Genomic DNA, 57,671 nt, shown 5'->3' with positions numbered 1-57,671 from the left:
CTGACCAATTAAGCCTTTAATAGGCGATTGTTCACGTTCAAATTTATGTAACCACGTTTGGTAGCGAAGTGTATAGCGATCAAAACGATCGACTTGGCCTGCAAATAAACGATCTTGTGGTTTATTAAATTTAATAAAATGATCTAAAAAGGTTTCTTTAAGCTTGGCTGTTTCACCGTTATCAACACGGGTGCCGTGATAACACAGTAACTCGCCTTGTACTTCAATAGACTCTACTTCTAATTCCCATTCTTCAACGCTTTTGATCACATCGCCAGGATTAAATGCCACACGGGTAACAGGTGCTTCTGCACAAGAGTAAACACGGCTCTCACCACTGGCAGGAAATAATATGCTGACCTGACGGCCTTCAATGGCAACAACGGTGCCTAATCCTAAATCTGACTCTGTATCACTGATCCAACGCTGACCTAAGGAAAAATTCATGTATGTCTCGTCTATGATGAAAAAGGCGGCTATGTTACCTGTAAGCTAACACCACTGCAAGGCGCTATTTGGCTCACTTTTAATTAATTTTGTAAGTGTTAATTATTACTATTAACGCAACTTGTTTATGGCTAATTTTTTTATAAATCAAAACTAATTATGGTTTGTAATAAAACGGACTTTTATGACAAATAGACTAAACTTACATTATGCCTTGGCAATTAAGTATTGCAGGTTTAAGTTTTGCCCGTTTTACTTAGTTATTTTGGTATAGCATAAAAATCATAAAACGTAAGGAAAGTGCTATGGAAAAAGCTTCGAACCTTGAAAGTAAAATGTATGTGCTAGATACCAACGTACTACTTCACGAACCTCTCGCTTATTTGTCTTTTCAAGAACACAATGTTGTTATTCCGATGACAGTACTTGAAGAACTTGACCACATAAAAGACAGAAAACACGACGTAAGCCGTGATGCGCGCGTCGCTATTCGTGGGCTAGATGAAGTACTTAAAAATGCAACCCCTGAACAAATGTTACAAGGCGTGGCGCTGCCAAGTAATAAAAAGGCAAAAGCGAGCTCTGCGGGTACACTCATAATTGTAAACGATCATTTATTTGCCGACTCGATTTCGGGGCTGCCTGGTAACGAAAACGATCATCGGATTATTAACTGTGCGGTGTATTTACAAAAGCAACACAGTGATTCAAAAGTTATATTGGTGACAAAAGACATAAACATGCGCTTAAAAGCCAAAGGCGCAGGACTTAAATATGTTGAGGATTATCGTACCGACCAACTTATTGACGACATAAGCTTACTCACTAGTGGTTATAAAAAAATTGAAGGCGATTTTTGGGAGCATGTTGGGCAGTGCAATACTGAGCAACATGGCCGAGATACATTTCATCATGTGCCTAAAAATTTAATCCCTGATGTATTTTGTAATGAATATTTGCTTGATGGCGGAGATCACTTTGCTGCACGAGTTAAATCCTACGATGATGAGCACATTACGTTAAAAGATATTAGCGTTGAGCGTTTAATGCATCAACAAGCATGGGGGGTTAAGCCAAAAAATATTTTTCAAGGTATGGCGCTTGATGCATTACTTGATACAAGTATAGAGCTTGTTATTTTAACTGGCCCAGCAGGGTGTGGTAAAACTTTGTTAGCGCTTGCCAGCGCCCTTGAAATGGTTATCGAAAAAGGTATTTACGACAAAGTAATAGTCACTCGTAATACCCCAGAGATAGCAGAGTCCATCGGCTTTTTGCCCGGTACGGAGGAGGAAAAAATGGCGCCATGGCTTGCAGCGATTACCGATACGCTGGAGGTATTGCACAAAGGCGACGAAAATCCGATATCGAGCCGAAACTATATTATGGAAAAGGCTAATGTGCAGTTTAAATCGGTTAACTTTATGCGTGGGCGTAGCATTCAAAATGCGGTAGTAATTTTAGATGAGAGCCAAAATTTAACGGCATCCCAGCTGAAAACGATTATTACTCGCTGCGGCGAAGGTACTAAATTAATTTGTACGGGTAACTTGGCGCAAATAGACAGTAATTATCTAACGCCGGTGACTTCGGGCTTAACGTATATAGTAGAGCGCTTCAAAAAATTTGAAGGCAGCGCAACTATAAACCTCAATGGTGTTGTACGTAGTCGATTAGCCTCATTCGCAGAAGAAAATTTATAACTTGCGCTTAACAAATTGGCTCGATAGTCTATTGATTGATTTTCGGGCCATAACGCAGGCAGTACGTTGATTTTTTTACCTCTTAAACATTATTATCGTTCTTTATTTGTTGCGCTTTTAGTCCCCCTAATCGTCGCCTTTTTACTTTGTTTGCACTTATATACTATTAAATTAGAGCGTGCTGTTGAAAAGCGCGAAGCTGACTTTAGGAATGTTTCAGCGCAGGTCAATCATGATATGGAAGCCGTGAGTAACTTATTAACGGCCATGTTTACTTTGTATAAACAGCCTCCTCATCAAGAGTTTAGCCACGTGTTGCTTAAGGGTGTTAATCAACACAAAGGTTATTACTATCATCATTTTGCTGATCAAGGCTCGGAGGTTGTTGGTAAAGGAGAATTTGCGTTATCTACACGTGCTATTTCTCAGTGGCAGCAAGTTATCGCTTTGGGACCATCGTTTAATACAACGCTTGCATTGATGCCGTCTTTATCGGCGGTTGCCTATGTTGATGATGATGGATTTGCATATGTGGCTAGGCGTAATAAAGATCAAAGTTTATTTTTGACGGAAATATTAAACGGTAAATTTAAACCCGAATTTTCGCCAAATAAGCTTTCTTCAAGCCCTATAATTAAAGTAAATGACAAAGCGTATTTTGCAATAGGTCGACAGCGAGAAATTGACTCGCACGATTACATTATTTTAATTTATGATATACAGGCAATTTCTGCTTGGTTAAAAAAGATCTCTCCAGCGAGCAGTGGAGAGTATGTTTTTATGAACCAATCACATCAAATTATCGCCAGTTCAAAAAATGAAATAGCACAAGCAACAAGGTTAAAACCTTATTGGCCTAAGTTGGCAGAACTCCATCAAAAATCAACGGTGTTAACAAGCGATAAAAACTACTTTATGCAAGCGATGGGGAATTTACCCATCCACGCTGCGTTTTATGAATCTAAATCACAATTAGTAACCCCGATTCAATACGAAATCTTATTAGAGTTTATATTTTTGACGCTATTTTTAAGTTTGATGTTTGGCGTGTTTTTTTGGTTAAGTCAGCGTATTTTTGTGAAGCCGATGACCCGCTTAATGCATTATTTAGAGCAAAATGATGAACAGCAAAGTGAACAGCTTAATTACAAAGTGCCACTGAACTGGCAACCTTGGTTTTCTAAAGTAAAGCGTGTGTTTATTAAAAATGAACAATTAGTAGAATCGTTACAAAATGCAAATAAAAAATTAGATGAACAGGTACAGCTACAATCCGAAAAATTAAAACGCAGTTACGAAGCAAAAGAGCGTCACTTAGCTTTGCTAAATACCATGCTCAATAGTGTGCCAGATCTTATTTATTTCAAAAATATCGATGGCTCCTTTTTAGGATGTAATAAAGCATTTGAAGCTTACATAGGTAAAGAGCAAACTGCGTTGGTAGGTAAGTGCATGGAAGAAATAAGTGATGATGACGAGCAAATTAGTATTCTTGAGAAGCAGGTGTTACAAAATCGCAACGATATTCAACAGCGTATAGATACAGAAGACAAATCTTATCAATTAACTATAGCTCCTTTTTATAATGAGCATCAGCAACTGTTGGGAACAATGGGAATAGGACGCGATATAACCGAGCAACAGCAAACGTTATATGCTTTAAAAGCGTCAGAATCTAAATTTAGAAGTGCAATTGAATTTGCTGCAAATAGTGTTGTATTGTTATCGCTTGAATACACTATTTTACAGGTTAATAAAGCCGCTCGAAAACTATTTGTTGGACAGCCCGTTTTAGTTGGAGAGTCACTTAAAGCACTGTTTGATAATAACCAATGGCAAGAGGTAGAGGCCACCTTGGCCCAGCTACTTGATGATAAGAAAAAAGTGTATCATTTAACCTTAGCGCAAGGAAATCTCGCTAGTTGGCTACAAATGAGTGTATCGCTTGTGTGGGACGAAAAACGCGATCCATCTTATTACGTGATCCACTTACAGGATGTAAGTGCACTTACTAAAGCGAAACACGACGCGGAGCGTGCAACTCTTGCTAAAAGCCGGTTTATCGCTAATTTAAGCCATGAAATACGTACCCCTCTTAATGCAGTATTAGGTTTACTTGATATGCTTACAGAGCAAGGGCTTACCCGAAAACAGCTAAAACAAACGGGGCAAGCTAAGCATGCTGCGCAGAGCTTATTGCTAATGCTAAACCGAATGCTTGATTTTGCTCGTGTAGAGAGTGCACAAGCTGAACTGAAATTAACGCCATTTAGCATTGTTGAGCTCATTGATATTTGTGAGAGCCTAACAGCGCCTTTGTGTGAAAACAAAGATGTTGAGTTTGTGATTGATGTAGACCCTTTAATCGCCCCAGTTTTAATATGCGATAGTATTCGTTTACAACAAATACTAGGCAATCTATTAACGAATGCGGTTAAGTTTACTAAAGCAGGGTCAATCACGCTTAAAATGGATTTGCTCAAAGATGAAAGTGCTGAGCAGGCGATTTGCTTTCGAGTGATTGATACTGGAAACGGTATAGATAAAATAGATCAAAGGCGTCTATTCGATGCCTTTACTCAAGGGGACGAATCGTCGACACGAAAGCATCAAGGCGTTGGCTTGGGTTTAGCTATTGTTAAACATGCGGTTTCGTTAATGGGCGGCGATATTGCTTTAAAAAGTGATAAAGGACATGGGAGTGAATTTTACTTTAGTATTTCACTACATGTCGATACAACACACTACTCATTACCAAGCGATACGTTGAGTATTGTTTCAGAGCAAAGTCGGGAGTTAAATCGTGTCACGGAGGCTTTTTCACAATTAGCTCGCGTTGATTTAAATGAAGCTTTAAAGTCCCCACTAAAGCTTGCAGAGACTAAACAATTAATCATAGATGCAACTGATCTTCCTATATTACTAAAGGTAAAAGCAATAAAGGATTCGTTAACGTCAAACGCCACTTCCATTATTTTGATAAATCATCAGCAAACAATAAATTTATCGACGATTGAGCCTCTAGATATCCACTATATTAAGGCTTCTGCGCTTGGTCAGCGATTGTTTAATTTAAGCTCGCATCTTGAACCTAGGTTTAAAAGTGGTGAAGTTATTTTAGATATGGGAAAAGATAATCAGGATATAGCAGGTCTCTTAATATTAGCAATTGACGATAATCAATTAAATTTAGACATTATCAATAGTGTGCTGTGCCAAGCTGGAGCTAATGTTGTTGTTGCTTTAAGTGCCGAAGAGGGGATGGAATTATTATCAGGGTTGAGACCTGATTTAATTTTAATGGATGTCCAAATGCCACATATAGATGGCTGCCAAGCAACAATATTAATCCGCCAACAGTTTGACGCAGAACAACTCCCTATTTTTGCATTAACAGCGCATTGCGAGCCGGCAGATATTGAGCGTTCCTTAGGCTGTGGTATGAACAAGCATTTAGTGAAACCCGTTGTGGCTAACGTATTGATTGAGGCAATAGCTGAGTTATCGCTCTCGAAACCTTGTTTTTTTGATAGATCATTTGCTTTAGCGCAGTTTAATTTAGACGAAACGTTACTAAATACTATGATGGATAAATTTGCTGAACTGTGTGAAACCCAGTTAGTACAAATAAAGGAGAGTACCAATGAAGTTGATTTGGTACGCTTAGTGCATAGTATCAAAGGAGTCGCAGGTAATTTAGGTTTTAAAAGACTATCATATTGTGCGCAGCAATGTGAGCAGCACCTTAAAACAGCTAATAAGATTAACGAACCTAGCGAAATTATCATGCAAGCACTTATTATGCAGTTAAAACAGGTTATTGTTTTTATAAAGGTTTAGGAGCTAAGGATGTCAAAAAAAGCGAAAGTACTGATTGTTGATGACGATCCTATCAATCGGTTAGTACTAGAGAAAACATTGAATGTTGAGCATGACGTATTTTTAGTTGAAAGCGGTGAAAAAGCGCTGATCTTTGTAGAAACAATGCAAGTTGACTTAATTATACTTGATGTAGTGATGCCAGGGCTTAATGGTTATGAAGTATTAGTTAAGCTAAAAGAAAACCCAATCACACACGCGATACCAGTTATTTTTATATCCGCTAATCACAGCCATGAAGATGAATCTAAAGGTTTAGAACTTGGTGCTATGGATTATATAACTAAGCCATTTAGCGTCTCTATAGTTCGCGTAAGGGTACGTAATCAGTTATTAATAAAGCAAAAAAATGACTTGCTAGAAATGCTAGCTTCAATAGATGGCTTAACAGAAATACCGAATAGACGTTATCTTGACGAAAACCTCTCCCGTGAGTGGCAAAAAAGCAAACGCAGTGGCTTACCTCTTTCCGTTATACTTATGGATATAGATCACTTTAAGCGCTACAACGATTATTACGGACATCGTGCTGGTGATGATTGTTTAAAAAAAGTAGCCCATGCGTTGGTTGGTCAGTGTGAGCGCGGAAACGATTTTATAGCTCGCTATGGCGGGGAAGAATTTGCTGCTGTATTACCCGAAATAGGTAAGTTGGAGGCCGTCGCATTTGCAAGTAAATTACGAAAAGCAGTTAATAGTTTAAACATAGAGCATACAGGCTCAATCAACGCTAACCACATCACTATTAGTATTGGTATAGCAACGACTGAAAGTGGCAAAATAGGCGCAGAGCAGACTCTTTTAGAAGAAGCTGACATAGGGCTGTATGCTGCTAAGGATGCAGGGCGAGATAGGATAGTCGCACGCTAAAAACTTAATATACAAAAAACGCCAATATTTATATATTGACGTTTTTCGTATCAAACGCTTTTTATTGGTTACTGCGTGATCATACCTAAAGCGGTTTCACCAATGCCCACTAACTTATCATTTTTAAATACAAGTGGCGTACATTCATCTTTCGTTGTTTTAGAATCTGAATGCTTGCTATGAGTTACATAAAAAAGTACTTGGTATACATCGTCATCTTTTTTTAATAGCTCTGTGAAATTAGGCGTTTTTAATTGCGCTAAAACAGAGTGATAACTGCTATCCATTTTTAGCTCTGATATAGCTTCACGATTATTTTTATGTTGTACTTGCCAGCTAGATGAATTCTTACCAGCCCAATGAGTCTCAGCTTCACCATCTGATACGGCAATAACACAGCCTGTTAAAAATGGAGCGATTAAAGCGGCTGCTAAAAGTGATTTTTTCATTTTTATTTACCTTAATAAGATTTTTAATTGGTTATTAGCTATGTTAAAGCAAAGAGTAGACCATATTTACAACTTGTTATTAATCAGTTTGTTAAGTGGGTTAGACTGTTTTTATTTAATAAAATATTAAATGAATTAGTAAAAACAGCCATTTTTTAGTTTATTTGATTACTACAATAAAATCATTACACCAAGCGGTTGCGTGATTCGCCTTTGGTAAATGCAGCAATATTTAAACTTACTTCATTAATTAAACGCACAATAGATTCAGTGCTTGCCCATGCTATATGTGGAGTAAGTAAAAGGTTATTACCTTTATAATTAGCAAGCGGGTTTGAAAGCTCAGCAGGTTCTTTAGTTAGTACATCAACACCGGCTCCAGCAATTATGTTTTGCTCAAGCGCTGTAGCTAAGTCGACTTCATTGATTATACCGCCGCGCGCTGTATTAATTATAATACAGCTTGGTTTCATCATTTTAAGCTCATTAAGTGCAATTAAATCACGAGTTTCATCTGTTAGCGGGCAGTGTACGCTGATTATATCGGCTATTTGAATGGCCTCTTCAAAAGGGGTTCGACCATCGCGACATGCAGCGCCTTTACGCTCGGCAATAATAACATTAGCACCAAATGCCTCAGCCACTTTAGCTACGCCTTGACCTAACGTACCACCGCCTATAATGGCAAATGTTTTGCCTTGTAAGTCGTTAAAGCTGTAATCGAGTATGCAAAACATGTCACTTTTTTGCCACGCGCCTTGCTGACAATCTGCCTGGTAGCGGTGTGTATTACCCAGTAAGTTAGTAATTAAAGAAAATGTATGCTGAACAACTGAAGGTGTGGAATAGCCTGCTACGTTAGTAACAGCAATACTAAACTCTTTAGCGGCCTCTAAATCAACATTATTAGTCCCTGTAGCACTCACACAAATAAGTTTTAATTTTTTTAATTGGCTAATCGTTTTCCGATTTAAAACTACTTTATTAGTTATTAATACATCAGCGTCTTGGCAATGTTCAATAACTTGCTCTGGGCTGGTAAGCTCATAAGTCGTTAATTTACCAAGTTGTTCAATACAAGTAAGAGACGTTTTAGCTAACGTTGCGTTATCAAGAATAGTAATGTTCATTATGAGCCCTAAAATAAGTGGATCTGAAAGAGTTAAAATCGTAAAAAAGAGGCTTACGATCCATCAAAAATCTAAAATATGGCTTAAGGTACTACGAAAGAAAGGCTTTGTTAATGGTATTACTACCAAATGACGAGAGAGTTTTGTAGTAGTGGTCTGCCCACTAGTAGGTTGAGAACATGGTATTTTGCTAGACTGATCAGTTTTTTTGCACTTATAAGCAAGCCTATGGTCATAGAAGGTAATGAAACTCGACTTTAACTAGATTTATTAGCGAGTTGCTAAGAATAAAAATCATTTTTTGGTTATTTCGCATTTTAGATTGGCTGAGTTATAATCGAATATAGACATAAACGGTACGCTTTGGTGTGCTGTTTTTTAACATTATAGATGTAGTAATGAGTGAATTAGAAGATAAGTACGCTGATATAAGACCCTATAACGATGATGAAGTTACGGCTTCGCTATCGCGTTTAATCAACGATAATGCATTTATTGATGTGATTGCAAAGTACAATTTACCGCGTTTTTTATCGGCGGTGCCCTTTATTACACGCCCGTTAGTAAGAAGTCAGTTGCGCAAAAAATGGGGAAGTGTAAGCACCGTTGAGGATGTACAAAATGAAGTTGCGCAATACCTTAATAAATTAGTAAAGCGCACTACATCAAAAGTTACTTTTTCAGGGCTCGATAAATTAGATCCAAACCAAGCTTATCTATTTATTTCTAACCACCGCGATATTGTACTCGATCCTGCATTAGTGAACTGGGGATTGTTCCAGTATAAAATGAAAACAGTGCGTATTGCTATTGGCGATAATTTATTGCAAAGACCTTATATCACTGAGCTTATGCGCTTAAATAAAAGCTTTATTGTGAAACGTTCGACCAAAGCACCAAAAGAGATGTTAAGAGCGCTGACTCAGCTTTCATCCTACATTTATGATTCACTAATAAGTGGTAACTCTATCTGGATTGCACAAAAAGAAGGGCGCGCAAAAGATGGTTTTGATCAAACAGATCCAGCGCTTCTAAAAATGCTACAGCTAAATGGTAGAAAGCAAAAGAAACAATTTGGCGATTATATTAAAGAGTTAAAAATAGTGCCTGTTTCTATATCTTATCAATATGAGCCGTGCGCTATTGCTAAAGCTAAAGAGCTTTATCATAAGCAACACCACGGTGAATACACTAAATCAGCGGGTGAAGATATCGCCAGTATTGTTGAGGGGTTTAGTGCTGCAAAAGGACATGTACATTTAGCATTTGGAGAGCCGATTGAATCGCACTGTGATAGTGCTGAGGAACTTGCAAAAACGATTGATAAACAAATTGTCGATTCTTTTTACTTGCACCCAGGGAACTACATTGCTGGTGGCTGCAAAAAAGAAGTGATTAACTCACCCGATACCATTACGTTTGAACAGCGTATGGCGAGTGTACCCGATGAACTAAAGCCATTGGTATTGGCTATGTACGCCAAGCCATTTCATCGTAAAACTGAAATTAATACAAATAACTGCGAACATTAATTGGTTAGTTATTATAAAAGCAGCAACTTAATTGCTGCTTTTTTTTTGCTTAAAAAAAACGCTATACTAAAAGTCTGATTCTTTTAATTGGTGTTCACTTTATGCAACAAATTGAAATATTTGATATTCCAAGCCCTTGCAAGAGTATTTGCTTAGTGAATAATAGAGGGTATTGCAAGGGCTGTTACCGAAGTCGTGATGAGCGTTTTACTTGGAATTCCCTGACCAACAGCGAAAAGAAAAAAGTGCTCAGTTTATGCCAGCAGCGCTATAAGCGTTACTTGCAAAAACAGCAGCAAAATACAGTATTTAATAACACTACAGAGCAGCGTGGTTTCGATTTTTAAATTTTAAATTATATTTTGCCCGCAAAGCATAGACAGTCCCATTACTATTTAATTTAGTTAATGCATGTTGTAATTTTTTAACTAAATTTTTATTTTTTTTATGTAAGTAGTGATAAATTGGGTAGATCATTAGTACTTCTTTTTCGAAACAACCGGTGGGCGAAGGTATTGATTTATTATCCATGAAAAAATCAAGTAACAAAGCACCTTCTACCTTTTTTTGAGCCAGCAAGTTCAGCTGTGTATTCATATTTTTTACTTCAATAATATTCCCCATAAAGCTTGTACTTGCTAAATAGCGTTTTTGTACTGGGTAGCCTGCTAAAATAGCTACGTTTTTTAGTTGCTCTAACGTATTAGGCTGACAAGCTTTATATAATACTAAATTAAATTGCAGTAGTTCGTAGTCAACTCTAATTAAGTTATTAAAATTGTTTTCGACACTAATATCACGGCCTAACTGCCCATCAAGGACACCATTATTAGCCGCTAAAAGTGCATTTTGGCGGTTAAAGTCGATAACATGAATTTTATGGCCAATGTCGGTGTAGGCTAGCGTTAATAACTCAAGAACATAATTTGCTTGTGGAGTGCTTTCTGGGCGGTTAAAAGTGAGGTTGTATTGATGAGCAAAACATGGTGCACTGAACAATAAATAACCTAATAATAACAAGGTGCTAAGGCGTTGATGCACTATCACTTCCAATTGTAGTAAAAATCAATAAAATGAGAGGCTGATAATAGCAAGTTGCTTACCTTTTGCCCAGTTTGTCTGAGCAGCATTTTTATAAAATTAGTGAGGAAATACTGTGAGTTTTAATTTATGTTTGTTACCGCGTGAAGAAAAATATCAAATTCAGCTCGATTATGAAGCATCATTCTGGGCATACCAAATTAAGCGTAATAAAAAAACACGTGAACAAGTGTACAACACCATTCACAGTCGCCCGATTGCTGAACAAATGTTTTTAAAGCAGCAGTTTGAACAGTATTTGGCACTGATGCTGAGCTAGGCATGTATAGGGTTGAAGTATTAGATAGAATTAAAACGCCACTTGTTAATAAATTTTATGATCAATACAGCGTCAAAGGACGGGCTAATAAACAAGATCAACTTTGGGTTGTTTATTATAAAGCGCAAATAGTTGCCGCATGCAGGTTGCAAAATAAGGATGATTTTTTATTTTTGTCGACGGTTTTCGTAGCGCCAGAATATAGGTCTAAAGGCCTTGCAAAGTTACTTATCTCAACGCTATTAAAGCGCCAAAATAAAACTATTTATACCTTTGCTTATAAAAACTTAGCAGATTTATACCATTCTATTGGTTTTAACCAAGTGTTAACATATACTCTTGCGTTGCAAGCGCTTTTTAATATTTACACACACCGCAATATCGTCGCCCTAAAGTACCCATAATAGTAAAATAACAATATGGAATAAGCATGAGCAAAGACGTCAACTGGATCATAAGTTGTTTTATCGTTTGCATAGCGATCTTAAGCTGCCAAGTAAGCGCACAAGTAAAGCGTTTATCTCCTAGTGAGGGCTTATCACAAAGCTATGTTAACACCATGCTGATTGATAATAATGGGTACTTATGGCTTTCGACTGAAGCTGGGCTTAATCGCTATGATGGTTATCAAGTACTTTCTATTAATGGTCCTAATGGTGAATTAGAGGAAGCTATTATTGATCGAATTTACCAAGATCCTGACGGTCATATTTGGATTGCATCCTTACTTGCAGGATTATTTAGATACGATCCTGCAACTGATTCATACAAGCAATTTATAACCAAACCCACCAGTGAAGAGCAAATAATTAATCAATCTGTTTTTAGTATGCTTGCCGTTGACAATAAAACGTTATGGATTGGGCGCGGTCGGGATTTTGCTAAACTTGATATTGAAAGTGGCGATATAACATCTATTTTTGAACTGCCCAGCGAATACAAAGACACCCTCATTAGAAAGTTATTTCATTACAACGGTTATATATTTATTGGCACTACTCATGGAGCTTATGTTTTTGATATTGCTAGTAAGCAAATACGGCCACTACAGCACTTAAAAGGAGAGGCTAATCATATTTATCAAAATAATGTGAAATCGTTTGCTTTAGGTGAAAATAATCAGCTGCTGGTCGGTGCGGTCAAGGGGTTATATCAGGTCGATATTAGTAATTTGTCAGGGATGTTTGAGCGCCCAGATCTAACCTTTAAAAGTAAAGTGTTGTTAGCTAATTTAAATATTTGGGAAATAGCGAATGAGCAGGGCAAGCTTGATTTAGCCACTGACAAAGGGCTATTTAAGTTTGATTTACACAGTGGCGAACTGATTAAAAATACACGTATAACAGAGAGTAAATACACACTTGCTGATACCAGTATTATTGATATGGCAAAAGATAAATCGGGTGGAATATGGGTAGCGACCAAAACAGATGGCGCATTTTATTTATCAAATGACAATTATCATTTTAATAATGTTGATGGTAGCTCAATTAGAGGCGATGGGTTATCGCATCATTCTGTTTGGGGAATTACAGAGTACAAAGATAAATTATGGCTTGCTACGCATAACGGTATCACAGAGGTTGATTTAAAAAATAATATTGGAAAGGCTTATCTAAAAAATTATCAAGTAGATTTATTAACTACCGAATTTACTGTTTATGAAGTTATGCCTTATAAAGATAAATTATGGCTTTATAGCAATCGTGGGCTATTTATTTTTGATCCCATTACGCATCAAATCAGCGAACCTAAAACAAAAAATTCAGCTAATCAGCAGCAAATAACAGGTTGGGTGCATGGTGTTACTTTAATGCCAAATGGTGATTTGTATTATGTGCATTCTGATCATGGTGTATTTGTTTATAATATTGATAGTCAAATAGTGACTCGATTAGGGGGAGAAATAGCACAGTTTGAGCCCTTTTTAGTATATGGTTTTTTACCACCACTTACTAATAAGCCAGATTCACCATTGTTTTTTAATGCGGGGATTTTATATCAAATAAACCCTGATAGTTTAGCGCTTAAGGTCATTTATAAAGTGCCTAAACAGCACGAAAACATTGCTATCAGTGTGTTGTCGTATGTAATGGATAATAATAATGTTTTATGGATATCACTATCTAACTTTGGCTTAATTGGCGTCAATGCTTCTACCTATGAGCTTGTACACACAATTGACTTAGAAAAAAATAAACTAGGTACTTTGCTTTATAATATGGTACTTGATGATGAAGGGATGATTTGGATGAGTAGCCATAAAGGAATTTGGCGACTAAATCCTAAAACGCTACATTTTCAACAGTTTACTGTATCCGAAGGATTGCTCTCTGCTGAATTTAATAGCAATGCAATGGCACAGCTAAAAGATGGCCGTATTGCTTACGGTGGTTTAAAAGGTTTTACTTATTTTCACCCGATGGAGAATAAAAACCTTCGCTCACTTATCGATCATGTCAATATCACGGGTGTTGATTTAATGTCGCGAGACCTATCACTTGATTTAAAGCAGCCACTTAACGAAGTGGTTTTAAATCATGATGATATAGGGCTAGAAGTGGCATTTTCAGCCATGGCTTTTAGCAATCAAGAACGTATTATTTACGAGTATCAACTCGATAACGGACAAAAAACGTATACACGTAATAACAATCGAGTTTTGTTCCCTAAATTAAATCCCGGTAATTATCAACTAAAAGTATGGGCGAAAGATCCGCTTACTGGTGAATATACTCCCCCAGCGATTTTAAAAATAAAAGTTAAATACCCTTTATGGCGTGCTCCATATTTTGTGGTGCTATATGGCGTGCTATTTATTGCTTTTGTGGCAATGTGGGTAATGCGCCGTAATAAAATTCAGCGCATTTTATTAGCTGCTAATAAAGAGAGTAAAGAAAGTGAAGCGCGTTTAAAAATAGCGTTAGAGGGCAGTGAATCAGGTGTGTGGGATTGGAAATCAAGTAGCCCAAGTATTTATCAGCCCCGTTTACGTGACGAGTTAGGCTACGAAAGTGAAACGGTTAATCTTGATGAATATTTAACTAAAATTCATCCACAAGATAAGCAGCTATTTCGTTTAGAGTGGTTAGAGTTTTTATCTACCGAAAAGGGGTATTTTAATTGCACTTACCGTTTACGTCACGCTAAAGGTCATTGGCGCTGGTATAAGGATTTTGGAAAAGTAGTTGAGTGGGATGGAAAAACCCCTCAAAAGGTAGCGGGAACATATACAAATATGACCCGAGAAATGGTGTTCGAAGAGCATGCCTTACTCTTTACCGCTGCATTTGAACAAACTCGAGATTGGGTGTTCATACTCGACAAAAATTTAAATATTCGCGCTTCAAATAAATCATTGCAAACAGCTTTTAATTTTTCAGCCGAGTCTTTGTCTAGTCGGTCTTTAAACTTAGGGATCTCGCGTAGCGCGCTTTTTGATTATTTACGTATCGTGCAAAAGTTATTGGTAGGAGAGCATTTTTCTTGTGAGGATAGTGTAATGCTCGCTAATGGTGAGGTGCGCCATGTATTAGTAAAAATAAGCGCGGTGGCCGATAACGATCAATCTCTGAGTAGCTATGTCATTATTTTAACGGATATAAGCGCACAAAAAACAGCTGAAAATGAGCTTCACTTACTGGCCAATTATGATGTATTAACGGGCTTGCCAAATAGGGCTCTTTTTAATGACCGTGTTGAACATGCATTAGAGCAAGCAAAGCATTATCAATGCAAAGTTGCACTGTTACATATAAATATTAAACGCTTTAAATATTTTAACGATTCATTAGGGCATGAGGTTGCAGACGAGCTAATTAAAAAAGTGGCTAAGCGATTAAAACTTACTTTGCGCCCATCAGATAGTATTGCTCGCTTTGGTGGTGATGAGTTTGTAGTGCTTGTTGAAGATATTCATCAAATTGAAGAGGTTTTATTAATATGCACCAAGTTAATGGATTGTGTGAATAAAAATATTAGTATTGGCGGGCAAGTGGTAAATGTGAACTTAAGTATTGGTATCGCTATTTCGCCGGATGATGCGCAGCAAAAAAGCGCGTTACTAAAAGCTGCCAATATTGCGCTTTACCATGCTAAAGATTCACTTGAAGGAAGCTATCAATTTTATAAACAGGAAATGAATCAGCGAGTACAAAAAGCGCTTCATTTAGAATCACAATTGACTAAAGCATACCAAGAACATGAGTTTTGTAATTATTACCAGCCGATTATCAATTCTCAAAGTTATAAAACAGAAGGATTTGAGGTATTACTGCGTTGGCCTGAAAATAAACTAGTACAAACTCAGGAGTTTTCTTTGGCCGCCGAGGGAATAGGCTTAATCACAAAAATAATGCTGCAAACATTGGCTCGTGCTTTGAGCGAACTAAAAGAGTGGCGTAAAATTTCACCCGACCTTTATTTGTCTATAAATCTATCTGCACTTGATTTTGAATTTGAAGAATTAGTCCCAGAGATAATAAAGGCATTAAGTACCGCTGGCGTGCCATCAAAAGCAATTGTATTTGAGATCACTGAATCAATACTAATGCGCGATTCAAAACATGCTTTACACAGTATGGAGATGCTTAAAAATTTAGGCTGTAGGTTGTACATGGATGATTTTGGTACAGGTTATGCCTCATTGACTTATTTAAAGCGCTTTCCTATTGATGTATTAAAAATAGATCGCAGCTTTGTGCAAGATATAGGTATTGATTACGGCGACGAGGCAATTATCCAATCTACATTGACATTAGCTCACAGTTTAGGAAAAGAATGTGTTGCTGAAGGTGTTGAAAGTTCGCACCAACTCGCCTTTTTAAAAGAGTTAGGCTGTAAGCATTTTCAGGGCTATTTATTCAGCCGACCGGTTCCTAGTCAAGACGTACCGTTTTTAGTGTCCCGCGATTGGGAGGATATATTTACCCAAAGTATGGGTAGTTAGGTTGTTGATTTAATAAATTAGGCCCCAGAGCGTGTTGACCTTTGTGGATTGAAATTTGTTCAATCTAGGGGCGATTTATCGCGGCGCGAGGTTTGTAACCTAGTGGGCTCGATAACTGCTCCTGCGTTACTCTAATGGCTTACATCCCTGTAAGAATAAGTAAAAATCGAGCAAAGTTTCCGCGTCCTGCTCACGCCCCTTACCTAAATCCATGTAGGTAACAAAGAGTTGGTTGTCCCTAGGAAGAACCCGAAGGGCAGCGCATGTTTGGCATTTATGCTGCGTTATCGCCTATTTATAGGGAATAACCATAAATAGGCTCTGACTTGTCTAAATACCAATCAGTCTGCTGAAAAATCAAGCACGAAAGGTCAACACGCCCTAGGGGCGCTTTCCACAGTTGCGACAAAATAAGTGACTATTACGTTCGTTAAGTTGAGCTTTTATTGCTTTATTTGCTTCTAGTTTACTAAGCCCTAGCTTATGGCGAAGATCTTCTAGGTGGTTACGTTGTTCGTCGTTAAGAGAGCCATCGTTGATTGTATTACCGTGGACTTGCTCATTTACAGCGTCTTCAAAAAACTGACGGCGTTTACGTAATTGCTCTGAAAAACTTGAAGCTAATAAACCTGTAGGAATCGCTACCATCCCCATGCTGAGTAAAGTAATAACGCCACCAAATAATTTGCCAAGTGGCGTTATTGGCACTACATCGCCATAACCTACAGTAGTTAGTGTTGCCATTGCCCACCACATAGCGGCAGGAATAGATTCAAACTTATCTGGTTGCACGTCGTGCTCAATTAAATAAACACCGCAGGAAGCTAAAATGAGTACCACAGCCATAATAAAAAAGGCTGCAAAGAGAGCGCTACCTTCATTTACAAAAGCTTGCAAAAGTAGCTGCATAGCACGTGAATAGCGAGTTAGCTTAAATACCCTCAAGAGCCGAAGTACACGTAAAAAACGTAAATCGAGCGGGAACAAGAACATTAATAAACTAGGTAAAATAGCGATTAAATCTATAATAGCCAATGGAGATAAAAGGTACTTTAACCGACGCTTGGTATTAGAGCCTTCAATCGCGGCATACTTGGTTTTATCCACACAAGCCCAGAGCCTTACACAATATTCAATTGCAAAAATAGCCACTGAGATTATTTCTAACATTAAAAACGCATCGTAATACTGCTGTGCAACGCTTGCTATAGACTCAATTACAATTGCCACTACATTAATCATAATTAAACTAATGAGTGCTACATCGAGTATATGACCAGCACGTTGATAATCCCCTGTGCCTTCAAATAGGCCAGCTATTCTTTGTCTTAGTGTTAGTGTTTTTTTCATTATTTAAGTTTAAGTACCATATTAATACTGCCTTCTTCAAAATCGCGGCTAATGTTAAAACCTAGCTTACGCGCAAGTTCAATCATCCCAGTGTTTTCTGGCAAGGTAATACCTTCAATTGATTCTACTCCTTGGCGTTTACAATGATTAATTGCAGCTGTCATCAGTATTCGCCCAAGGCCTAACCCTTGACAGTCTGAACGTACAACAATAGCGAACTCAGCATGTAAGTTATCGGGATCCATAATAACTCTTGATACACCTAGCGTGCGTGTTTTACCTTCAAATCGTTGACACACAATAAAAGCCATCTCACGATCGTAGTCAATCTGTGTCATTTTGGCGAGTTGATCATGATTAAACTGTGGTAGTTCACCAAAAAAACGCTTGTATCGATCTTCTTTATTAAGTGATTGATCAAATGCCTGATGTGCTTGCTCATCTTCAGGTTTTATAGGTCTAAGAGTTGCCTGTGTGTTGTTTTTAAGTGTGACAACCTCAACAAGTTCAATGGGGTAGGGGCGAATAGATAAGCGCTTACGATGACTTTGAGCTTTATAGCGGTCAAGTGTCATGGTCGCATCAAGCACTAAAAATTGCCCATTACTGGCAAGTATAGGGTTAAGCTCCATTGAACTTATATCCGGCTGATCAATAACTAACTGCGAAATACGAGTTAGTAGCGCACATAAACGGTATTTATCGACTTTTTCAGGGAGTATTCGCTCTTTTAATACGCCTTTGTCGTGCGCTGCGGCAATTAAATATTTTGCCAAGTTCATATTTAATGGAGGCAAAGCAACGGCTGCTTGCGCGTACTCAAGCCCCGTTCCTGCTTCACCTAATAAAATAACAGGGCCAAAATTGGGCTCTGTTTTAATTGCAATTCGAAGTTCATTCGCGCCGGCTCGTGACGCCATTTTTTGTAGTGAAAACCCTTCAATAATTGCATCAGGGTAAGTGTTTTTAATACGAATAAGCATCGCAAAAGCCGTCTGCTCAACTTCGTTTGCATCGTTTAGGTTGAGCACCACGCCACCGACTTCGGATTTAGAAGCAATACTTGGGCTAATAAGCTTTAATGCTACTGGAAAACCAAGCTCTATGGCTTGTTCTTTAGCTTCTGTTGGTGTGTAAGCAACTTCAGTTTGAATACATTCAATACCATAATGACTTAAAATTTGACTCGCTTGGTGAGTAGATAAGTAACTTTGTTCATCATCTAACTGTTCATTAATTATTGCTGTTGCAGCCACTTTATTTATTTTGGCATCATCGGTGTTCGACTCAGGTGTTTGCGTTAAATGTTTTTGGTTACGGCGATAAGTGACCAAATGCATAAATGCGCCCACAGCCCCTTCTGGCGTACGATATGTAGGTATTGCATGGTTTGAACACACCTTTCTTGCAGCATAGGATGCGTCTTCGCCCATAAAGTTAGTAATAACGTAAGGACGTGCCATTTTAGGGAGTGTTTGTAAGGTTTCAACAATAATATTGGCGTAGTCTTCGCTTGGTGCTAAAGCCGAAGGGGTATGAATTATCAGTAAGTTTTTAACTTCTTTTGCATGCAGTAAAATTTCTAATGCTTGCTTATAACGAGCGGGGGCTGAATCGCCAAAAATATCGACAGGGTTTGACGTAGTATCTGATTGCGGGATCACTTTATTAAGCGCCCGCCGTGTTTCATTGCTTAGTTCGGCTAACTTTCCTGAGCTTTGAATAAGCTCATCAACAGCCATTACACCTGGTCCGCCACCATTTGTTAAAATAGTAAGTTGTTCTACTTTTAATAACTTAGGATGCATAGCTAAGGTTTGTGTTGCCGCAAATAGCTCACGCAGATCGTTTACGCGTAGCATACCAGCACGCTGAAATAACGCATCGTAAACAGCATCAGAGCTTTGTTTTCCACCGGTGTGAATTTCTGCAGCGAGCGCGCCGGCGCTTGTTTTTCCTGTTTTAATTGCAATAACGGGTTTACTAAAAGCGGCGGCTCTCGCTGCTGATATAAAGCTTCGGGTATCTTCAATATTATCTATGTAGAGTAAAATAGCGTTTGTTTTAGCATCACGTCCTAAAAAATCAAGTAGCTCACTAAAATTGATATCAAGACAGTCGCCTACGGATACAAAATATGAAAAGCCAATTTCTTTATTTTTTGCCCAATCTAAAATAGTTGAACAGACCGCTGCTGATTGCGATACAAATGCAATTTTACCTGGGTTTGCTATGGTGTGTGAAAAACTTGCATTTAAGCCAATATGGGGAATCAACAAACCTAAACAATTGGGTCCAAGTAAAGTAACGTGATGAAGTTGAGCGCATGCTTTTAGCGCACTCTTTTGTTCACCTGAGAGGCCATCGGCAATAATAATGGCACTTTTACAGCCTAACTCTGCAAGTTCCTTAATAATATTTATCAAAGTATTTTTGTTTGTACAAATAACTGCAAGATCAGGCACTTTTGGTAAGTCAGCAATCGAAGAATAAGCAAGTACCCCATGTACCGCAGTATGATTTGGAGTAACAGGCATGATAGGCCCTTTAAAACCACCTTGGAGTAAATTACGCATAACCACGAAACCTGCACGGGTAGAGATATTAGAGGCGCCAATAACGGCCACGGAGCTTGGGTTAAAAAACTGACTAATTCGCTTAAGGCTCATGGTTTTTCCTTGACAGATTAAATTTTGCGTTATTAATAGTCTCAATGTACCCTGTTTATCGTATTATTTCGAGCGCGCAATTGCTTATTATTGACGTTGATCAAGGAGGCTAAAATGCAAAAAGCATCCGGTTTTTATATTGTTATAACAGCTATTTGTTTAAGTATTGGTTTAATTCGTTTTGGCTTTATTTAAAAAACCCGCGCCACGATTTAATCGCCCCTAGATTGAACAAATTTCAATCCACAAAAATCAACACGCCCAAGGAAATAATATGTCAGAGTCTAAATATGGTCAGTTTGTTTTGGCCCCACGTTCGTATTTTTTTACCGCAATAGCGAGTGTGGTGTTTGCGTTTATAGGTTTTAGTTATAACGCATGGCGTATGGAAGTAAGTGAGGATAATAACAATACACGTATTGCGAGTTTTCAAATATTACAAGAACTAGCTGAGCTTGAACTTATAGTATTTGCAGCGCATTACGATAGTAACGAAGTTGAAGGTAGTCCAAGAAAAGGGTGGGTGAAAGTTAATCTGATTCATGACTTGAGCTATTTAGCCGTCGACAAAGTACGATTAAAAGCTCAAAAATTGCAAAAAAACTGGCAAACTAATTGGCCTAATATGGTTGAGCATGAAAGTGCTGCGCAATCTATAACACATGCTATTGATAATGTACGTATAGAAGTTGTTAGTGAGTTAAAGCGCCTTGACTAAGTGTACAACTTGGGCTGTTGAACGCTGTAAGTAAGCGGCACTTAGTAAAAGAGTTGTTTCGCTAAGGTTTACTTCTTTTAATGCGTTAGCAAGTCGTTGCTTTGCATTTGGGTTTTGTTTTTGCTCTATTTCCATAAGCGCGAGTAATGCTGAAAACTCATGCTTTACTGGTGTATTTTGTTTGTGTGCGTAAGCGATATAACAAGCGACAGGGGTGAGTCCTTGTTTATTCGTCTGTGCTAGAGCTTTAAGTAAGTCGTCGTTAGATTCAAATAACATTAAAGATCGCACATAATTAAAAGGTAATTTTTTTGAATCGGTATGTTTAAATACATTATGTAGTACGTTATTCCCCTGAATGTCTTGTGCTAAAAAGCCTTTGTTTATTCTCAGTGCTGGCGTAAAAAAACTCAATGCATCAACACTTATTAATTGGTTAACAAAAGGTGTTGGCGGCATGTTGTTTGTTAAAATACGGATAGCGATATTTTGCATAAAATCATATTTTATACTCAAGCGCTGAGCACTTTCATATAAGTGATTTAGCTGCAGAGTTTGTTGAGCTGGCGTCAACTGTTTAAAGTCGTTATCGAGCTCATTTAACTGCTGCTTTGAAATGCGTGCGTTAAGTAATTGTATGCTTAAATCCATTATATTCTCCATCGCTAAGGGCTTATTTACTCTAGCTTAAACTCCTGCTATATAAAACAAAAAGGTCGCAAATGCGACCTTTTGTATTTATAACGACGGTATTAAGCTTGTTTACTTGCTATCCATTCGTTAACAAAGTTTTCTAGTACATTTAATGGTACTGGGCCATTTTTAAGGACAACGTCGTGGAATTGACGAATATCGAACTTATCACCAAGCTGCTTTTTAGCATCTTCACGCAGTTCTAAAATCTTAAGCATGCCTACTTTATAAGCCGTTGCTTGTGAAGGCATTACAATGTGACGCTCAACCATTTTAACACCATCAGATGTAGCATTAGGTGTATTATTTACGTAGTAATCAATACCTTCTTGACGAGTCCACTTCATTGCGTGGATACCCGTATCAACTACTAAACGACAAGCACGCCATAATTCCATAGAAAGACGGCCAAAGTCTGAGTATGGGTCTGAATACATACCCATTTCTTTTGGCACTAATTCTGAGTATAAACCCCAACCTTCAATGTAGGCTGTGTAGCCACCAAATTTACGGAACTTAGGCACGCCTTCTAACTCTTGCGAGATAGCTATTTGCATGTGATGACCCGGAATACCTTCATGGTAAGCCAATGCTTCCATTTGATAGGTTGGCATTGCTTCCATATCATAAAGGTTGGCGTAGTAAACACCTGGGCGTGAACCATCTGGCGCAGGCTGTTGATAAAATGCTTTACCGGCTGCTTTTTCTCGAAACGCTTCAACAGCTTTAACTTTCAGGTCCGCTTTTGGCTTAACAATGAATAGCTCATCAAGGCGAGACTTCATTGTGTCAATAAGGCCCGTTGCTTCGTCAAGATAACGCTGCTTACCTTGTGCAGTGTTTGGGTAGTAAAATTGCTTGTCAGTTTTCATAAACTGCATAAACGCTTTTAAATCACCTTTAAAGCCTACTTTATTTTTAATTTCACGCATTTCATCATGAATACGTGTTACTTCAGATAGACCAATCGCATGAATATCTTTAGCCGTTAAATCGGTCGTTGTTGTGCGCTTAAGTGCATTGTTATAAAACGCTTCACCTTCAGGTAACTTCCATGCGCCATCACGGTCGTCAGCACGCTTTTCTAGCTGCGCTAGGTAATTAATAAGCTTAGAGTAAGACGGTTTAACTGCCGATTTTAATGCGTCTGATGCATCGTCAATTAGCGAATCTTTTTCGACTTGGCTGATTTCAAGCGCAGTTACTTTACGTTTAAAATCGGCAAGCAGGGTAGAGTCATCGCCTTTTTCAAACGGTGCGCCTTTAATGATATTTTTGCTTGAATCAATGACGTGTGGAAACACAAATTTAGGTGCAATAATATTTTTTTCTGCACGTACATCTAGATCAGTAATAAGTTGATCAATAACAGCGGTTACACCATTTAAGCGTGAAATGTAGTCTTTCGCTTCTTTTACATTACTAACTTGGTGTTGATTGATCAAAAATGCAGGGATCATCGAGTGAGTGCCAAACATTTGATTTACTGGGTAGTTATGGTTGCGCCATTTAAAGTCAGCAATAGAACTTTCAAGATCTTGTTTTTTTAAGTCGTAGCTTACCTTTGTTGCATCATCTAATAAATCACGATTGATTGCTGTTAGTGCCACTAGGTCGGCTTTTGTTTGTGCAAAATCTTTAAGCTTTCTTTCTTCGCTGCCATCATCCCATTTATCGTAATCTTGCTTAATGCCCATATACGTTTGGTACACAGGGCTGCTCATTACGTCACGGTTAAATGTGTCTTCAAAAAACGCATTTGCTTTGTCTATTTCACTTTGTTGTGATTGCACCGCTTGAGTTTGTACTATAGGAGTCGTAGTTGATTGCAGTGGTGCTTGTTGGCAACCAGCAAGAAGTGCAGTGCTTATAGCCGCTGCAATAAAAGTAAGTGTACGCATTGTTTTCCCTTTTGTTATTAGAAACCCATTAGGGTGTTTTTATATTGTTTTATTTAATTACTAAATACTACACAAATAATTCTAGCAGGTCGTTTAAAAAGCGATGACCTTTTAATGTTACCTGCCAATAGCTATCTGTTTGAGTCAATAAACCTTTGTTAATAGCTTGGTTTAATGCATCTTGCTGGCTTAGCAATGGCAGTGTCGTTAATTTATTAAAATCGGTAATTGGGCAAGGTTCAACAAGGCGAAAGCGATTCATAAAAAACTCAAATGCTAAATCATCTTGCTCTACGTGCCAGCTTTTGTACATATAGGGTTTAATTAAATCCATATAGCCGCGTGGATGTTTAACTTTTTCAGTGCGCGTAATAAGCCCTGTATTTTCATCAGTAACCTTACCATGTGCGCCGCAGCCAATACCAAGATAATCGCCAAAACGCCAATAATTCAAGTTATGTTGGCATTGATAGCCAGCTTTTGCATAGCCCGATATTTCGTATTGTATGTAACCCGCTTGCGCGAGTAGCTCGACCCCTTGCTCTTGAATGTCCCACAGTGTTTCATCTTGAGGAAGGGTAGGGGGCTTTGACGCAAACTGCGTATTGGGTTCGATAGTTAACTGATACCACGATATATGAGGAGGATCGAGCGCAATGATTTGCTTTAGATCGCTCAGTGCATCGTCAAGAGTTTGCCCCGGTAAGCCATGCATTAAATCTAAGTTAAAGCTATTTAAACCCGCTTCTTTGGCTTGCTGCGCAGCGTAGTTTGCCTCGTCGCTGCCATGAATTCGACCAAGTGCTTTTAGCTTGTCGTTTTGCATGCTTTGCACGCCAATTGAAATTCGATTAATGCCCGCTTTTACGTAATCTTTAAAGCGGCCTGTTTCTACTGTGCCAGGGTTCGCTTCAAGGGTGATTTCGCAGTGTTCTTCAAGACCAATTAAGTTATCAACTTCATTAAGTAAGCGGGTGTAAGCTGCACCTGTTAATAGGCTAGGAGTGCCGCCACCAATAAAAACACTATGAATTTTACGCCCTTGCACTAAGTGCAAATCCGCTTTTAAATCATCAATTAAATGCTGAACATACTCAGCTTCAGGTATTTCGCCTTTTTGTCCGTGGCTATTAAAATCGCAGTACGGACATTTTTGCACACACCAAGGCACGTGCACATATAAGCTCAGAGGTGGAAGATTCACAGGCCGCCTTTTTGCTTTAGTTCTAGCAGTAATTTTTGCAATGCTTGGCCGCGATGGCTTACTGCATTTTTTTGCTCTTTTGTAAGCTCTGCACTGGTACAATTAAGTGTAGGCACAAAAAAAACTGGATCGTAGCCAAAACCACCGTTGCCATTTTGAGTTAATGTGATCTCGCCTTCCCAGCTAGCACTGCAAACCAGTGGTGTTGGATCGCTTGCGTGGCGCATTAGTACCAGTACGCACCAAAATCGTGCGCTACGAACTGGGTTATCACCTAAATCAATCAGTAGCTTATCAATATTATCTTGATCGCTAGCTTGCGCGCCCGCAAAGCGAGCTGAATAAACACCAGGCGCACCATTTAAGCCATCAACTTCTAAACCTGAATCGTCGGCAATGGCCGGCATACCAGTAATTTTAGCAGCATGACGCGCTTTAATAATGGCATTTTCAATAAAAGTAGTGCCCGTTTCGGCCACGTCGCCCACGTTAAAATCACTTTGTGGAACCACATTAATTTCAAGTGGACGCAGCATGTTTGCTAGTTCGTTAATTTTGCCAGGGTTGCCAGTGGCGAGTACTAAAGTTTTGTTCATAATGTATTTAATCTACGTAAAATTTTTGTTGAAACTGTAATTTTTGAAATTGACTACTTTGTTGAATTTCAATTTCAAATCGTAAAATTTCTTCGTTAGTGTAATCAACTTGGGCAAGGTAATAAATTGAGTCACCTTCTTTTACTTCTTTAAAAGTAAGCGTTTGTTTGTTGCCAAGTAGGTTTCTAGCTGTACCAGTAAGCTTTGCCGTTTGTGGTGTGTTGTCGGCATCATTTTTTAAAATAGAAATATTTACAATACCTTTATAACCACTACGTTCAAGGCCATATGCTTTTGCTATTTTTGGTTGAATAAACGTAGATGGGAAGGCAATGTAATGCACTTGCCATGGGCCAAGTTCTTTATATTGTGCACCTTGCATTTGTTCGCTGTGCGCATTAAACGCAAGTGCTAAAAAGGCAATAAAACAAAATTTAATTAAGCGATTCATTATGTATTCCTTAAAACATATAAAAAAGAGGCCTTTGGGCCTCTTTTAGTTAAAATTTATATTAGGCTAAAAAGTCCATAAGCAGCATTTGCAAAAATTGAATACCAATAATAAGCACTAAAACAGATAGGTCTAGTCCGCCCATTGACGGTAAAATTTTACGAATTGGTTTTAGCATTGGTTCAGTAAGTTGATGAAAAACCGCTTCAATAGGGTTATAGCCTTGGCTAACCCAACTTAAAATAGCGCGAATAATAAGAACCCAAAATATTAAGTTAAGGCCTTCTTTTAGCACCGTTATAAATGCTTGAATGAGTACAGGTTGTATTGCCCATGCGCCATACATAACAAGCATTAAAGTACTTATTTTGGCTATTGCGACAATAAATGCCAGCAATAGTGAGGCTAAATCAAGCCCTCCAAATCCTGGAATGATTTTGCGCAGAGGCTTTACTGCAAACGAAGTGGCTTTAACCACAAACTGGCTCATTGGATTGTAAAAGTCGGCTTTTGCCCACTGCAGCCAAAAGCGCAGTAATACCACCATTAAAAACAAATCAAACAGGGTACTGATTAAAAATTGCATGGCATTCATAGTGTAACCTTCAATAAAAAGTAATTTTAAAGTTCTTTTTCCATTTGCATCGCACGGGCGATACATGCATCCATTGCATCGCCAACCGTTTTCGTCAAGCCTTGCTCTTTTAAATGCTCAACCGCTGCGTGGGTAGTACCGCCCTTAGATGTTACGTTTGAGCGTAACTGCGAAATACTAATATCAGGCTGGCTAAGTGCCATTTCCGCTGCACCTAATGCTGTTTGTTGGACTAAACGACGTGCGTCTTCATTATTAAACCCTAGCGCTTTGGCTTTTTCTTCTATGGCTTCCATAAACAAGAAAAAATAAGCAGGCGATGAACCTGTAACCGCAATAATATCGTTTATTTGTGATTCGTGTTCAACCCATACAACAATGCCCGTACATTCAAACACCTGTTGTACAAACTCGTGTTCGCTTTGCGTTTCATCTGCGCCATATAAGCCAGAGACGCCACGGCCTAATAAAGACGGCGTGTTTGGCATACAGCGTATCATTTTAACGTCTTGACCTAGCATTTCGCGTAAACGTTTTACGGTTAAACCCGCAGCAACAGAAATAAATAGTTTGTTACTAAAGTCTACACCCGATTCTTGAAACGATTGACATAGATCGCCCATCATTTGTGGTTTAACAGACAAAACAATTACATCAGCATCGCGCAGGGCTTCGTTATTGTCACTGGTGGTTTGCACCTTGAAGTCGGCTGCTACCTTTGCAAGCTTATCTTGGTTGCGGTTAGTCGCAATGATATTATTTGCGTTAAAACCGTTTTTCACCATGCCACCAATAATGGCGTAGCTCATATTACCCGTGCCTATAAATGCGATTTTTTTATCTGACATAAATCTGTTATCACCTTTTAAGTTCGTGTTCCAAAAATGTCTGTGCCGATCCTTACCATCGTTGAACCTGCACTTATTGCTGCTTCAACGTCGTTGCTCATACCCATCGACAAAGTATCTATATGAGGATATTGGGTCTTTAGTTTATCAAAGCAAGTTTGTAATTGCTCAAAATATTGAACTTGCACCTGCGTAACAGCTGTTTTTGCAGGAATTGCCATCAGTCCACGTAGGGTTAAATGTGTACATTGCTCTATAAATTGAGCTAATTCAGCAATTTCATCAGGGTGACATCCTGACTTTGCTTCTTCTGCACTGATATTTACTTGAATAAGTACATTAAGTGGCGGCATTACTTCAGGGCGCTGGCTGTCTAACCGCTTGGCTATTTTTAGTCGATCAACACTTTGCACCCAATCAAAATTGCTAGCCACTAAGGCACTTTTATTTGATTGAATAGGGCCAATGAAATGCCAAATGATGTCGCTATATGCGTGTAGTTGAGCTATTTTATCTACAGCCTCTTGAACATATGACTCACCAAATTCGCGTTGACCGTGCTCGTAAGCGGCAATAATATCTTCGCTTGGTTTAGTTTTAGACACTGCTAGCAAAGTTATTTCGTTGTTATTTCGTTGTGTGTTTTTTGCAGCCACTGCGATTCTAGCGTAGGCGGATGTGAGTCGTTCTGCTATTGTAACCATATATTTATCAGTTAGTTGTGGAGTCATAAATGGATATTACCGAATTATTGGCGTTTAGTGTGCAACACAAAGCATCCGATTTACATTTATCATCAGGTGTTTCACCTATGATACGTGTAGATGGTGATGTGCGTCGCATTAATATACCAGCATTAGAAGAAAAAGACGTAAACAGTTTGGTCTACGATATTATGAACGATAATCAGCGTAAGGACTATGAACAAAATCTGGAAGTCGATTTTTCGTTTGAAGTGCCTAATCTTGCGCGCTTTCGTGTTAATGCATTTAATTCTAATCGCGGCCCAGCAGCCGTATTTCGTACTATTCCAAGTGACGTGCTCACACTTGATGATTTAGGTGCTCCTGATATTTTTAAAACAATTTCAGATAACCCGCGCGGACTGGTGTTGGTCACAGGTCCTACAGGATCAGGTAAATCAACAACACTTGCTGCGATGGTTGATTATATAAATCAAACAAAGCATCACCATATCCTGACAATAGAGGATCCAATCGAATTTGTTCACGATAATAAGCTAAGCTTAATTAACCAGCGTGAAGTTCATCGTGATACACATAGTTTCTCCAATGCACTTAGAAGTGCATTGCGTGAAGACCCCGATGTAATATTGGTTGGTGAGCTGCGTGATTTAGAAACTATTCGGCTTGCAATGACAGCCGCTGAAACGGGTCATCTTGTATTTGGTACACTCCACACAACATCGGCTCCAAAAACGATTGACCGTATTATTGATGTCTTCCCAGGTGAAGAAAAATCGATGATCCGCTCAATGCTTTCTGAGTCTTTACGTGCTGTGATCTCGCAAACATTAATTAAAAAAATTGGTGGAGGGCGTGTTGCCGCCCACGAAATTATGATTGCTGTTCCAGCGATTCGTAATTTGATCCGTGAAGATAAAATTGCGCAAATGTACTCATCTATTCAAACGGGTGCTTCAATGGGCATGCAGACAATGGATCAGTGTTTAACCAGTTTGGTTAATCACGGGGTTATTACTAACACTGCAGCACAAGCTAAAGCACAAGACAAAACACAGTTTGGCGGTTAAGGAATTATTATGGCTTTATCTTTACATCACTTTTTATTAATAATGATTGAGAAAAAAGGTTCTGATTTATTTATATCGAGCCAGTTACCCATTAGTGCAAAAATTAATGGCGAGCTTATAGCGTTATCGGATGAGAAGCTAACCGATGCGCAGTCTCTTGAATTAGTTGAGTCTGCAATGAGCGAAAAGCAAAAAGCAGAATTTCATAACACCAAAGAATGTAATTTTGCGATTGCGACGGATGAAGGGCGTTTTCGTATATCCGCTTTTTGGCAGCGCGATAGAGCAGGAATGGTTATTCGCCGAATAATCACGCAGATACCGGATATACAAGAGTTAGGATTACCTTCAACACTGACTGATGTAATTATGTCTAAACGTGGCCTCGTGCTGTTTGTAGGGGGGACTGGTACGGGTAAGTCGACCTCATTAGCTGCATTAATTGGTTACAGAAACCGCAACCAGCGCGGGCATATTTTAACAATTGAAGATCCAATTGAATTTGTTCATGAACATCGCAAAAGTATTATTACTCAGCGCGAAGTAGGGCTTGATACCGAAAGCTTTGAAGCAGCCCTCAAAAGCTCTTTGCGCCAAGCACCAGACGTAATTTTGATTGGTGAAATACGCTCACAAGAAACTATGGAATATGCGCTAAGTTTTGCTGAAACAGGCCACTTATGTGTTGCTACACTACATGCAAATAATGCCAACCAAGCGATTGACCGTATTATGCATTTAGTGCCTAAAGAAAAGCACGATAAGCTAAAGTATGATTTAGCACTTAACTTGCGTGCTATCATTGCTCAGCAATTAGTGCCAACGTCAGATGGTGAAAGCCGAGTTGCTGCAATCGAGATTTTACTTAATTCGCCAATGATAGCGGAGCTAATTAAAACGGGCGATATTGGTGGTATTAAAACCGCAATGGCTAAATCGAAAGAGATGGGAATGCAAACTTTTGACCAAGCACTCTTTGAGCTTTACAGCCAGCAACGAATTAATTACGCCGATGCGCTACACCACGCAGACTCACCAAATGATTTGCGCTTAATGATTAAACTGCGTAATAACGAGCAGCAAGGAGCTGGTTTTTTACAAGGTGTGACAATTGATGGTATGGATGGAAAAGACAGTAATTACTAAAAATTACACTTAACCTGAACCCTGGTTAAGAGATTTACTAACGTATTGAATCATGGTGATATTTAAATTTATTTTCTCTAGCCAGAGACTTTCAGTGAAAACAAGGCGAATTTACGCGTCAATAGCGGGCCTATTGCAAGAAAATTCAACGCAGTTAGCGCTGAAAATAGCTGCTCGAGATAGATTTATTATCCAGAGTTCAGATTACTTAACCAAAGTTCAGGTTACTTAACCATAAAAAAGCGCCAATTTGGCGCTTTTTTATTTATACATTTTTGTTATTCACCATAACTAGATTCAAAAAAGCTTTCTAAAATAATCACGGCAGACATATTATCAACATTACCTTTACCTAGCTTTTTATAACCACCTTGTTCAAATAAGCGGGCTTTCGCATCAGCGGTTGTTAAACGCTCATCTTGAGTTTGCACTGCAATGCCATAATGGTTGTGCAATCGATTGGCAAACTTTTTAGCTTTGAAGGTAACTTCTTGCGACGTTCCATCCATATTTAGTGGCAAGCCAACAACCATTAAATCGGGTTGCCATTCATTTACTTGTACTGCAATATCATCCCAATTAGGAATGCCATCTTGTGCTTTTACAGCTTTAAGGCTCGACGCACTGCCAGTGAGTTCTTGGCCTATGGCAATACCAATACTTTTGGTGCCAAAGTCAAAGCCCATTACCGTTCGCTCGCCTTGCGGCTTAAATATTCGTTTTGTCATTTGTATCTTATTTAGTTATGCATGGCCTGCTTCGGGGCTAAGCTGACTTACGTCAAAGCCCAGCATTGAAACCGCTTTTTCCCATCTTTTTTCAACGGGTGTGTCAAAAATGATCTTAGGATCTGCCTCTATGATCAGCCAGCTATTGTCAAGCAGCTCTTGCTCTAACTGGCCCTGCTCCCAACCCGAGTAGCCTAAGGTTATAATAAATTGATCAGGTGCTTGTGCAGTTGTTAAGCTCGCGAGTACGTCTTTTGAGGTCGTGATCATTATTTCATTACTGAGCTTTTGGCTTGAGGTATAGCCTAATTTTGGAGAGTGTAATACAAAGCCTCTATCTGTTTTAACTGGGCCTCCGGCAAATACAGCAACTTGAGCTGCTTGTTGTGATTTATCGTTATCAATTTCTACTTTATCGAGCAATTCACCAACGGTTACATTAATTGGTTGGTTAATTACCAAGCCCATAGCCCCATCTTCATTGTGCTCACAAATATAGGTAACAGCACGTTTAAAAAAAGGGTCTTGCATCGACGGCATCGCGATTAAAAAATGATTTTCTAATGACTGCATAGATTTCACCCTTTAGTTATACCAAGCTGCATAAATCTTTGAGCAATTTACCGAATTAAATTGCACTATAACGTCGTTAAAAATTTTTATTTAGAACAACTAGATAAAAATTTTTGCCTAGTTATAGCGTCATTTTATTAACGTTAAATAGACCCCATATATAAGCAGACTGGTATTATTTGATAATGAATTTTTAGTATGGCATAAATCTTTGAATTGACATAAAAACCCCATCAATTGTATGAAATACTTAAATTAATGGGGGTTTAAATAGCGTCAGTTATTTATCTAATTTACGTTCTATGGCATCAAATAGAATACCCGTTATAGAAATATCATAAGCGGCTTCAATTTCACGTACGCATGTTGGTGCTGTTACGTTAATTTCTGTTAGCTTATCGCCAATGATATCCAAGCCTACAAATATTAGGCCTTTTTCTTTGAGTGTGGGTGCTACAGCTTGCGCTATTTTTAAATCTGATTCGCTAAGTGGGCGTGCTTCCCCGCGACCACCAACGGCCAAATTGCCGCGAGTTTCCCCATTTTGTGGGATACGTGCTAGGCAATATGGAATTACTTCGCCATCAACTATTAATACGCGCTTATCGCCTTGTTTGATCTCAGGGATATAATTTTGTGCCATTGCAAACCGACTGCCGTGCTCTGTAAGTGTTTCGCAAATTACGCCAATGTTCGCGTCGCTTTCTGTTACACGAAAAATAGAAGCGCCACCCATACCATCCAGTGGTTTTAAAATAATATCTTTATGCTCGGCTAAAAATTCACGAATTTGCTTTTGGCTTCGTGTTACTAACGTATCAGGTGTATGTTCACTAAACCATGCTGTAAATAGCTTTTCGTTCGCGTCACGTAGGCTTTGTGGCTTGTTAATTATAAGCGTACCTTCTTGCTCGGCGCGCTCTAGAATATACGTTGCGTAAATGTATTCGGTGTCAAAAGGAGGATCTTTACGCATTAGAATGACGTCTAAGTCGGCAAGTGCAATGGTGGCTTTTTCTTCAAGTTCGTACCACTTTTCAGCGTTATTAAATACTTGCGCTTTAGCGGCGGTTGCATACGATTTTCCTTTACGAAGTGATAAATCATCCATCTCCATGTAGTAGATTTCGTAGCCGCGCTCTTGCGCCTGCATCATCATTGCAAAACCGGTGTCTTTTTTGATGTTAAATCCACTAATAGGATCAGAAATAATACCTAACTTAATTGCCATGCGCTGTGCCTTACTATAAATGTTACTGTTTATATGAGGGTGCTTTTAGTTATTTCAATTAGCTAAATCGCCAAATTGAAGTTGTAATGCACTTAAGACCGTTAAAGCGGCTGTTTCTGTTCGTAAAACGCGTGGGCCTAAACGAATATCTACAAATTCTAGTTGTTTAGTTAGTGCCATTTCATCATCGGTAAAGCCGCCTTCGGGGCCCACTAAGAAGCGCACGCCATCTTTAGGCACCGTAATAGTTTTAATACTGTGCTCAGCACGAGGGTGGAGAGTTAGCTTTATTGCATTGGTATCTTGTGCAAGCCATTGCTTTAAATCTACCGGAGGGTGGATGATTGGCACAAAATTACGCCCTGATTGCTCTGCCGCTGCAATCGCAATTTTTTGCCATTGTTGGTGTTTTTTATCAAGACGGTCGCCCATTAGCTTTACGCCACAACGTTGACTAAAAATAGGCGTAATTTCGGTAATCCCTAATTCAACTGATTTTTGAATTGTGAAATCCATTTTATCGCCACGCGATACGCATTGGCCTAAATGAATTTTTAATGGCGATTCAACATCGTGTAAATTGAGTTCTTGTGGCATAACCACGACATTTTTTTTAGTAACTTCAATAATTTCACTAAGGTACTCGCCGCCTTCACCATTAAAAATGGATACATGTTCGCCAACTTTCATACGAAGAACCCGGCCAATGTGGCCAGCTGCGTCGTCATCCAATGTAACGGGAGTGTTTAAGGCAATACTCGAAGCCTGATAGATATGAGGTACTCGCATGTGGTGTCACTTATCGATTGGCAGATAAAAATTATATCCGCTATGTTAAGTAAGCACAGGGCTAGGTGCAATTATTTATTTTATATTTAGCGACCTAATTGAACTCAATTAGGCTTAAGGGGGTTTGTGCAATATCAGTCTGACACGATAAGTGATTTGAGTGTGCGGGGTCAGCAAGTGGACTAAAAGTAAAATCACTTTCATTTTGACTAACCAAAAAGCGATTCTTATGCAATGAATTATAAATAAAACGTTGCTTTTCATCAGCAAGTAAATAGTCGGTACGATTAAATAAAACACCTTGTATATTATGGTGCTCATGCAAATAACTAGCGAGTTCAGAAACACTAATTTCGTTTTCGAAATCGCAGTAGCAATAGTCTTTAATAAGCTCGTCAAACATCATTTTAACTAATTGACGCATGTTACTACCTGCAATAACTAAAGTGCTAGGGGCATCAGCGAGGGCACTATCAAAATAGTGCCCAGCTAGTGCTCGACTAAAATCGTTATCCACATCAATTAGTAAAAAGTTGTTTATTTTAAATGCCATAAGGCCTCATTGCATTTAAGCAAAGATGTAACTGACTTAATTAAATACAGAGCGTTTATAGCAACTTTATTAAAAATCAGTGTTAAATAGAAAACATGCTAATAAGTAAATAGCCGATTGCACAGAAAACAGCAAATTCTATGCACGCAATACCGATATTATCTTGGTGATCGACCTCAAGAGCGGTATCAATATTAGGTAGTGATATTTTTTTTATTATAAATGTAAGCGTATAAAGCAATGCCCACATTACACTGCAATGCATAACAAGTGTAAATAGATTTTCAACCATCTTGCCATTTTGAAATGCAGCGCTCGACAAGCCGGCATAAGCAGCTAACGCTAAACCAATAGATTTACCAGCGTAGCGAATACCAATAGAAGTATTTTCTAAATTAAAATTACTTTGTAATGAAGCCCCTTGATTGGCTTTTGCAAATCGGTACTCACGTATTTTGCTATCAAGGGCAAACATCCCTTGCAGCACAAAAAAGCTGACAAATGCAATCAGTAAATTACTAAAGCCTTGCGTGTGAGTCCACGTATAAAGGCCTAGAGTCATAATGCAGTTGGCGATTAACATTCCTGAATCAACAAGTGCTGCACATACATTTTTCTTTAAAATAGCAGCTTCTTCATTAAAGCGACGTAAAATCCATTTGCGGTGGATCATGTGTCCTATTTTTATAAACGCAAAGAGTAAAAATATTAACACAGCCACTTTTAGTGGATTTGATTGCGCAGTACTGATACTTATTTCATCGAATAAAAAGGCGATGGTTGCTATTACAACCGATATTTCTGAGGCGAAACTAATGCCCATTGCAAAATTATCGTATTGCGCTAACTCGTCTTTAAGCGCTTGTTTTGCTTTGATTTGAGTTATAATTCGCAAAATAAAAACAGTGATGCAAATAACCACAAAACTAATAGCAATAGCAACAAAACTAGTGTTAGATAAAGACAAATATGACATGGTGATCCTGATTAAAGTTAACCTTTTTAGGTTTTAATCATTCTAGTACGGATATTGATGATATAAAAGAGAGGATTGATGAGTAATGTAAAGCAACTTCCTATTCAATTACAAAAACTTGGCTTGATGCGCTTTAAAAAGCTGTATCCGCAACAGCATAATATAGACAGTAAAATTGTAACGTTGTTAGCGCTGAGTGATTTTGCATGGCGTAGTTTAGAGTCGCAACCTGATTTAATGCCATGGTTGTTATGCAAAAGTGAACTACAAAATAGGGCTATACACTCTCCTTTTGAAAATTGGGACCTTACTGAATTAGATGAATCTCAATGTCATAAACTCCTTCGCAAGTATCGAGAAAAGTACTGGCTTAAAGTCGCTTTTTTAGATTTATGCTGTAATAACCCTATCTCAGATAGTATTAAATATATTAGCCAGCTTGCAGATATGCTGATTCAAAGCGCAAATCAATGGGCGCACGCACATGTTGCCAAAGTTAACGGTGAACCTTTGGATGAGCGCAACCAAGCAATGCCTTTAATGGTATTAGGAATGGGTAAATTAGGGGGGCAAGAACTTAATTACTCATCAGATATCGATCTTATTTTTGCATATCCTCGCAGCGTTAAAACACAAGGAGGGCGTCGCAGCATTGAGGCACAGGTATTTTATACTAAAGTTGCACAAAAGCTCATCGCATCATTAAATCAAACAACGGGTGATGGACAGGTATTTAGAGTTGATATGCGGCTTCGTCCATTTGGTGAAAGCGGCCCTTTGGTGATGAGCTTTAACGCGATTGAAGATTACTACCAAGAGCAAGGGCGTGATTGGGAGCGTTATGCCATGCTAAAGGGGCGCTTAATTGGCGCGCCTAATCAATACTGGGATGAGTTTAATCAGCTCTTAAAGCCGTTTGTATATCGCCGGTATATTGATTTTTCGGTTATTGAATCACTTCGTAAAATGAAGCTTATGATTGCTCAAGAAGTCCGCCGTAAACGATTAACAAATAATATAAAATTGGGTGCTGGTGGTATTCGAGAGGTGGAATTTATTGTTCAAGCCTTGCAAATGGTGCGCGGCGGGCGTGAAGCTAACTTACAAACGCAATCGTTACTCAAAGCATTAAAGGAGTTAACAGTAAGTCAGATTATTGATGATCTAGAAGCTAAAGATCTAAAAAATAACTATCTGTATTTAAGAAAGGTAGAGCAGTACTTACAAATATTTGACGATCAACAAACGCAAACATTGCCCGATGATGAGCTAAACCAACAGCGTTTGAATCTATTGCTAGCACAGCCAGACTTTACTGCATCGGTAAGTGACATTGAACATGTGATGAGTCAGATCAATAATGAATTTACGCATGTTATAGGTGAGGAAACTGAGCCTCTAGATACTTGTGAAAGTGCGTTTGTAAGCGCATGGGAACATGGTGATATAAGCTTTTTAAATGATCCCAAAGATGATTGGCAACTACCACTGCAAGACTTTAAGTTACGTTTGTCAAAAGCTAAAGTTGGTAATCGCGGACGTGACATTCTTGATAAGTTAATGCCAGCACTGCTCAAGCAGTTAAGTAACTTTAATGCCAGTGCAACAGCATTTACGATGATTTGCCAAATCCTCAATAAAATTATCTCTCGCACTGCGTATTTAGAATTACTATACGAAAATCCAGGTACATTAAAACAATTAGTTTTACTGTGCTGTCATAGCAAGTGGATAGGGGAGCATATATCTCGTTACCCAATACTGCTTGATGAATTAATAGACCCCGCAGTTCTTTATAAGCCAACTCCGTTAACTGCTTATAAGGATGAAATAAGGCAATATTTTTTACGTATTGAGCATGACGACTTAGAATTACAAATGGAGTCGTTAAGGCAGTTTAAGCAAACTCATCAATTACGCATAGCAGCCGCTGATGCGACAGGTGTTATTGATGTCATGAAAGTAAGCGATCACTTAACTGCATTAGCTGAGGCTGTTGTAGATCAGGCCGTAAATATTGCATGGCACAATACAGCTCAGCGTTTTGGTACGCCCCAAGGTACTGATGACGAAAATAAAGGCTTTGCAGTCATAGCGTATGGTAAAACAGGTGGTTTTGAAGTCGGTTATGATTCAGATTTAGATTTAGTATTTGTACATAATCATGATGGTTTAAGCCAAACGAATGGTAAAAAACCAATTGATTCGCGGCAGTTTTATTTAAAGCTAGCGCAGCGCTTAATGCACTTATTTAATACCCGTACAGCATCAGGTATTTTGTATGAACTCGATACACGTTTACGTCCTGAGGGAGCTTCTGGCTTATTAGCAATTAATCTTGAGAGCTTTAATCACTATCAGCAAACTCAAGCATGGACATGGGAGCATCAAGCGCTTGTGCGCGCCCGACTTATTTTAGGTCAAGATGAACTTATTGAGCGTTTTGCTGAAATCCGTAAGGGCATTCTTTGTCAGCAGCGTGATATAAAAGTATTAAAAGATGATGTAATAAAAATGCGTGAAAAAATGCGCGTCCATTTAGCAAAAGGCAACACAGATAAATTTGATTTAAAACAAGATATTGGTGGTATGGCCGATATTGAATTTATTACTCAATACTTAGTGCTTAAATATGCTCATGAATTTGAGAGGTTAACAGTGTACTCTGATAATGTAAGGATTTTAACTGATGCCGCAAAAATCGGATGCATTACAAAAGATCAGCAACAGCAGTTAATACACGCTTATATATCGTATCGTTCTCGTTATCATGTGTTGAGCTTGGAGCAGCAAGGTCGGTTAGTGCCACGTATACAATTTGAAGAAGATATTACTAATGTTAAGCGAATTTGGGATATAATTTTTGAATTGAATTGAATTGAATTGAATTGAATGACAGAAATCCAAGCACAGGCTTGGATTTTTGGGTTACTTACTCACACATTTATTTTGACACAGTTTGCTCGAACAAACTCAGATGGTTTTTCAGTGATAATTGCAGCACGTTGTTTGTGGCAAAAATAAGTGTAAACCTCGTATTCAAATTCATCATTTATAGCGCGACCAATTTGGTAAAATGTCGAAGTAAAATCGTTATCCACTCTAAAGTAATCTTTCACTACAAAGTCTTTATCTAAATACCAATATAAGGTGATGCCTTCGTTCTCGGCAAATTCAGAAAGCGCCTCTTTTAGTGTGGTTCCGCTTTCAAAGCGTCTAGGTTCGATTTTTCCAGCCCAATTTGTTGGCATAGGGTCAACGATACGAGTGCGCTCGGTTAATACACGATCTAGAGTTTGTTCTGGCGCAGCTAGTTTTAGTACAAAGTTACCGCGTTCTTTATCATTTTTAGCTTTATTCTGAATTGAAGCATAAAAGCGTGACAATCCTTCAGCAGCTGCATTTTTAGAGTGTTTAAAATCTAATACTAAGCCGTCACCCAGTAAAAAGTAGAGAGCAAATACTATTAATAATACTGCAACTAAAAAATGTTTAAGCCAAAACCACATAATTATTACTCATCTAATGCGTACCTTTAATAGTTATACCAATTACTACTTGTAAAAAGAAGGTGTATTTTTGTCAGGTCTCGTTTTAAAGCGACGGTGCAGCCACATATATTGCTCTGGTGCTGCATTAACGGATTGTTCTATACGTTGATTAACACGTGTTACATCCGCTTTATTATCGCCACTGGGGAAATTTTCAAGCTCGGGTAATACTTCTAAATGATACTTGCCATTTTCATCACGGCGAGTAATTAAGCTCATAGTTTCACAGTGTTTGCTGCCAGCAAACATAAGTGTTCCAGTGGTTGTTGCTGTATCTGGTACTGCATAAAATGGCACAAACTCACAACGGTTGCGGCCGTAATCTTGATCCGGTAAGTAATAACAAACTTTTTTGTTTTTTAACGCTTTTAATAAACCTTTTACGTCTTTTTTACCAACTAAGTATTCGTTAGAGCGAAGGCGTCCATTGGTTGTAAAGTATTCCATAAGCGGATTATTATGGGGGCGATAAAAACCAATCCCTTGGCATCCCAAACCCATCAAACGGCCGGCCATTTCAAGATGAAGAACATGCGGCACCAATAGCAAAACACCTTTACCAGATTGCTGTATTCGCTCAAAGTGCTCAAGCCCTTTTAAAGAGCCCAATGCTTTTTGTGCTCGCCATTGCGGCCACCACCAAGCCATACCTGTTTCGACCATAGCAATACCAGTATTTTCCATATTCTTCAAAACTAAAGCTTGTTGATCGGCTTCGCTCATCTGAGGAAAACAAAGTTTAATATTTACTTGTGCAATATGGCGGCGCCGCTTCATAAATTTATAAACTAAACGGCCAAGTAGTTTTCCCATCGTTAATTGTAGTTTTTGTGGTAACCAAGATATTAAATATAAAAATAGAACGCCAATCCATGTTAGCCAATATCGAGGGCCTAAAAAAGATGTTTTAAAAGGGGATGAGGTGACCACAAAAATTCTCTAATAATAAAAAACACTAGTTTAACGCTAAGCGTTATAAAATACAAAAAGCCAGCATTTAGCTGGCTTTGAATATATATAGATTTTATATCAAGCTATAACTTAAGCGGCTTTTAAGCCTTGGTTTATAGCCACTAAATCTTCACTTTGTAGTGTACCAGCAGCCAATTTTAGGCGCAGAGTCGATAACACATATCTATAACGTACATCAGCAAGGTTACGCTTGGCGTTGAATAAGTTTTGTGTACTAACCAGCACATCAACAATAGTTCGTGTGCCTACTTCAAAACCTGCTTCAGTTGCTTTAAGCGCACTTTGGGCCGAAACGACCGCTTGCTCTAGTGCTTTGTAGGTAGCAATGTCCGAAACAACTTGGTTGTAAGATGTAATAACTGTGCGTGTTATAGCACGGTAATTAGTCTCATAATCTTGACTTGCAGCTACGTAAAATGCACGGGCTTGATTAGTTGCTGCAACCGTTGCGCCACCCGAGTACAGTGGGACGCTAAAGTTAATACCGACAGATGATAAATCTTCACGTGGGCGGTTATTAAAGCTCATATTGTTTGTTGTTGTATCAGTCAGGGTATCGCCATAGCTAGCGTTTAGAGTTAGTTTTGGGTAATGCCCCGCTTTTGCTTGCTCAATTTGGTCTTTTGCAATATCGACGGTTACTTTAGAGACTTGTAAGCTAATATTTTTGTTTTCAGCGACTTTAACAAAATCTGAAGAAAGTTTGGCAGGCTTGGTTGTAGAGAAACTGTCGGTATTTAAAAAGTCTAACTTTGCATGATACTTACCAGTGATTTCGCGAAGTTGCTCACGGGCTGTTTCTACTGCATTGCTTGCGATAATCTCTTGAGCTACTGAATTATCAAACTGAGCTTGCGCTTCGTGTACATCAGTTATTGCTGTTAAGCCCACTGCATAACGCTGTTTTGTTTGTTCAAGTTGGCGTTCAATAGCACGTTTTTCAGCTTCTACAAACTCAAGGTTGTCAACCGCACTTAATACGTTAAAATAACCTTCAGCAACGCGTACAATTAAGTTTTGCTTAGCTGCATCGTATTGCGCACTTGCTTGCAGAGCTTGTTTGTCTGCAATGTCTAACGAGTTCCAAGCGCCTAAATCAAATAAAGTTTGGCTTAAACTTAAGCCTCGAGAAAACTCATCGTTATCAGTATTAAACTGATTAATAGCCGATAAATCTTCAGATTGTCTATAAGAGGTTGAATCAGTTTTTTTGTAACCCATACTTAAACCAATTTGAGGTAATAATGCACTCATGGCAAGATCACTTTGGTAAGATTGTGCATCAGCTTGGGCTTTTGCTTTTAACACGGTGGGATCGTTAGCTGTCGCTATTTCAAAAACTTGTAGTAAATCTTCAGCGTTAGCGGCTGTAGCGCCTAATGCGCATGATAAACTAACCAGCGCCGCAAGGATGTTCTTTTTCATATTAGGTTCAGTCCTTAGACAATTTTTATACTAAAAGCATGTTAACCTGTTTTACTTCATAAAAAAAAATTTTTTTGTAAAACCGTATGTTCAAATGTAACAGGATATATTATCGCATTTTAGTTGTTGAGCAATATAGGAAACCAATAGATGGTAAATAAAAGCTTGGTTCAATTTACACATAAAGATGTGAACATAAAACCGATAAAAAATCTCTACAAAGGTTTCTTTCAGGTTAATTTATACGAGTTTGAACATGCATTATTTGCAGGTGGCACCTCACAGTTAATTAGTCGTGAAATTTTAGAACGAGGCGATGCAATTGCTGTACTTCCTTATGATCCCGTATCAGATAGCATTCTCTTAATTGAACAAATACGAATTGGCGCCATTAAAAGCAAGCATTCGCCGTGGCTGCTAGAATGTATAGCCGGAATGACGGATGGCAGTACAGATTATGAATCGGTTGTTAAAAAAGAAGCGTATGAAGAGGCTGGACTTGAGTTAACAGAGCTTGAATTTATGCTTTCATATTTATCAAGCCCTGGGGGCACAACAGAGCGCCTCTATTTATATTTAGCTCGTGCTGATTTAAGCCAAGTGAAATCGGGTGTCTATGGCCTTGAAAGCGAAGGCGAAGATATAAAAACACACGTTTTATCGGTTGATGATGCGTTAATGCGGCTCAATAACGGTGAAATGGATAATGCCGCAACGGTTATCTGCATGCAGTGGCTTGCACTTAATCGCGAAAAAATGAAAGGAAAGTGGGCATAACTTTTAAATTAACTAGGGCGTGTTGATCTTTGGTGGTTGAATTTACAGCAGACTGTTTGGTATTTAAGCAAGGCAGAGCCTATGATGTGTGGTGTTCCCCATAAATAGGCGAGAACGCAGCATAAATGCCAAACATGCGCTGCCCTTTGAGCTCGATCTAGGGACGGTCGACTCTTTGTTGCTCGGTTTTTACTTAGCCCACTAGGTTACAAACCTCGCGCCGTGATTCAACCGCCCCTAGATTGAACAAATTTCAATCCACAAAGATCAACACGCCCTAAATTCGGTTAAAAAATAATGGTGGTACTTTGACAGCACAATTAGCAACGCAGCGATATATTCAAAGCCTCCCAAAGTATTTAACGCTTTGTGAGCATAATTACGTGCGACTATTAAAGTTGTTACCTAGCGAGCGCAATGTAGGAAGCATTCGCGAAGTAAAACTAGGCAACAGTGAGTTTGCTACAAAAATTGATGGTAGCGCAAAATACACTATGGATATTTCAATCAAGCAACTAACAGGCATGGTGAAAGGTATTACACCGCTATATTTAACTGTAAGGCTGTATCACGATGCTAAAGTTGCTGAAATTATTCATCACGATTATCATCAGCGAATCAAGCCATCTTATGGATACCCTAATCCTAAAATGCACCAAAAAGATGAAAAGTATCAACTCAATGCGTTTTTATATGACTGGCTTGTAGCTTGTGTTGAGCATGGGCAAGCAACCCTTAATTGGGATGTAAATAATGGGCTGGTTTAATGAGCCTTACAAATTTAATACGTCTTCATTACGCATAGCTCATATAACTGACTGCCATTTATTTGCTGATAAAGCGGATGAGTACTTTGGTGTAAATACGGCATCACATTTTGAGCAAGCATTAGCGCATATGGCCACGCAAGCACTAGATGGTGTGATTTTTGGTGGTGATCTAACACAAGATCACAGTTTTGAATCTTACCTGCTGTTTAGTGAATTGATACATAAAAGCGCATTAACATGCCCTGTATTTTGGCTGCCAGGTAATCATGATGAAACAGCAATGTTGAGTCGTATAAGTGGTGGGCAGATAAATAGCGCTAAACATATAGTGGCAAACGAAATTGAGTTGTTACTTATTAACTCAAAAGGTCCCACACCAGCTGGCTGGGTTAGCGGTGCGCATTTAGATGAAATAGCCGATTGTTTAGTGCAATCAAGTAATGATAAGCTCATCTTTTGCCACCATAATCCATTACCAATAAATGGTTACCTCGATAAGCATATGCTTGAAAATGGGCCTCAATTATTAAATATCTTGGTAAATAGTGGCAATGTTAGTGGGCTTTTTCATGGTCATGTTCATAATGAATATGAGCAAAGCTATAGAGATTTAAAAGTCTATGCAACGCCAGCCAGTTCAGTGCAGTTTAAAAAGTATAGCGCACAGTGGCTGCAGCAAAATTGTGGCCCCGCTTACAGAATGTTTTATATAGACGCGCAAAAAGCTAGAACAAGTGTAAAAACGGAAGTCATATGGCTAAACGGGTAATTTATATTCATGGTTTCAATAGTTCACAAAAATCATATAAAGCTGTGCGCTTTGGTGAGCTTATGGCAAACTATGATGTTGATTATTGTGTACCGAACTTAAACCACGAGCCTCTACAAGCTATAATTAAGCTTGAGCAATTAATAACGCCTAATACTGTTTTATTAGGTAGCTCGTTAGGTGGTTTTTTTGCCACATATTTATCGCAGCGTTATCAAATTCCTGCAGTGGTTATTAATCCCGCAGTAGCACCGTACACATTATTGCAGCCGTTACTTGGTCCAAATTATAATCCGTATCAAGATTATTATTATGATTTAAATAACAGTCATATAAACGCTTTAAAAGCACTGGCTGTCGATAAACTAAAACACCCTGAATTACTGTATTTACTACAGCAAACAGGCGATGAAGTGTTAAATTTTCAACACGCAGTAAATTATTATTCACAATGCAAGCAATTGGTAGAATTTGGTGGTGATCATAGCTATACAGGTTTTGAAAGCACTTTTGCGAATATTGTAGATTTTCTTAAAATCACGTAAAACTAGCTAAGCTCGTCTTAGCACATATAAAGATAAAAATTATGAGTGATCAAAATTATAACGCCGAAGCCATTGAAGTACTTAATGGGTTAGATCCAGTAAAAAGACGTCCTGGGATGTACACCGATACTGTAAGGCCAAATCATTTAGGCCAAGAGGTTATCGATAACAGTGTCGATGAAGCGATGGCGGGTCATGCTACTCGTATCGACGTAATACTTCACGAAGACAACTCGCTTGAAGTAAGTGATGATGGACGTGGTATGCCCATTGATATTCACCCTGAGGAAGGCATTCCTGGGGTTGAATTAATCTTCACTAAGTTACACGCCGGCGGCAAGTTTTCTAATAAAAACTATCAATTTTCTGGCGGTCTACACGGTGTCGGTATTTCTGTAGTAAATGCGTTATCTACGCGTGTTGAAGTAACGGTACGACGCGATGCTCAGCAATACAGAATGGCATTTGAAAGTGGCGATAAAGTAGAAGACTTAAACGTAATTGGCACTGTGGGTAAGCGCAACACAGGTACTACGGTTCGTTTTTGGGCAGATGTTAGCTATTTTGATTCACCAAACTATTCAATTACTAAACTAAACCATTTATTAAAAGCCAAAGCGGTTTTATGTCCTGGGTTACGTATTAAGTTTGTTAACAAACAAACAAAAGAAACCCAAGAGTGGTTTTACGAAACAGGCTTAAAAGATTACTTAATTGAAGCTATTAAAGGCTTTGAAACATTACCGCAGGACCCGTTTGTAGGCGAATTTAAAAGCTCAATTGAAGGTGCAGATTGGGCTGTTGTATGGCTACCTGAAGGTGGCGAATCCATAGCCGAGAGTTATGTGAACCTGATCCCTACCGCACAAGGCGGTACGCATGTAAATGGTTTACGCCAAGGTTTACTTGAAGCAATGCGTGAATTTTGTGAGTTTAGAAACTTACTCCCGCGTGGCGTAAAGTTAACCCCAGATGACATTTGGGAGCGCTGTAGTTACGTGCTGTCAGTTAAAATGCAAGACCCACAATTTGCAGGTCAAACCAAAGAAAAACTATCATCACGCTCGTGCGCTGCATTTGTATCGGGTGTTGTAAAAGATGCGTTTAGCTTGTGGTTAAATGAGCACACTGATACCGCAGAGCTGTTAGCGGAGTTATGCATTTCAAATGCACAAAGCCGCTTACGCGCTGCTAAAAAAGTAGTTCGTAAACGCGTTACCGCAGGCCCTGCATTACCAGGTAAATTAACAGATTGTAGTGCCGCTGATAACGACCGTACTGAATTATTTTTAGTAGAGGGTGATTCTGCAGGTGGCTCTGCTAAACAAGCGCGCGATCGTGAGTTTCAGGCAATTATGCCGCTGCGAGGTAAAATTTTAAATACGTGGGAAGTTGAATCGGGGCAAATACTCGCATCGCAAGAAGTACACGATATTTCAGTGGCATTGGGTATTGATCCGGAATCAACCGATATGTCGGGATTGCGCTACAATAAAATTTGTATATTGGCCGATGCTGATTCGGATGGATTACACATTGCAACTCTATTGTGTGCTCTGTTTGTTCGTCATTTTCCAGAGCTAGTAAAAACAGGGCATGTGTATGTTGCAATGCCGCCATTATTTAGAATTGATATTGGTAAAGAAGTTTACTACGCACTTGATGAAGGCGAAAAAACCGCTATCTTGGCGCGTATAGAAGCAGAAAAAAAGCGCGGAAAAGTAAACGTACAGCGATTCAAAGGTCTGGGTGAAATGAATCCGTTGCAGCTTCGTGAAACTACGATGGATCCAAATACCAGACGTTTGGTGCAGCTTACACTTGATGAAGAAGTAGAGACCATGGAAATGATGGATATGCTGCTTGCTAAAAAACGATCGCCAGATCGTCGTCAATGGCTAGAGGATCATGGTAATAAGGCACAAGTTTAGTTACTTGTGCTTAACACTAGGAGAGACGAATGAATAAGTTACTAGGAAGTTTGCTATTACTTGGGCTGACTACCGCTCCGGCAATAGCTAAAAACATACTCGACGAGCTTACTGTAGCACCTGGGTTTGAAATCAGCTTATTTGCAGATGATGTAGAAAATGCACGTCAATTAGCGGTTTCAAAAAAGGGGATTGTGTACGTAGGTTCTCGTAAAGCAGGCAATGTATATGCGCTTATCGACCATAATAGCGACGGTGTTGCTGATAAAAAAATGCTGGTTGCCGAGGGATTAAATATGCCGTCGGGTTTAGCCATTAAAGATGGCGACCTGTATGTAGGTGAAGTACATCGCATTATTCGCTTTAAAAATATTGATACTCAATTAAAAAAACCAAAGTTTGAAATACTGTATGACGCATTGCCATCTGAGCGTCACCATGGCTGGAAATTTTTACGTTTTGCACCAACGGGGGAGTTAATCATACCGGTTGGTGTACCGTGTAATATTTGTGCTGAAGACGATCGTTTTGGCCGAATTTTTGCGTTAGATGTCGAAACTAAACAAATAAAAACCATAGCAAAAGGGGTTAGAAATACAGTAGGTTTTGATTTTCATCCTGCCACCCAAGCCTTATGGTTTAGTGATAACGGTCGCGATATGATGGGCGATGATATTCCACCGGATGAGTTAAACCGTGCAACGCAAGAGGGTGAACATTTTGGCTTTCCGTATGTGCACGCAGGTGCGATCATCGATCCTGAGTTTGGCAAAGGTAAAAATATTGCCGATTACACGTCGCCAGCCCTCACTCTTCCAGCGCATGTCGCACCACTAGGTATTCATTTTTATAATGGTAAGCAATTTCCAGCAAGTTATAAGCAGCAATTATTTGTAGCTGAACATGGCTCATGGAACCGTTCTAAAAAGTCAGGCTACAAAGTAGGGCTAGCAACAATTGAAGTCGGTCGCGTAACTAAATATACACCTTTTATTACTGGCTTTATGAAAAACGAAATAACATTTGGACGCCCTGTTGCATTTGCAGAATTAGGCGACGGCAGTCTGTTAGTAAGCGATGATTACGCCAATGTAATCTACCGTGTAAGCTATAAGAAAAACTAGGTAAGCTTTAATGAGTGATACAGATACCTTGCTAATGCAAGGAATTGAGCAACAAACTATGGGGCGTTTTACCGAAGACGCTTATTTAAACTATTCCATGTACGTAATCATGGATCGTGCTCTACCGCATGTAGGCGATGGCCTAAAACCAGTACAGCGACGTATTATTTATGCGATGAGCGAACTGGGTTTATCAGCTAATGCTAAGTATAAAAAATCAGCCCGTACAGTGGGTGATGTACTCGGTAAGTACCATCCACACGGCGACAGCGCCTGTTACGAAGCGATGGTATTGATGGCGCAGCCGTTTTCCTATCGCTACCCATTGGTAGACGGGCAAGGAAACTGGGGCGCTGCAGATGACCCTAAATCGTTTGCTGCAATGCGTTATACAGAAGCGCGTTTGTCTAAATTTTCAGAAGTACTATTAAAAGAGCTTGGCCAAGGCACAGTCGATTGGACACCAAACTTTGATGGCACAATGGATGAGCCCGTCGTACTGCCTTCTCGCTTACCACATATTTTACTTAACGGTATAACCGGTATTGCAGTTGGTATGGCAACCGATATTCCGCCACATAACGTACGAGAAGTCGCCAGTGCATGTTGTTTATTGCTTGATAAACCAAAAACAGAGCTGGAAGAATTACTTGAGCTTGTACATGCACCAGATTATCCAACCGACGCTGAAATAATTACCCCAAAAGCCGATATTCATAAAATATATAAAACCGGTCGCGGGTCTATCAAAATGCGAGCGGTATACACCGAAGAACATGGCGATATAGTGATTACAGCGCTTCCGCATCAATGTTCTGGTGGTAAAGTGCTTGAGCAAATTGCAGCGCAAATGAACGCTAAAAAATTACCCATGATTGCCGATTTACGTGATGAATCAGATCACGAAAATCCAACTCGTATAGTGATTATACCGCGCTCTAACCGTATTAAAGCAGAGCCATTGATGGCGCACTTGTTTGCGACCACAGATTTAGAAAAAAACTACCGTGTAAACTTAAACATGTTGGGACTAGATGGTCGTCCACAAGTTAAAGACTTACGTTGTATTTTAAGCGAGTGGCTAATATTTAGACGCGAAACCGTGCGTCGCCGCTTGCAGTATCGCTTAGATAAAGTATTAGCGCGTCTACATATTTTAGAGGGTTTATTAGCCGCCTTTTTAAATATTGATGAAGTTATTGAAATCATCCGCAGCGAAGATAAACCAAAGCCTGTATTAATGGAGCGCTTTGATTTAACTGATACGCAAGCGGAAGCGATTTTAGAATTAAAGCTTCGTCATTTAGCAAAACTTGAAGAATTTAAAATTCGCGGTGAGCAAGATGAACTAGCCAAAGAGCGTGATAAATTAGCGCAAATTTTGGGTTCAGAACGTCGTATGTCAACACTGCTTAAAAAAGAAATTCAAGAAGCAGCTGAAATGTATGGTGACGATCGCCGCTCGCCAGTGATTGAGCGTTCAGAAGCGAAAGCACTTAACGAAAAAGATTTAATACCTTCAGAGTCAGTTACTGTCGTGCTCTCAGATAAAGGCTGGGCACGCGTTGGTAAAGGCCATGACTTAGATGTACAAGGGTTAAGTTATCGCTCTGGTGATGGCTTTAGAGCTTCAGCAAAAGGTAAGAGCAATCAACCAGCGGTCTTTTTAGACTCAGCAGGACGGGCGTTTGCAACCGATGCTCATAGCCTGCCTTCGGCACGTAGCCAAGGTGAGCCGATGACAGGACGCTTTAATTTAACCGCCGGCGCTAATTTTGAACATGTAGTAATGAGTGAAGATGAGCAAGTCTTATTGATGGCGTCAGATGCGGGCTACGGCTTTATTACTGATTTTAAAGATTTAGTGAGTAAAAATAAAAATGGTAAAGCGCTGGTCAGTGTTCCTAAAGGTGGAATATTACTTTCACCAATAAGAGTAAACGATGTAGCAAGTGATTACTGTATGGCTATTTCTAACGAAGGTCGAATGCTCTTATTCCCATTACGCGACTTACCAAAATTAGGTAAAGGTAAGGGTAATAAAATAATTTCTATTCCAGGGGCTAAAGTCCAAGCTCGCGAAGAATTTGTAAAAGTATTGGCTGTTGTACCAGAAGGAAGTAGTGTAACGCTTCATGCCGGTAAACGAAAATTAACACTTAAACCAAGCGATTTAGAGCATTATCATGGTGAGCGGGGCCGTAGAGGTAATAAGTTACCACGCGGCTTGCAACGTGTTGATGAGGCTGTTGTAGAGCTAACTCCTCAAGATGATGAACGAATAGACGTTATTAGCGAAGAGTAGCCAATCACTTTTTTGTATAAATAAAAACGGCCTGCATTTGCAGGTCGTTTTTGTTTTAAAATAAAGGACTTAAATCTTTCAGCGTACAGTTGTGCGCTATAGTCTCGTTTGTGTCACAAAATAACGCTATAATACTCATAATTGATTTTTGGAGAAGCCCACTTGTTAGCTGTTATACGTATTTTTATTATGCTGTTGTTTATATTATTGAGTTGTTTTTTTGGCTTACTACTGTCATTAGTAAGGCCATTTCATCCTAATAACGTGCATATTATAGCGGGCTGGTTTGGCTCAATGGCTAAAATGATTGGCGTTAAACTGGTTTTAACTCGTCATAAAAGTGCCACCGACATAGGCCCAGCTGTTTATGTTGCTAATCATCAAAATAGTTATGATTTATTTACCATTCCAGCCATGGTGCCAAAAAACTGCGTAAGTTTAGGTAAAAAAAGTTTAAAATGGATTCCATTCTTTGGTCAGCTGTATTGGTTGTCAGGTAATATTTTAATTGATCGATCAAATCGCTCTAAAGCTGCGGGTACAATTTCAAAAGCCGCTGAAAAGATAAAGAAAAATGGCCTATCTGTTTGGGTCTTTGCGGAAGGTACACGTAGTTATGGACGTGGTTTATTACCTTTTAAAACAGGGGCTTTTCATACAGCAATGAGTGCAGATGTGCCTATAGTACCTGTATGTATGAGTACAACGCATAAAACCATTGAGCTAAATCGTTGGGATAATGGTACAATTTATATAGAAATGTTAGCGCCTATATCACTTGATGAAAGTATTGGTGCGCGAGAGCACGCCAAAAATGTACACAGTATTATGGCTGCTAAAATAACTGAATTAGATGCTCAAGTGAGAGAAAAATAATGGAAAACTGGCGTGAAATAAGTGAAGACATCGTATCATCATTACTTGAAGATGGGTCTGATCCTGAAATACTTTATGAAGTAGAGCATCACTTTGTGTGTGAAGATTTCCCTAAATTAGAGCAAGCAGCGCTTGCTGCTTTTAAATTAGGTTACGATGTTGAAGAGCCAGCAGAGCTTGAGCTTGAAGACGGCAGTAAAATTTGGAGCTTTGACATAGTTGTTGAAGCTGAGCTTGATGTTGACGTTATTATGGAAGACGTTGATAAATTAGCGCAATTAGCCGTTGAATGCGAAGTAGAATACGACGGTTGGGGGACTTACTTTCAGGAGTAACTCCACCGTATGAAAAAAGGCGAGCATTGTGAAATGCTCGCCTTTTTTAATTTATCGATATTATAGCCATTTTTTATTTTTGAAATACACACCAATACTCGCTGTTAAGACCACTAAAAACACCACAAATAGCGTAAATGCATAGGGGCTCTCTGTACCCGGTATTCCTCCTACGTTTACACCTAAAAGACCGGTTAAAAAGCCCAAAGGTAAAAATAATGCGGCCACCACCGACATCACATACATTCGTTGGTTTAACTGCTCAGAGACTTGGTTGGTGATTGTTTGCTGAATGATTTGCGCCCGTTCAATGGAGCTGTCTAGTTCCTCAAGGTAGCGAATTAGTAAGTTTGTAGTCTCATTTAGTTTTGCTTTATCGTCATCTAACAGCCACGGGTAGTGATTATTGACCATTGAACTAAGGGCTTCTTTTTGCGGTTTTAAATAACGTTTCAAGGCAATTGCTTGACGACGTAATTGTGATAGGCCTTGGTTATCAAACTTTTTACTTGGCTCATCTATTTCTTCTTCAAACTCGTCGAGTGTTTCATCTAGTGAGTCGATAACGCTTTGCATGCGAGAGGTTAGTTTTTGTGTAATAGAACATACTAGCTCAGAAATATTACATGGGCCTGTATTAGTGTGAAATGTCGTGAGAATGTCTTGTATTGACAATAAGCGGCGTTTACGTGTGGTGATCACAATATCTTGGTTAATAAAAAGACGAATTGACACCATGTCTTCTGGGCTTTGTGCTGGGTTTAAATTAATGCCACGCAAAAATAGCATATGACCGTTAGTTGCAGATGTAATTCGGGGGCGTGTCTCATCTGCGGTTAACGATTCAAGTTCATAATCAGTTAAAAACTCACAGTTTTTAAGCCAGTTAACAACTTCCTTTTGACTGTAATCCATATGTACCCATAACTTTCCTTGTTCTGGCTTCCAGTTATGCAGCTCATCGCTGTTTTCTATAGCGCGAGCGCCACCTTTTTCGTCAAGCACAAGGGCATGGAGTAAGCCATTAATCATATTAATTTCTCATAATAGTGTATTTTTAATACTGTTAACTATAGTGTACCCACTTAAGTAATATAAGTTAGCTATATTTTTAGATAAGTTATCGCTGTTACTTAAAATTTTGCAGTAAATACACATAAAGGTTTTTACTGTTTTTTAATTCTTAGGTGGGGTGTGTATTGTTAAACTAGTTGCTAATAAAGAACAATCAAATTGTTTTATCGACTAGATAAATTTATTTCGTTGGTGTTTTTTGGCCTGTAGCGTATAAGTCACTTTTTTAATAAGGGCACATTTATGACAGCAAAGATAACAGTTGGTTGGCGTGAGTGGCTAAGTTTACCAGAGCTTGGCATCGATCGAATAAAAGCTAAAATTGATACCGGCGCCCGTACTTCATGTATTCATGCAATTAATATTAAAGAATATGAAGTTAACGGAGAAAAATGGGTTAAATTTACAGCCCAACCATTGCAAGAAGATGAGCAAACGCAAGTTACCTGCAATGTAAAAGTTAAAAAAAAGAAATATGTAACTAGCTCAGGTGGACAGCGAGAACTGCGTTATTTTATAGAGACAACATTGCATGCAGGCAACGATAGTTGGCCGATAGAAATTACATTGACGAAGCGTTCAACAATGAAGTTTAGAATGTTATTAGGGCGTACAGCCATGGAAAATCGCATAGTCGTTGACCCAGCTTTATCTCATTTATTATAAAGTATTGAGTTTTTAGATTGGTAATAAAAATCTGAAAAGTTAATGCTATACAACTTAGTTAAGGTTTTAACTATGAAAATTGGTATTTTATCTCGTAACAAAAAATTATATTCAACACGCCGTTTAATTGAAGCGGCAGAAGCACGCGGGCACGAAGTTAAAGTGATCGATGCATTACGTTGTTATATGAACATAAACTCAGAGCAGCCAGAAATTCACTACCGTGGTGAAAATCTAAAAGATTTTGATGCAATAGTTCCACGTATTGGTGCATCTGTGACTTTTTATGGCTGCTCTGTCTTACGTCAGTTTGAAATGATGGGCGTGTACCCTGTAAATGAATCTGTGGCTATTTCCCGTTCACGCGATAAATTACGTTCTCTGCAGCTTTTGTCACGCAAGGGTGTGGGTATGCCAGTGACAGGTTTTGCTAGTAAGCCAGATGATGTAAAAGACTTACTTGAAATGGTGGGGGGCGCACCAGTAGTTATAAAATTACTTGAGGGCACTCAAGGTATCGGCGTTGTTCTTGCGGAAACGCGTAAAGCGGCAGAAAGTGTTATTGAAGCATTCATGGGCTTAAAAGCCAATATTATGGTGCAAGAATACATTAAAGAAGCGGGTGGTGCAGATATTCGCTGTTTCGTTTTAGGTGACAAAGTTATTGCAGCAATGAAACGCCAAGCACAAGAAGGTGAGTTCCGTTCAAACCTTCACCGTGGTGGTAGTGCTACATTAGTTCGCATTACTCCAGAAGAGCGCAAAACAGCAGTTGCTGCAGCTAAGTCAATGGGCTTAAACGTAGCAGGTGTCGATTTACTTCGTTCGTCGCGTGGTCCACTTGTGATGGAAGTAAACTCATCACCAGGTCTTGAAGGTATTGAAATAGCGACAGGTAAAGATATTGCGGGCATGGTGATTGACTTCATCGAAAAAAATGCTTCAAGTAAAGGAACGGCAACACGTGGCAAAGGTTAAAATTAACCGCCCTTTCACTTTATTAGGTGAAAGCATTGGCGTAGGTGAGCGTAAAACACTTGCCTTGGAGGCAGCTAAACTTTACACCCATTCACCTCTTAATATTCCAATCGAGGTGGTTAACGGTGTGATGGAAGGGCCTGTGCTAATGGTCTGTGCTGCTATTCATGGCGATGAATTAAATGGCGTTGAAGTTGTGCGCCAGTTACTTGCTAAAATAGATCCTAGTCAGCTACGTGGCACGTTGATAGCTGTGCCCATTGTTAATGTGTTTGGTTTTATTCACAAGTCGCGTTACTTACCAGACAGACGCGATATGAACCGTAGTTTTCCTGGTTCTGAGCGAGGCTCGCTTGCTGGGCGAATGGCGTATATGTTTTTTAATAAAGTAGCCGTGCATTGCACGCATATTATTGACTTACATACGGGGGCTATTCACCGAACTAACTTACCGCAAATTCGCGCTAATTTAGCAGATCAAGCAACTGCCGATATGGCTAAGGCCTTTGGCACGCCAGCGGTTATTGATGCCTCATTACGAAATGGTTCATTGCGTAGTGAAGCTGCAAACTTAGGTATACCTGTTATAACTTATGAAGCGGGTGAGGCACTGCGCTTTGACCCTATTGCTATTGCAGCCGGTGTGCAGGGTGTTGATTATGTTATGCGTCATTTAAAAATGATCCGTGGCAAGCGTCCTAAAAAATTACCAGATCCTATTATTGCTGGCTCGACTAGTTGGATACGCGCTGAAGTTGATGGCATTGTACGTGCACAAGTGTCGTTAGGTGAACGTGTAGTCAAGGGTCAGGTACTTGCTTATATTAGTAACCCATTAGGTGATTCAGAGCTTGAGCTTTTAGCGCCTAAAGGCGGTATTGTTATTGGTCAGCAAACGATGCCATTGGTAAATGAGGGGGATGCAGTATTTCATCTTGCTTATTTTGCTAGTGATAATAGTTTAGTAGAGCAGCAGTTAGAGAGCTTCATAGACGAAATCAATGATTTAGATGACGAGCTAAAAACAGCTGAGCTAAATAATTAATTTATAAAAAGCCGTTTTAGTGACGACTAAAGCGGCTTTTTTGTATGTGCAGGTTTTAATTTAGGGTTTTTTAGGGCCAATAATACGTTTTATAACAGGTGTTTTTGTTGGTTTGGGTTGTTTATTTAAAACCAGTACGGGACGAGTTACAAAAAGGTTATTAGGATAAATAACACGGTGCCCGTCAATGTGCTCCAGTACAACGTTCATTAAGCCCATTTCTACAATCCGGCCTTCCACATGATTAGCACCATCAATAATTCGCACCCAATAGCCAACGCGACAATCGTTTTGAATAAACATTAACAAAAATGCAGTAAGATTACTTAATAACGACCATGCAGCAAAAAGCGCCACACCTAGCATAGCAAACAATGAAGAGCCAAGAACAAGTAAGCCACGCAACTCAATACCCCAAAACACTAGTACTAAACAGAGCATTACAATGGCAAGTATAATTTTTAACAGGAGTTCTGCACGGTATTTACGATGTATATCGACTTTACCCTTAATTGCCTTTTCGAGTAATTTTTTTGTCAGCTTTAATAACACAGGAAAAAGCAATAAGGCTATTAAGGTTACAATGAGCTTATATTGCGTGCCAAATAACTCTAAAATTTCTAACGGTTCCAAAATACGCTCTCAAATCAATTATAAGCATTAATTAAGTAGATAGTTTAACGTCTTAGTATGCAACGAAATAGTTATTTCGTGTAACTATCAACTTAAATATAGGGTGATTTAATTCGTTAAATTGCTAATACTTATGCCGATTTTTTGGCTATCTAAAACGATTTTTTTACATTGACTAACCATTGTACTGAGTCTGCATCGCCGTCACTGTCAAGGGGAGCTGCTACATCAATGTGGATCATGGTGCCTGCATTGGCTCTGCTTGGCGCAAGGCGTAGACCCACGCCTACATTTTTTAGCACGTGATTATTTTCGCCATTATTTTTACCGTTAAACCATGCTCGCCCTATATCGAGAAATCCAGCACCACCGACTTTAAATAGCTGAAGCAGATCGTATTCCCAGTAATAACGCTTTTCTAAGCTGAATAAAAAGCTACGATCACCGTGTTGATAATCCATTGGATAACCGCGCAGTCCAGTTTCACCGCCTAAAGTAAGTTGCTGATCAGCAGTGAGGTTTTTTGCATACTGCAAGCGTCCTTTTATATACCAAGACTCATCAATACTGGTATTTAAATAATATTGAATTTGGCTGGTGGCTTTAAAGTTTTCGAGTTGTTTATCTTCTTTATTCCAATAACCTTCAATATCGGTATTAAAACGCCATAGCGTATTATCGCCAGTAAAGTGTGCTTTTTTGAAACTAAAAGAATAGACAGCGCGGCTGTCATCATCGCTCAGTGACTCATCTGAATAACCAAGTAAAGCTTTAACATTCCAGCCTAGGTTTAAATCTTCAGTACGATAGATACTGTCGAAGTTGCGCACTTTTATAAAGTTATCTTCAAACCAATGACCGCTGATGTAAGGGTAACTTAAGCTTCTGTTTTTTGCTAACGGCGCAAAGGTTGTGTCTATTGCTTTAAATGTATGCTGCTCATCTACGTAGCCTAAGCTTATGCGCTGGGTCCAATTATTATTTAGTGTTTTAGAATGGCCTATGTATGCGCTATTTAAATCGGTTGTTTGATCAAATTCACTAAACTCTTCCCCTCTTCGATATAGCGACTCTTCGCGCTGCTCAGAGTAACTTAAAATACCATAACTAAAAGGTGTATCTATCGCATAAAACGGGTAGGTTAGTTCGAGCAAATGACGTTTTCCATCACTATTATCGGCATATTCTAATCGGCCACGGTATCGGCTAGAAAAAATGTTAGGATCATCATACACAAATAAATAACCATTGCGGTCACTGTCTGTGGTACGCGAAAACGACAAACGTTTACCCCAACCAAACAGGTTTGATTCTCTAAAACCTATACTCGATTTATTTTCACCACCACTACGGCTAAAATTTACTTCGGGTAATAAAGTCCATAAATCACGGGTCACTACGTTTACATTAATGTCGCCATCGCAGTTTTCAGTTGCGCTGATTTGAGCGTCATACAAATAGCCTTCTTTTCTAAGAAGACGTTCTGATTCAGCCAGTTTTTTAGCATCGTATTTATCGCCTTCAGTAAATAGCAATAAGTTTGTAATTACCTCAGGCTCTGTTTGTATATGAGCGCGGTTTGCAAAGCGAAACAGTGCATTATTTTCAGCTTCTAATTCAGTATTAAATACATTGAGTTGCTTAAGCGAAATGGTTGCAATCTTTGCGCCGGGCTTGGCTGCAATAAGGATTGTATTATCGTTTAGCTGACGACGTAAATTGTTATCATCAGAGTTTTTTAATTTTTCAATTGGGCAGCCGCTATCAGCATTAGTTTGCGCTAATGCGTTGGGAATAAAAAAGCTTAAAATACTTAAGCTAATATAATAATGTGCTATCCGCTTTTTATTAACCATTTAAACTCTTTATTGTTTCGTAGCAAATGACTACCGTGATATCAGCTTACATCATTGTTATAAAAATGTAAGTTAAAAGTATTGAGTAAAGAAATAAAATATAGTCAATTATTAGGGGAGTGTTTATAAGTTAGTTCTAGGTTGAACTTCGTAGCGGCGATGGGATTATTTACTAAAACGTATTTTTAACGGAGTAAGTAGGGTATAAAAAACTTACTCGATTTTATACCAATATACGTTTATGAAATAATGCCGACGCGGTGATTTAGACAACGAGGGCAAACCATAAGCAGCTTCTTAACTTAAATAAAAAGTAAGGGCAGCAAGTAAGTGTTCGGCATCGAAACCTTCGCCATTGATCCACGTGCTCTCGCTGTAATGTTCAAAATTTAAATTAAAAGTTTGCAGCTGATAAGTAAACCTAATTTGGTGACGATCCGCTCCAGCAGAGTATTCATTAATTGTTATTTCATCAGAATGTAAAAACAAAGAACCCCATATTTCAAAGTCCTCATCATGAGGGGCCTCTTGTGGGTGTATGGTAATACACTTATGAATGTGGTTGTATTCTATTTTGGTCATAACACTCTTATTGGGTAGCTAAATAATGTCGAATTGCAGTTAAAAAGGCACCGCCGTATTTATTTAATTTGGTAAATCCAACCCCCGACACCTTCAAAAATTCGCTATCGTTTGTAGGCATAAGCTGCGCCATTTCGGCTAATGTTTTATCGTTAAATACAACATAAGGTGGAACATCATCGGCATCAGCAAGCTCTTTACGCAACGCTCTTAAACGGGCGAACAGTTTTTTATCGTAGTTAAACTGTGCGAGTTTATCTTGGTAAACGTGCTTAGCTTGCAGGCGAGGCTCAGCGAGTTGCAGTGCATATTCGCTTTTTAAAATAGCGCGAGCTGCTTCTGTT

The 57,671-nt window shown here is 38.9% G+C and carries 51 protein-coding genes and 1 pseudogene (2 of these 52 running past the window's edge); 24 read left to right on the top strand and 28 right to left on the bottom strand.

What is annotated here, in order from left to right:
• Positions 1-447, bottom strand: partial view of an RNA polymerase-associated protein RapA gene (gene rapA, locus PALI_RS02995; protein ID WP_193154875.1) — the start only. 2,448 nt of this gene lie to the left of the window's left edge; 447 of the gene's 2,895 nt are visible here — the first part of the coding sequence; it begins with the start codon at positions 445-447; its stop codon lies beyond the left edge, outside the window.
• Between the two features lie 305 nt (positions 448-752).
• On the opposite strand from rapA, the gene PALI_RS02990 reads away from it, so the two are divergent.
• The 3 genes and pseudogenes from PALI_RS02990 to PALI_RS02980 all read left to right on the top strand — a co-directional run bounded on the left by PALI_RS02990 (position 753) and on the right by PALI_RS02980 (position 6,899).
• The gene (locus PALI_RS02990) at positions 753-2,150 is read left to right on the top strand and encodes a PhoH family protein (protein ID WP_193154874.1); all 1,398 of its coding nucleotides are present in this window, start codon (positions 753-755) and stop codon (positions 2,148-2,150) included.
• Between the two features lie 66 nt (positions 2,151-2,216).
• Positions 2,217-6,031: pseudogene (locus tag PALI_RS02985) on the top strand (ATP-binding protein).
• Entirely contained in the window at positions 6,000-6,899 is a 900-nt protein-coding gene (locus tag PALI_RS02980; RefSeq protein ID WP_182702933.1) for a GGDEF domain-containing response regulator, read from the top strand. Before PALI_RS02985 ends, PALI_RS02980 begins: the two are co-directional and overlap by 32 nt.
• A gap of 68 nt (positions 6,900-6,967) precedes the next feature.
• On the opposite strand, the gene PALI_RS02975 is transcribed toward PALI_RS02980, so the two are convergent.
• Positions 6,968-7,348: a DUF3192 domain-containing protein gene (locus PALI_RS02975; RefSeq protein ID WP_182702932.1), complete on the bottom strand. Its 381-nt coding sequence runs from the start codon at positions 7,346-7,348 to the stop codon at positions 6,968-6,970.
• A 185-nt stretch (positions 7,349-7,533) separates the two neighbouring features.
• On the bottom strand, positions 7,534-8,478 hold the full coding sequence (locus tag PALI_RS02970; RefSeq protein WP_193154872.1) for a D-2-hydroxyacid dehydrogenase: 945 nt from the start codon (positions 8,476-8,478) through the stop codon (positions 7,534-7,536).
• A gap of 398 nt (positions 8,479-8,876) precedes the next feature.
• Between PALI_RS02970 and PALI_RS02965 the strand changes: the two genes are divergently transcribed.
• Both PALI_RS02965 and PALI_RS02960 read left to right on the top strand, forming a co-directional pair.
• Positions 8,877-10,010, top strand: a complete 1,134-nt coding sequence (locus PALI_RS02965; protein ID WP_193154871.1) for a 1-acyl-sn-glycerol-3-phosphate acyltransferase — start codon at positions 8,877-8,879, stop codon at positions 10,008-10,010.
• A 101-nt stretch (positions 10,011-10,111) separates the two neighbouring features.
• On the top strand, positions 10,112-10,357 hold the full coding sequence (locus PALI_RS02960; protein WP_193154870.1) for a DUF1289 domain-containing protein: 246 nt from the start codon (positions 10,112-10,114) through the stop codon (positions 10,355-10,357).
• On the opposite strand, the gene PALI_RS02955 is transcribed toward PALI_RS02960, so the two are convergent.
• Entirely contained in the window at positions 10,329-11,051 is a 723-nt protein-coding gene (locus PALI_RS02955; protein WP_077536938.1) for a transporter substrate-binding domain-containing protein, read from the bottom strand. The two genes, PALI_RS02960 and PALI_RS02955, sit on opposite strands and share 29 nt — an antisense overlap.
• 115 nt (positions 11,052-11,166) lie before the next feature.
• Here PALI_RS02955 and PALI_RS02950 point away from each other — a divergent pair, with 115 nt between their 5' ends.
• The 3 genes from PALI_RS02950 to PALI_RS02940 are packed head-to-tail and all read left to right on the top strand — an operon-like array spanning position 11,167 to position 16,318.
• Positions 11,167-11,370 (top strand): DUF3283 family protein, encoded by a 204-nt coding sequence (locus tag PALI_RS02950; protein ID WP_077536939.1) that lies wholly within the window; start codon positions 11,167-11,169, stop codon positions 11,368-11,370.
• A 2-nt stretch (positions 11,371-11,372) separates the two neighbouring features.
• Positions 11,373-11,774: a GNAT family N-acetyltransferase gene (locus tag PALI_RS02945; protein ID WP_182702928.1), complete on the top strand. Its 402-nt coding sequence runs from the start codon at positions 11,373-11,375 to the stop codon at positions 11,772-11,774.
• A gap of 26 nt (positions 11,775-11,800) precedes the next feature.
• Positions 11,801-16,318: an EAL domain-containing protein gene (locus PALI_RS02940; protein WP_193154869.1), complete on the top strand. Its 4,518-nt coding sequence runs from the start codon at positions 11,801-11,803 to the stop codon at positions 16,316-16,318.
• A gap of 381 nt (positions 16,319-16,699) precedes the next feature.
• On the opposite strand, the gene PALI_RS02935 is transcribed toward PALI_RS02940, so the two are convergent.
• Together PALI_RS02935 and PALI_RS02930 are read right to left on the bottom strand one after the other, a co-directional pair.
• Positions 16,700-17,668, bottom strand: coding sequence for an ion transporter (locus PALI_RS02935; protein WP_193154868.1), 969 nt, complete (start codon positions 17,666-17,668; stop codon positions 16,700-16,702).
• Complete coding sequence (locus PALI_RS02930; RefSeq protein WP_193154867.1) at positions 17,668-20,337, bottom strand: bifunctional acetate--CoA ligase family protein/GNAT family N-acetyltransferase; 2,670 nt, start codon at positions 20,335-20,337, stop codon at positions 17,668-17,670. Before PALI_RS02930 ends, PALI_RS02935 begins: the two co-directional genes overlap by 1 nt.
• Before the next feature lie 274 nt (positions 20,338-20,611).
• Here PALI_RS02930 and PALI_RS02925 point away from each other — a divergent pair, with 274 nt between their 5' ends.
• Positions 20,612-21,055, top strand: coding sequence for a hypothetical protein (locus PALI_RS02925; RefSeq protein WP_138586162.1), 444 nt, complete (start codon positions 20,612-20,614; stop codon positions 21,053-21,055).
• On the opposite strand, the gene PALI_RS02920 is transcribed toward PALI_RS02925, so the two are convergent.
• The 8 genes from PALI_RS02920 to PALI_RS02885 form a co-directional block, all read right to left on the bottom strand.
• A complete protein-coding gene (locus PALI_RS02920; RefSeq protein ID WP_138586161.1) occupies positions 21,038-21,706 on the bottom strand; it encodes a hypothetical protein in 669 nt (222 codons plus the stop codon). The genes PALI_RS02925 and PALI_RS02920 overlap by 18 nt on opposite strands.
• A gap of 101 nt (positions 21,707-21,807) precedes the next feature.
• On the bottom strand, positions 21,808-23,649 hold the full coding sequence (locus PALI_RS02915) for a DUF885 domain-containing protein (protein WP_193154866.1): 1,842 nt from the start codon (positions 23,647-23,649) through the stop codon (positions 21,808-21,810).
• A 67-nt stretch (positions 23,650-23,716) separates the two neighbouring features.
• Positions 23,717-24,853: a radical SAM family heme chaperone HemW gene (gene hemW, locus PALI_RS02910; protein WP_193154865.1), complete on the bottom strand. Its 1,137-nt coding sequence runs from the start codon at positions 24,851-24,853 to the stop codon at positions 23,717-23,719.
• Complete coding sequence (rdgB, locus tag PALI_RS02905; RefSeq protein WP_138586158.1) at positions 24,850-25,449, bottom strand: RdgB/HAM1 family non-canonical purine NTP pyrophosphatase; 600 nt, start codon at positions 25,447-25,449, stop codon at positions 24,850-24,852. The genes hemW and rdgB overlap by 4 nt, the downstream gene beginning before the upstream one ends.
• A 7-nt stretch (positions 25,450-25,456) precedes the next feature.
• Positions 25,457-25,900: a DUF4426 domain-containing protein gene (locus PALI_RS02900; protein WP_138586157.1), complete on the bottom strand. Its 444-nt coding sequence runs from the start codon at positions 25,898-25,900 to the stop codon at positions 25,457-25,459.
• A 61-nt stretch (positions 25,901-25,961) separates the two neighbouring features.
• A complete protein-coding gene (locus PALI_RS02895) occupies positions 25,962-26,495 on the bottom strand; it encodes a YggT family protein (protein ID WP_077538936.1) in 534 nt (177 codons plus the stop codon).
• A gap of 26 nt (positions 26,496-26,521) precedes the next feature.
• Positions 26,522-27,343 (bottom strand): pyrroline-5-carboxylate reductase, encoded by an 822-nt coding sequence (gene proC / locus PALI_RS02890; RefSeq protein ID WP_138586155.1) that lies wholly within the window; start codon positions 27,341-27,343, stop codon positions 26,522-26,524.
• A gap of 17 nt (positions 27,344-27,360) precedes the next feature.
• The gene (locus tag PALI_RS02885; protein ID WP_138586154.1) at positions 27,361-28,074 is read right to left on the bottom strand and encodes a YggS family pyridoxal phosphate-dependent enzyme; all 714 of its coding nucleotides are present in this window, start codon (positions 28,072-28,074) and stop codon (positions 27,361-27,363) included.
• 2 nt (positions 28,075-28,076) lie between these two features.
• Here PALI_RS02885 and PALI_RS02880 point away from each other — a divergent pair, with 2 nt between their 5' ends.
• On the top strand, positions 28,077-29,117 hold the full coding sequence (locus tag PALI_RS02880; protein WP_138586153.1) for a type IV pilus twitching motility protein PilT: 1,041 nt from the start codon (positions 28,077-28,079) through the stop codon (positions 29,115-29,117).
• 9 nt (positions 29,118-29,126) lie between these two features.
• On the top strand, positions 29,127-30,263 hold the full coding sequence (locus PALI_RS02875) for a PilT/PilU family type 4a pilus ATPase (RefSeq protein WP_138586152.1): 1,137 nt from the start codon (positions 29,127-29,129) through the stop codon (positions 30,261-30,263).
• A gap of 278 nt (positions 30,264-30,541) precedes the next feature.
• On the opposite strand, the gene ruvX is transcribed toward PALI_RS02875, so the two are convergent.
• The 6 genes from ruvX to PALI_RS02845 form a co-directional block, all read right to left on the bottom strand.
• The gene (ruvX, locus tag PALI_RS02870) at positions 30,542-30,991 is read right to left on the bottom strand and encodes a Holliday junction resolvase RuvX (protein WP_077536954.1); all 450 of its coding nucleotides are present in this window, start codon (positions 30,989-30,991) and stop codon (positions 30,542-30,544) included.
• A 15-nt stretch (positions 30,992-31,006) separates the two neighbouring features.
• A complete protein-coding gene (locus PALI_RS02865) occupies positions 31,007-31,564 on the bottom strand; it encodes a YqgE/AlgH family protein (protein WP_077536955.1) in 558 nt (185 codons plus the stop codon).
• Positions 31,565-31,844: 280 nt separating this feature from the next.
• Complete coding sequence (gene gshB / locus PALI_RS02860) at positions 31,845-32,795, bottom strand: glutathione synthase (RefSeq protein ID WP_138586392.1); 951 nt, start codon at positions 32,793-32,795, stop codon at positions 31,845-31,847.
• A gap of 54 nt (positions 32,796-32,849) precedes the next feature.
• A complete protein-coding gene (rsmE, locus tag PALI_RS02855; protein ID WP_138586391.1) occupies positions 32,850-33,584 on the bottom strand; it encodes a 16S rRNA (uracil(1498)-N(3))-methyltransferase in 735 nt (244 codons plus the stop codon).
• A gap of 94 nt (positions 33,585-33,678) precedes the next feature.
• Positions 33,679-34,137 (bottom strand): hypothetical protein, encoded by a 459-nt coding sequence (locus PALI_RS02850; protein ID WP_138586390.1) that lies wholly within the window; start codon positions 34,135-34,137, stop codon positions 33,679-33,681.
• An 82-nt stretch (positions 34,138-34,219) separates the two neighbouring features.
• Positions 34,220-35,113 carry a DUF350 domain-containing protein gene (locus PALI_RS02845; RefSeq protein WP_193154864.1) on the bottom strand — a complete coding sequence of 298 codons (894 nt, stop codon included), beginning with the start codon at positions 35,111-35,113 and terminating at the stop codon, positions 34,220-34,222.
• 78 nt (positions 35,114-35,191) lie between these two features.
• Here PALI_RS02845 and glnE point away from each other — a divergent pair, with 78 nt between their 5' ends.
• Positions 35,192-37,990, top strand: coding sequence for a bifunctional [glutamate--ammonia ligase]-adenylyl-L-tyrosine phosphorylase/[glutamate--ammonia-ligase] adenylyltransferase (gene glnE, locus PALI_RS02840; RefSeq protein WP_193154863.1), 2,799 nt, complete (start codon positions 35,192-35,194; stop codon positions 37,988-37,990).
• A gap of 59 nt (positions 37,991-38,049) precedes the next feature.
• Here the strand turns inward: glnE and PALI_RS02835 are convergent, their stop codons facing one another.
• The 3 genes from PALI_RS02835 to tolC all read right to left on the bottom strand — a co-directional run bounded on the left by PALI_RS02835 (position 38,050) and on the right by tolC (position 41,061).
• The gene (locus tag PALI_RS02835; protein WP_193154862.1) at positions 38,050-38,622 is read right to left on the bottom strand and encodes a toxin co-regulated pilus biosynthesis Q family protein; all 573 of its coding nucleotides are present in this window, start codon (positions 38,620-38,622) and stop codon (positions 38,050-38,052) included.
• Positions 38,623-38,667: 45 nt separating this feature from the next.
• Positions 38,668-39,594 (bottom strand): LpxL/LpxP family Kdo(2)-lipid IV(A) lauroyl/palmitoleoyl acyltransferase, encoded by a 927-nt coding sequence (gene lpxL / locus PALI_RS02830; RefSeq protein WP_077536962.1) that lies wholly within the window; start codon positions 39,592-39,594, stop codon positions 38,668-38,670.
• Between the two features lie 111 nt (positions 39,595-39,705).
• Positions 39,706-41,061 carry an outer membrane channel protein TolC gene (gene tolC, locus PALI_RS02825; protein ID WP_193154861.1) on the bottom strand — a complete coding sequence of 452 codons (1,356 nt, stop codon included), beginning with the start codon at positions 41,059-41,061 and terminating at the stop codon, positions 39,706-39,708.
• A 150-nt stretch (positions 41,062-41,211) separates the two neighbouring features.
• Between tolC and PALI_RS02820 the strand changes: the two genes are divergently transcribed.
• From PALI_RS02820 to rraB, 9 genes are all read left to right on the top strand, one after another.
• Positions 41,212-41,838 carry an NUDIX domain-containing protein gene (locus PALI_RS02820; RefSeq protein WP_182702188.1) on the top strand — a complete coding sequence of 209 codons (627 nt, stop codon included), beginning with the start codon at positions 41,212-41,214 and terminating at the stop codon, positions 41,836-41,838.
• A gap of 308 nt (positions 41,839-42,146) precedes the next feature.
• Entirely contained in the window at positions 42,147-42,605 is a 459-nt protein-coding gene (locus PALI_RS02815; RefSeq protein WP_182702187.1) for a DUF1249 domain-containing protein, read from the top strand.
• Complete coding sequence (locus PALI_RS02810; RefSeq protein WP_138583916.1) at positions 42,592-43,377, top strand: metallophosphoesterase; 786 nt, start codon at positions 42,592-42,594, stop codon at positions 43,375-43,377. The genes PALI_RS02815 and PALI_RS02810 overlap by 14 nt, the downstream gene beginning before the upstream one ends.
• Entirely contained in the window at positions 43,362-43,922 is a 561-nt protein-coding gene (locus PALI_RS02805; RefSeq protein WP_138583917.1) for a YqiA/YcfP family alpha/beta fold hydrolase, read from the top strand. Before PALI_RS02810 ends, PALI_RS02805 begins: the two co-directional genes overlap by 16 nt.
• Positions 43,923-43,963: 41 nt before the next feature.
• Positions 43,964-45,853, top strand: a complete 1,890-nt coding sequence (gene parE / locus PALI_RS02800; protein ID WP_138583918.1) for a DNA topoisomerase IV subunit B — start codon at positions 43,964-43,966, stop codon at positions 45,851-45,853.
• Between the two features lie 29 nt (positions 45,854-45,882).
• Complete coding sequence (locus PALI_RS02795) at positions 45,883-46,977, top strand: PQQ-dependent sugar dehydrogenase (protein WP_193154860.1); 1,095 nt, start codon at positions 45,883-45,885, stop codon at positions 46,975-46,977.
• Between the two features lie 10 nt (positions 46,978-46,987).
• Entirely contained in the window at positions 46,988-49,282 is a 2,295-nt protein-coding gene (gene parC / locus PALI_RS02790; protein ID WP_138583920.1) for a DNA topoisomerase IV subunit A, read from the top strand.
• 162 nt (positions 49,283-49,444) lie between these two features.
• On the top strand, positions 49,445-50,158 hold the full coding sequence (locus PALI_RS02785; RefSeq protein WP_138583921.1) for a 1-acylglycerol-3-phosphate O-acyltransferase: 714 nt from the start codon (positions 49,445-49,447) through the stop codon (positions 50,156-50,158).
• Positions 50,158-50,493 carry a ribonuclease E inhibitor RraB gene (gene rraB, locus PALI_RS02780; protein ID WP_007376503.1) on the top strand — a complete coding sequence of 112 codons (336 nt, stop codon included), beginning with the start codon at positions 50,158-50,160 and terminating at the stop codon, positions 50,491-50,493. Before PALI_RS02785 ends, rraB begins: the two co-directional genes overlap by 1 nt.
• Before the next feature lie 60 nt (positions 50,494-50,553).
• On the opposite strand, the gene PALI_RS02775 is transcribed toward rraB, so the two are convergent.
• A complete protein-coding gene (locus PALI_RS02775) occupies positions 50,554-51,525 on the bottom strand; it encodes a zinc transporter ZntB (protein WP_193154859.1) in 972 nt (323 codons plus the stop codon).
• 285 nt (positions 51,526-51,810) lie between these two features.
• Here PALI_RS02775 and PALI_RS02770 point away from each other — a divergent pair, with 285 nt between their 5' ends.
• From PALI_RS02770 to PALI_RS02760, 3 genes are all read left to right on the top strand, one after another.
• Positions 51,811-52,233, top strand: a complete 423-nt coding sequence (locus PALI_RS02770; protein ID WP_193154858.1) for an ATP-dependent zinc protease family protein — start codon at positions 51,811-51,813, stop codon at positions 52,231-52,233.
• A 72-nt stretch (positions 52,234-52,305) separates the two neighbouring features.
• A complete protein-coding gene (rimK, locus tag PALI_RS02765; protein WP_077536973.1) occupies positions 52,306-53,211 on the top strand; it encodes a 30S ribosomal protein S6--L-glutamate ligase in 906 nt (301 codons plus the stop codon).
• A complete protein-coding gene (locus PALI_RS02760) occupies positions 53,198-54,256 on the top strand; it encodes a succinylglutamate desuccinylase/aspartoacylase family protein (RefSeq protein ID WP_193154857.1) in 1,059 nt (352 codons plus the stop codon). The genes rimK and PALI_RS02760 overlap by 14 nt, the downstream gene beginning before the upstream one ends.
• A gap of 60 nt (positions 54,257-54,316) precedes the next feature.
• Here the strand turns inward: PALI_RS02760 and PALI_RS02755 are convergent, their stop codons facing one another.
• The 4 genes from PALI_RS02755 to recQ all read right to left on the bottom strand — a co-directional run.
• Positions 54,317-54,889 carry a mechanosensitive ion channel domain-containing protein gene (locus PALI_RS02755; RefSeq protein WP_077536975.1) on the bottom strand — a complete coding sequence of 191 codons (573 nt, stop codon included), beginning with the start codon at positions 54,887-54,889 and terminating at the stop codon, positions 54,317-54,319.
• Between the two features lie 152 nt (positions 54,890-55,041).
• Positions 55,042-56,745: a POTRA domain-containing protein gene (locus PALI_RS02750; RefSeq protein WP_077536976.1), complete on the bottom strand. Its 1,704-nt coding sequence runs from the start codon at positions 56,743-56,745 to the stop codon at positions 55,042-55,044.
• 297 nt (positions 56,746-57,042) lie between these two features.
• Complete coding sequence (locus PALI_RS02745) at positions 57,043-57,327, bottom strand: DUF3630 family protein (protein WP_077536977.1); 285 nt, start codon at positions 57,325-57,327, stop codon at positions 57,043-57,045.
• 7 nt (positions 57,328-57,334) lie between these two features.
• Positions 57,335-57,671, bottom strand: partial view of a DNA helicase RecQ gene (gene recQ / locus PALI_RS02740; protein WP_193154856.1) — the end only. 1,487 nt of this gene lie beyond the right edge of the window; the window shows 337 of its 1,824 coding nt (coding positions 1,488-1,824); its start codon lies beyond the right edge, outside the window; the stop codon is at positions 57,335-57,337.

Origin of the sequence: Pseudoalteromonas aliena SW19 (genome assembly GCF_014905615.1) — a bacterium.
Taxonomy (GTDB): domain Bacteria; phylum Pseudomonadota; class Gammaproteobacteria; order Enterobacterales; family Alteromonadaceae; genus Pseudoalteromonas; species Pseudoalteromonas aliena.
This window is presented reverse-complemented; position numbering and strand designations above follow the sequence as displayed.

Excerpts from the sequence above, each read along its gene's own strand:
- PALI_RS02990 (WP_193154874.1), top strand. The coding sequence starts at position 753 with ATGGAAAAAGCTTCGAACCTTGAAAGTAAAATGTATGTGCTAGATACC.
- PALI_RS02980 (WP_182702933.1), top strand. The coding sequence starts at position 6,000 with ATGTCAAAAAAAGCGAAAGTACTGATTGTTGATGACGATCCTATCAAT.
- PALI_RS02975 (WP_182702932.1), bottom strand. The coding sequence starts at position 7,348 with ATGAAAAAATCACTTTTAGCAGCCGCTTTAATCGCTCCATTTTTAACA.
- PALI_RS02970 (WP_193154872.1), bottom strand. The coding sequence starts at position 8,478 with ATGAACATTACTATTCTTGATAACGCAACGTTAGCTAAAACGTCTCTT.
- PALI_RS02965 (WP_193154871.1), top strand. The coding sequence starts at position 8,877 with ATGAGTGAATTAGAAGATAAGTACGCTGATATAAGACCCTATAACGAT.
- PALI_RS02960 (WP_193154870.1), top strand. The coding sequence starts at position 10,112 with ATGCAACAAATTGAAATATTTGATATTCCAAGCCCTTGCAAGAGTATT.
- PALI_RS02945 (WP_182702928.1), top strand. The coding sequence starts at position 11,373 with ATGTATAGGGTTGAAGTATTAGATAGAATTAAAACGCCACTTGTTAAT.
- PALI_RS02940 (WP_193154869.1), top strand. The coding sequence starts at position 11,801 with ATGAGCAAAGACGTCAACTGGATCATAAGTTGTTTTATCGTTTGCATA.
- PALI_RS02935 (WP_193154868.1), bottom strand. The coding sequence starts at position 17,668 with ATGAAAAAAACACTAACACTAAGACAAAGAATAGCTGGCCTATTTGAA.
- PALI_RS02930 (WP_193154867.1), bottom strand. The coding sequence starts at position 20,337 with ATGAGCCTTAAGCGAATTAGTCAGTTTTTTAACCCAAGCTCCGTGGCC.
- PALI_RS02925 (WP_138586162.1), top strand. The coding sequence starts at position 20,612 with ATGTCAGAGTCTAAATATGGTCAGTTTGTTTTGGCCCCACGTTCGTAT.
- PALI_RS02920 (WP_138586161.1), bottom strand. The coding sequence starts at position 21,706 with ATGGATTTAAGCATACAATTACTTAACGCACGCATTTCAAAGCAGCAG.
- PALI_RS02915 (WP_193154866.1), bottom strand. The coding sequence starts at position 23,649 with ATGCGTACACTTACTTTTATTGCAGCGGCTATAAGCACTGCACTTCTT.
- rdgB (WP_138586158.1), bottom strand. The coding sequence starts at position 25,449 with ATGAACAAAACTTTAGTACTCGCCACTGGCAACCCTGGCAAAATTAAC.
- PALI_RS02900 (WP_138586157.1), bottom strand. The coding sequence starts at position 25,900 with ATGAATCGCTTAATTAAATTTTGTTTTATTGCCTTTTTAGCACTTGCG.
- PALI_RS02895 (WP_077538936.1), bottom strand. The coding sequence starts at position 26,495 with ATGAATGCCATGCAATTTTTAATCAGTACCCTGTTTGATTTGTTTTTA.
- proC (WP_138586155.1), bottom strand. The coding sequence starts at position 27,343 with ATGTCAGATAAAAAAATCGCATTTATAGGCACGGGTAATATGAGCTAC.
- PALI_RS02885 (WP_138586154.1), bottom strand. The coding sequence starts at position 28,074 with ATGACTCCACAACTAACTGATAAATATATGGTTACAATAGCAGAACGA.
- PALI_RS02880 (WP_138586153.1), top strand. The coding sequence starts at position 28,077 with ATGGATATTACCGAATTATTGGCGTTTAGTGTGCAACACAAAGCATCC.
- PALI_RS02875 (WP_138586152.1), top strand. The coding sequence starts at position 29,127 with ATGGCTTTATCTTTACATCACTTTTTATTAATAATGATTGAGAAAAAA.
- ruvX (WP_077536954.1), bottom strand. The coding sequence starts at position 30,991 with ATGACAAAACGAATATTTAAGCCGCAAGGCGAGCGAACGGTAATGGGC.
- PALI_RS02865 (WP_077536955.1), bottom strand. The coding sequence starts at position 31,564 with ATGCAGTCATTAGAAAATCATTTTTTAATCGCGATGCCGTCGATGCAA.
- gshB (WP_138586392.1), bottom strand. The coding sequence starts at position 32,795 with ATGGCAATTAAGTTAGGTATTATTTCTGATCCTATTAGTGGATTTAAC.
- rsmE (WP_138586391.1), bottom strand. The coding sequence starts at position 33,584 with ATGCGAGTACCTCATATCTATCAGGCTTCGAGTATTGCCTTAAACACT.
- PALI_RS02850 (WP_138586390.1), bottom strand. The coding sequence starts at position 34,137 with ATGGCATTTAAAATAAACAACTTTTTACTAATTGATGTGGATAACGAT.
- PALI_RS02845 (WP_193154864.1), bottom strand. The coding sequence starts at position 35,113 with ATGTCATATTTGTCTTTATCTAACACTAGTTTTGTTGCTATTGCTATT.
- glnE (WP_193154863.1), top strand. The coding sequence starts at position 35,192 with ATGAGTAATGTAAAGCAACTTCCTATTCAATTACAAAAACTTGGCTTG.
- PALI_RS02835 (WP_193154862.1), bottom strand. The coding sequence starts at position 38,622 with ATGTGGTTTTGGCTTAAACATTTTTTAGTTGCAGTATTATTAATAGTA.
- tolC (WP_193154861.1), bottom strand. The coding sequence starts at position 41,061 with ATGAAAAAGAACATCCTTGCGGCGCTGGTTAGTTTATCATGCGCATTA.
- PALI_RS02820 (WP_182702188.1), top strand. The coding sequence starts at position 41,212 with ATGGTAAATAAAAGCTTGGTTCAATTTACACATAAAGATGTGAACATA.
- PALI_RS02810 (WP_138583916.1), top strand. The coding sequence starts at position 42,592 with ATGGGCTGGTTTAATGAGCCTTACAAATTTAATACGTCTTCATTACGC.
- PALI_RS02805 (WP_138583917.1), top strand. The coding sequence starts at position 43,362 with ATGGCTAAACGGGTAATTTATATTCATGGTTTCAATAGTTCACAAAAA.
- parE (WP_138583918.1), top strand. The coding sequence starts at position 43,964 with ATGAGTGATCAAAATTATAACGCCGAAGCCATTGAAGTACTTAATGGG.
- PALI_RS02795 (WP_193154860.1), top strand. The coding sequence starts at position 45,883 with ATGAATAAGTTACTAGGAAGTTTGCTATTACTTGGGCTGACTACCGCT.
- parC (WP_138583920.1), top strand. The coding sequence starts at position 46,988 with ATGAGTGATACAGATACCTTGCTAATGCAAGGAATTGAGCAACAAACT.
- rraB (WP_007376503.1), top strand. The coding sequence starts at position 50,158 with ATGGAAAACTGGCGTGAAATAAGTGAAGACATCGTATCATCATTACTT.
- PALI_RS02775 (WP_193154859.1), bottom strand. The coding sequence starts at position 51,525 with ATGATTAATGGCTTACTCCATGCCCTTGTGCTTGACGAAAAAGGTGGC.
- PALI_RS02770 (WP_193154858.1), top strand. The coding sequence starts at position 51,811 with ATGACAGCAAAGATAACAGTTGGTTGGCGTGAGTGGCTAAGTTTACCA.
- rimK (WP_077536973.1), top strand. The coding sequence starts at position 52,306 with ATGAAAATTGGTATTTTATCTCGTAACAAAAAATTATATTCAACACGC.
- PALI_RS02750 (WP_077536976.1), bottom strand. The coding sequence starts at position 56,745 with ATGGTTAATAAAAAGCGGATAGCACATTATTATATTAGCTTAAGTATT.
- PALI_RS02745 (WP_077536977.1), bottom strand. The coding sequence starts at position 57,327 with ATGACCAAAATAGAATACAACCACATTCATAAGTGTATTACCATACAC.